The organism is Ruegeria sp. O11, from assembly GCF_056535285.1.
The window spans coordinates 1-57671 of sequence record NZ_JBQERS010000017.1 but is presented as its reverse complement, the minus strand read 5'-3'; the positions used below and the strand labels follow the sequence as shown (position 1 = coordinate 57671).

49 protein-coding genes, 1 tRNA gene and 1 pseudogene are annotated in these 57671 nt (G+C 55.2%); 27 read left to right on the top strand and 24 right to left on the bottom strand.

The features are described 5' to 3' along the window. Window positions 1-108 precede the first annotated feature (108 nt). Window positions 109-2151: an amidohydrolase gene (locus ACRZ91_RS20215; RefSeq protein ID WP_480908152.1), complete on the top strand. Its 2043-nt coding sequence runs from the start codon at window positions 109-111 to the stop codon at window positions 2149-2151. A gap of 171 nt (window positions 2152-2322) precedes the next feature. Here ACRZ91_RS20215 and ACRZ91_RS20210 read toward each other — a convergent pair. Next, window positions 2323-2547: pseudogene (locus ACRZ91_RS20210) on the bottom strand (site-specific integrase); the annotation flags it as partial. Continuing rightward, window positions 2465-2659, bottom strand: a complete 195-nt coding sequence (locus ACRZ91_RS20205; RefSeq protein ID WP_480908160.1) for an FGGY family carbohydrate kinase — start codon at window positions 2657-2659, stop codon at window positions 2465-2467. The pseudogene ACRZ91_RS20210 and the gene ACRZ91_RS20205, both read right to left, overlap by 83 nt. 334 nt (window positions 2660-2993) lie before the next feature. Here ACRZ91_RS20205 and ACRZ91_RS20200 point away from each other — a divergent pair, with 334 nt between their 5' ends. From ACRZ91_RS20200 to ACRZ91_RS20170, 7 genes are all read left to right on the top strand, one after another. Further along, entirely contained in the window at window positions 2994-4019 is a 1026-nt protein-coding gene (locus ACRZ91_RS20200; protein WP_170780687.1) for a LacI family DNA-binding transcriptional regulator, read from the top strand. A gap of 94 nt (window positions 4020-4113) precedes the next feature. After that, window positions 4114-5418: an ABC transporter substrate-binding protein gene (locus tag ACRZ91_RS20195; RefSeq protein WP_480908150.1), complete on the top strand. Its 1305-nt coding sequence runs from the start codon at window positions 4114-4116 to the stop codon at window positions 5416-5418. A 107-nt stretch (window positions 5419-5525) separates the two neighbouring features. Further along, window positions 5526-6392, top strand: coding sequence for a carbohydrate ABC transporter permease (locus ACRZ91_RS20190; protein WP_010443327.1), 867 nt, complete (start codon window positions 5526-5528; stop codon window positions 6390-6392). Window positions 6393-6404: 12 nt separating this feature from the next. Further along, window positions 6405-7235, top strand: a complete 831-nt coding sequence (locus ACRZ91_RS20185; protein WP_010443328.1) for a carbohydrate ABC transporter permease — start codon at window positions 6405-6407, stop codon at window positions 7233-7235. Between the two features lie 12 nt (window positions 7236-7247). Then, complete coding sequence (locus ACRZ91_RS20180) at window positions 7248-8252, top strand: ABC transporter ATP-binding protein (protein ID WP_480908148.1); 1005 nt, start codon at window positions 7248-7250, stop codon at window positions 8250-8252. Then, window positions 8249-9022, top strand: coding sequence for an L-iditol 2-dehydrogenase (locus ACRZ91_RS20175; RefSeq protein WP_170543170.1), 774 nt, complete (start codon window positions 8249-8251; stop codon window positions 9020-9022). Before ACRZ91_RS20180 ends, ACRZ91_RS20175 begins: the two co-directional genes overlap by 4 nt. After that, window positions 9022-10533: a mannitol dehydrogenase family protein gene (locus ACRZ91_RS20170; protein ID WP_480908146.1), complete on the top strand. Its 1512-nt coding sequence runs from the start codon at window positions 9022-9024 to the stop codon at window positions 10531-10533. The genes ACRZ91_RS20175 and ACRZ91_RS20170 overlap by 1 nt, the downstream gene beginning before the upstream one ends. 666 nt (window positions 10534-11199) lie before the next feature. Here the strand turns inward: ACRZ91_RS20170 and ACRZ91_RS20165 are convergent. The 5 genes from ACRZ91_RS20165 to ACRZ91_RS20145 all read right to left on the bottom strand — a co-directional run bounded on the left by ACRZ91_RS20165 (window position 11200) and on the right by ACRZ91_RS20145 (window position 17540). Next, on the bottom strand, window positions 11200-12282 hold the full coding sequence (locus tag ACRZ91_RS20165) for an ABC transporter ATP-binding protein (protein WP_480908144.1): 1083 nt from the start codon (window positions 12280-12282) through the stop codon (window positions 11200-11202). Window positions 12283-12285: 3 nt separating this feature from the next. After that, the gene (locus ACRZ91_RS20160) at window positions 12286-13941 is read right to left on the bottom strand and encodes an alpha-glucosidase (protein WP_480908143.1); all 1656 of its coding nucleotides are present in this window, start codon (window positions 13939-13941) and stop codon (window positions 12286-12288) included. Window positions 13942-13950: 9 nt separating this feature from the next. Then, a complete protein-coding gene (locus ACRZ91_RS20155; protein WP_480908141.1) occupies window positions 13951-15099 on the bottom strand; it encodes a carbohydrate ABC transporter permease in 1149 nt (382 codons plus the stop codon). A 12-nt stretch (window positions 15100-15111) separates the two neighbouring features. Then, complete coding sequence (locus ACRZ91_RS20150; RefSeq protein ID WP_170476810.1) at window positions 15112-16119, bottom strand: carbohydrate ABC transporter permease; 1008 nt, start codon at window positions 16117-16119, stop codon at window positions 15112-15114. Between the two features lie 65 nt (window positions 16120-16184). After that, complete coding sequence (locus ACRZ91_RS20145; RefSeq protein WP_480716487.1) at window positions 16185-17540, bottom strand: ABC transporter substrate-binding protein; 1356 nt, start codon at window positions 17538-17540, stop codon at window positions 16185-16187. A gap of 213 nt (window positions 17541-17753) precedes the next feature. Here ACRZ91_RS20145 and ACRZ91_RS20140 point away from each other — a divergent pair, with 213 nt between their 5' ends. Both ACRZ91_RS20140 and ACRZ91_RS20135 read left to right on the top strand, forming a co-directional pair. Then, complete coding sequence (locus ACRZ91_RS20140; RefSeq protein WP_170476815.1) at window positions 17754-18785, top strand: substrate-binding domain-containing protein; 1032 nt, start codon at window positions 17754-17756, stop codon at window positions 18783-18785. Between the two features lies 1 nt (window position 18786). Continuing rightward, window positions 18787-20097 (top strand): GH1 family beta-glucosidase, encoded by a 1311-nt coding sequence (locus tag ACRZ91_RS20135; protein WP_480908138.1) that lies wholly within the window; start codon window positions 18787-18789, stop codon window positions 20095-20097. Between the two features lie 6 nt (window positions 20098-20103). Here ACRZ91_RS20135 and ACRZ91_RS20130 read toward each other — a convergent pair whose 3' ends face one another. Beyond that, window positions 20104-20598: a ZrgA family zinc uptake protein gene (locus ACRZ91_RS20130; RefSeq protein ID WP_170476820.1), complete on the bottom strand. Its 495-nt coding sequence runs from the start codon at window positions 20596-20598 to the stop codon at window positions 20104-20106. Window positions 20599-20870: 272 nt separating this feature from the next. Here ACRZ91_RS20130 and ACRZ91_RS20125 point away from each other — a divergent pair, with 272 nt between their 5' ends. From ACRZ91_RS20125 to speB, 10 genes are all read left to right on the top strand, one after another. Continuing rightward, a complete protein-coding gene (locus tag ACRZ91_RS20125; RefSeq protein WP_480908136.1) occupies window positions 20871-22139 on the top strand; it encodes an imelysin family protein in 1269 nt (422 codons plus the stop codon). Window positions 22140-22267: 128 nt separating this feature from the next. Next, window positions 22268-22561 (top strand): (2Fe-2S)-binding protein, encoded by a 294-nt coding sequence (locus tag ACRZ91_RS20120; protein WP_170476823.1) that lies wholly within the window; start codon window positions 22268-22270, stop codon window positions 22559-22561. After that, a complete protein-coding gene (gene bfr / locus ACRZ91_RS20115) occupies window positions 22509-22994 on the top strand; it encodes a bacterioferritin (RefSeq protein WP_480908134.1) in 486 nt (161 codons plus the stop codon). The genes ACRZ91_RS20120 and bfr overlap by 53 nt, the downstream gene beginning before the upstream one ends. Then, entirely contained in the window at window positions 22954-24501 is a 1548-nt protein-coding gene (locus ACRZ91_RS20110) for a di-heme oxidoreductase family protein (protein ID WP_480908132.1), read from the top strand. Before bfr ends, ACRZ91_RS20110 begins: the two co-directional genes overlap by 41 nt. A gap of 3 nt (window positions 24502-24504) precedes the next feature. Then, window positions 24505-25515 carry an imelysin family protein gene (locus ACRZ91_RS20105; RefSeq protein ID WP_480908130.1) on the top strand — a complete coding sequence of 337 codons (1011 nt, stop codon included), beginning with the start codon at window positions 24505-24507 and terminating at the stop codon, window positions 25513-25515. A gap of 3 nt (window positions 25516-25518) precedes the next feature. Further along, on the top strand, window positions 25519-26604 hold the full coding sequence (locus tag ACRZ91_RS20100; protein ID WP_480908128.1) for a DUF1513 domain-containing protein: 1086 nt from the start codon (window positions 25519-25521) through the stop codon (window positions 26602-26604). Window positions 26605-26706: 102 nt separating this feature from the next. Beyond that, window positions 26707-28596: a biosynthetic arginine decarboxylase gene (gene speA / locus ACRZ91_RS20095; RefSeq protein WP_480908126.1), complete on the top strand. Its 1890-nt coding sequence runs from the start codon at window positions 26707-26709 to the stop codon at window positions 28594-28596. Between the two features lie 14 nt (window positions 28597-28610). After that, the gene (locus ACRZ91_RS20090) at window positions 28611-29822 is read left to right on the top strand and encodes a saccharopine dehydrogenase family protein (protein WP_480908124.1); all 1212 of its coding nucleotides are present in this window, start codon (window positions 28611-28613) and stop codon (window positions 29820-29822) included. A 111-nt stretch (window positions 29823-29933) separates the two neighbouring features. Continuing rightward, entirely contained in the window at window positions 29934-31103 is a 1170-nt protein-coding gene (gene nspC / locus ACRZ91_RS20085; RefSeq protein WP_480908122.1) for a carboxynorspermidine decarboxylase, read from the top strand. Beyond that, complete coding sequence (gene speB, locus ACRZ91_RS20080; RefSeq protein WP_480908120.1) at window positions 31100-31942, top strand: agmatinase; 843 nt, start codon at window positions 31100-31102, stop codon at window positions 31940-31942. Before nspC ends, speB begins: the two co-directional genes overlap by 4 nt. On the opposite strand, the gene ACRZ91_RS20075 is transcribed toward speB, so the two are convergent. The 8 genes from ACRZ91_RS20075 to ACRZ91_RS20040 form a co-directional block, all read right to left on the bottom strand. After that, window positions 31939-32529, bottom strand: coding sequence for an HD domain-containing protein (locus ACRZ91_RS20075; protein ID WP_480457739.1), 591 nt, complete (start codon window positions 32527-32529; stop codon window positions 31939-31941). The genes speB and ACRZ91_RS20075 overlap by 4 nt on opposite strands. Before the next feature lie 85 nt (window positions 32530-32614). Further along, entirely contained in the window at window positions 32615-33748 is a 1134-nt protein-coding gene (gene lptF, locus ACRZ91_RS20070; protein ID WP_480908118.1) for an LPS export ABC transporter permease LptF, read from the bottom strand. 72 nt (window positions 33749-33820) lie between these two features. Next, window positions 33821-35236: a flavin-dependent monooxygenase QhpG gene (gene qhpG / locus ACRZ91_RS20065; RefSeq protein ID WP_480908116.1), complete on the bottom strand. Its 1416-nt coding sequence runs from the start codon at window positions 35234-35236 to the stop codon at window positions 33821-33823. 4 nt (window positions 35237-35240) lie between these two features. Then, window positions 35241-36551 (bottom strand): radical SAM protein, encoded by a 1311-nt coding sequence (locus tag ACRZ91_RS20060; protein ID WP_480908114.1) that lies wholly within the window; start codon window positions 36549-36551, stop codon window positions 35241-35243. After that, entirely contained in the window at window positions 36548-38308 is a 1761-nt protein-coding gene (locus tag ACRZ91_RS20055) for a ferritin-like domain-containing protein (RefSeq protein ID WP_480908112.1), read from the bottom strand. Before ACRZ91_RS20055 ends, ACRZ91_RS20060 begins: the two co-directional genes overlap by 4 nt. Further along, a complete protein-coding gene (locus ACRZ91_RS20050; RefSeq protein WP_480908110.1) occupies window positions 38301-39974 on the bottom strand; it encodes a hypothetical protein in 1674 nt (557 codons plus the stop codon). The genes ACRZ91_RS20055 and ACRZ91_RS20050 overlap by 8 nt, the downstream gene beginning before the upstream one ends. Before the next feature lie 39 nt (window positions 39975-40013). Further along, window positions 40014-41579: an FAD-binding oxidoreductase gene (locus ACRZ91_RS20045; RefSeq protein ID WP_480908109.1), complete on the bottom strand. Its 1566-nt coding sequence runs from the start codon at window positions 41577-41579 to the stop codon at window positions 40014-40016. Window positions 41580-41702: 123 nt separating this feature from the next. After that, a complete protein-coding gene (locus tag ACRZ91_RS20040) occupies window positions 41703-45008 on the bottom strand; it encodes an adenylate/guanylate cyclase domain-containing protein (protein WP_480908107.1) in 3306 nt (1101 codons plus the stop codon). 400 nt (window positions 45009-45408) lie between these two features. Between ACRZ91_RS20040 and ACRZ91_RS20035 the strand changes: the two genes are divergently transcribed. Continuing rightward, entirely contained in the window at window positions 45409-45762 is a 354-nt protein-coding gene (locus ACRZ91_RS20035; RefSeq protein ID WP_480908158.1) for an Arm DNA-binding domain-containing protein, read from the top strand. Here ACRZ91_RS20035 and ACRZ91_RS20030 read toward each other — a convergent pair. From ACRZ91_RS20030 to gntH, 4 genes are all read right to left on the bottom strand, one after another. Further along, window positions 45680-46939 (bottom strand): HupE/UreJ family protein, encoded by a 1260-nt coding sequence (locus ACRZ91_RS20030; RefSeq protein WP_480908105.1) that lies wholly within the window; start codon window positions 46937-46939, stop codon window positions 45680-45682. The genes ACRZ91_RS20035 and ACRZ91_RS20030 overlap by 83 nt on opposite strands. A 4-nt stretch (window positions 46940-46943) precedes the next feature. Continuing rightward, window positions 46944-48713: a hypothetical protein gene (locus tag ACRZ91_RS20025; protein WP_480908103.1), complete on the bottom strand. Its 1770-nt coding sequence runs from the start codon at window positions 48711-48713 to the stop codon at window positions 46944-46946. Beyond that, complete coding sequence (locus tag ACRZ91_RS20020; protein WP_260024736.1) at window positions 48664-49473, bottom strand: OprO/OprP family phosphate-selective porin; 810 nt, start codon at window positions 49471-49473, stop codon at window positions 48664-48666. The genes ACRZ91_RS20025 and ACRZ91_RS20020 overlap by 50 nt, the downstream gene beginning before the upstream one ends. Window positions 49474-49537: 64 nt before the next feature. Continuing rightward, window positions 49538-50872: a guanitoxin biosynthesis MBL fold metallo-hydrolase GntH gene (gene gntH / locus ACRZ91_RS20015; RefSeq protein ID WP_480908101.1), complete on the bottom strand. Its 1335-nt coding sequence runs from the start codon at window positions 50870-50872 to the stop codon at window positions 49538-49540. Window positions 50873-51036: 164 nt separating this feature from the next. Between gntH and ACRZ91_RS20010 the strand changes: the two genes are divergently transcribed. From ACRZ91_RS20010 to ACRZ91_RS19995, 4 genes are all read left to right on the top strand, one after another. Next, window positions 51037-52371 (top strand): tetratricopeptide repeat protein, encoded by a 1335-nt coding sequence (locus tag ACRZ91_RS20010; protein ID WP_480908099.1) that lies wholly within the window; start codon window positions 51037-51039, stop codon window positions 52369-52371. Between the two features lie 278 nt (window positions 52372-52649). Continuing rightward, complete coding sequence (locus ACRZ91_RS20005) at window positions 52650-52862, top strand: hypothetical protein (protein WP_480908097.1); 213 nt, start codon at window positions 52650-52652, stop codon at window positions 52860-52862. Window positions 52863-53550: 688 nt separating this feature from the next. After that, window positions 53551-54183, top strand: coding sequence for a hypothetical protein (locus tag ACRZ91_RS20000; RefSeq protein WP_480908096.1), 633 nt, complete (start codon window positions 53551-53553; stop codon window positions 54181-54183). Window positions 54184-54222: 39 nt separating this feature from the next. Continuing rightward, a complete protein-coding gene (locus tag ACRZ91_RS19995; RefSeq protein ID WP_480908095.1) occupies window positions 54223-54366 on the top strand; it encodes a hypothetical protein in 144 nt (47 codons plus the stop codon). Between the two features lie 221 nt (window positions 54367-54587). Here ACRZ91_RS19995 and ACRZ91_RS19990 read toward each other — a convergent pair. Continuing rightward, window positions 54588-54663: transfer RNA gene (locus tag ACRZ91_RS19990), tRNA-Trp, on the bottom strand. A 132-nt stretch (window positions 54664-54795) separates the two neighbouring features. On the opposite strand from ACRZ91_RS19990, the gene ACRZ91_RS19985 reads away from it, so the two are divergent. Continuing rightward, window positions 54796-55500 carry a lysophospholipid acyltransferase family protein gene (locus ACRZ91_RS19985; RefSeq protein WP_480908093.1) on the top strand — a complete coding sequence of 235 codons (705 nt, stop codon included), beginning with the start codon at window positions 54796-54798 and terminating at the stop codon, window positions 55498-55500. A 66-nt stretch (window positions 55501-55566) separates the two neighbouring features. Here the strand turns inward: ACRZ91_RS19985 and ACRZ91_RS19980 are convergent, their stop codons facing one another. After that, window positions 55567-55773, bottom strand: coding sequence for a hypothetical protein (locus tag ACRZ91_RS19980; protein WP_010443359.1), 207 nt, complete (start codon window positions 55771-55773; stop codon window positions 55567-55569). Window positions 55774-56143: 370 nt separating this feature from the next. Between ACRZ91_RS19980 and ACRZ91_RS19975 the strand changes: the two genes are divergently transcribed. Further along, window positions 56144-56485 carry a RidA family protein gene (locus ACRZ91_RS19975; protein WP_480908091.1) on the top strand — a complete coding sequence of 114 codons (342 nt, stop codon included), beginning with the start codon at window positions 56144-56146 and terminating at the stop codon, window positions 56483-56485. Window positions 56486-56631: 146 nt separating this feature from the next. Here the strand turns inward: ACRZ91_RS19975 and ACRZ91_RS19970 are convergent, their stop codons facing one another. Together ACRZ91_RS19970 and ACRZ91_RS19965 are read right to left on the bottom strand one after the other, a co-directional pair. Next, entirely contained in the window at window positions 56632-57552 is a 921-nt protein-coding gene (locus tag ACRZ91_RS19970; protein ID WP_480908089.1) for a hypothetical protein, read from the bottom strand. 8 nt (window positions 57553-57560) lie between these two features. Next, window positions 57561-57671 (bottom strand): EF-Tu C-terminal domain-related protein (locus ACRZ91_RS19965; RefSeq protein ID WP_480904111.1); only part of this gene is annotated, 111 nt, incomplete at its 5' end.

Here is a 57671-nt window from a genome sequence, read left to right as displayed (position 1 = left end):
TTAGAAACTTGGCGCTCAATTCAAAACCGGCACCAATTTTCCTTTCCACCTAAGATCATCTCGATGCTAGGCTCAAGTAAATTTCGTCTAAATGAGCATTGAAAAATTATGACCAAACTGAATGTTACCCGCCGCACTGCATTGACCATCCTTGGAAGCGCGTCAATGATCGCTATTTCTCATGCCACGTCTGCTCAAGCGGCTTCGTCATTGCAGGATTTTGGAAGCCAGCTTCAAACACTGCCCGAAATCACTGTTTACACAGCGCAGCGCGTCATCACCATGGAGGACAACGACCCTGCTATCAACGCGGTTGCCGTGGTCGGAGACCGTATTCTGGCCGCCGGTCCGCGCGACACACTTGTTGACCGGATTGGTTCGCAGCCGTTTCGACTGGACGATCAATTCTCCGAGAAAGTCATTATCGCCGGTTTGATAGACCAGCACGTGCATCCTTTCCTCGCCGGATTGACCCTGACCTCCGAGATCATATCCATCGAGGATTGGAACATTCCGACTGGCTTTTCGAAGGCCGCCGAGGATGAGGCGGATTATAAGTCTCGTTTGCAAGCCGCCGAAGCGGTAATGGATGATCCCGACGCTTTGTTGCTGACATGGGGGTATCACCACTTCTTTCATGGCGAGATCAGGCGCGCGCAACTCGACGAGATCAGCAGCACGCGCCCAATCATTATAGTCCACCGATCTGCGCACGAGTTGATCCTTAACACTCCCGCATTGGAGTTGCTGGGCATCACCGAAGACTTTGTTAATGGCTTTGCGGGGCTCGCGCTTGAGCAATCGAGCTTTGAAGACGGGTATTTCTTTGAGGCAGGAATGTTCGCCGTTCTTCCGGCGGTCGCACCCGTATTGGCAACTCCTGAACGCTTGGGCGCGGGCCTTAGACTGGCCCGAGAGTACATGCACCGTTCTGGCGTCACTGTTGCCGCAGAACCGGGAGGTGTGCTGTCTCGACCTCTGCAGGATGCAACCAACGCGGTTTTTTCAGGACCCGATACCCAACTCAGGACCTATTTCATACCTGACGGGAAATCCCTGGCTGCCTTGCACTTTCAAAATGGTTCGATGATTGAAGAGACCGAAAAACTGCTGGACTGGGGTGTAGGTAAGACGGCGTTCATGCCGAAGCAGGTGAAACTCTTCGCGGATGGCGCGGTCTACAGTTTGGCCATGCAGGTCTCGGAGCCTTATGTGGGTGGCGATTTCCACGGCGAGTGGATCATGCAACCCGACGAGTTCAATCCCGTATTCGATGCATATTGGGACGCGGGTTACCAAATACATGTTCATCAGACCGGCGACCTTGCTGTCGATTTGATTTTGGACGCCGTCGAGCGAAACATGCGCCGGATGCCGCGAGCTGATCACCGCACGACATTGGTTCACTTTGGTTATGCGAGAGAAGATCAAACAAAACGGATCGCTGAGTTGGGCTGCATCGTCAGCGGCAATCCATACTACGTAACCGCGCTGTCAGATCGATATAGCGAGCTTGGACTTGGTCCAGAACGTGCAGATGACATCGTGCCCCTTGGGCCAATTAAGGCCAACGGCATTCCCATCTCATTCCATTCTGATGTACCAATGGCTCCTGGTGAACCGCTATTCCTTGTTTGGGCTGGCGTAAACCGAACGACCTTCTCCGGCCGTGTCGCAGGCCCAGAACACCGCCTGTCGGTCGAAGGCGCTTTGCGGGCTGTGACTATTGATGCGGCCCAGTCCTTGCGATTGGAGGATGAGGTTGGCTCTATCGCTCCCGGCAAGTTGGCAAACTTCACCATCCTTGAAGAAGACCCATTCGAGGTGGAAGCCTACAAGATTAAGGACATCGGTATCTGGGGCACCGTACTCGAGGGTGACATTTTTCCAGTGTCAGACGACTTCGATCTCGACCGCGCGTCATTGTCGCCAACCCGGGATACAATAAATCCGCCAACAAAGCCGCTGTATGCGCTTGCTGATGTATCGGGCATCGCCCAGAAAGGCATGCTTGCCGGATGCTCGTGTTGCGCTTCACCCGTATCTCAGTCGTGCACGACATCTGCGGCGGGGCAAATCTCTGCAGTTAGCTGTTGCGGGACCAATGCGTTGGGGTGGGCCGTCGTGTCTGAATGGGCCTCCAAAGTTTAGATTGGAGCCAAGTTGAGATCGCATAATCAAGTGTCCGGAATGTCCGCAAGTAGGTCATCGAACGCAAAAGGAACAAGGTCTGCTATCCAGAGGAGCGGCCGTTCGCGTCTAGACGTTTGAACACTCGGTATAAGTTGAGATGACGGACGGCTGCTGCCGTCCGCCAAATCCTCAAAGATCGATCTTCTCTGCAATGCTCAATTCATCGTCGAGTTCGATTCCAAGATACCTAACCCTGCTATCTACTTTTGTATGTCCGAGCAGAAGCTGGATGGCCCGAAGGTTGCCGATCTTTTGATATATCAGAGCCGCCTTAGTGCGACGCAGGGAATGCGTCCCGTACCCACAAGGCTCTAGTCCGATGATAGACACCCATTTGCGGACGAGACACGCGTACACGCAGTTCATCGCATTTGATAGCGGCCCTGCTGTCATTCCAGAGGATTGCCGGGCGGATTGGGCACAGCTTACCATCCAGCAAAACGGCCCCGTGCATCTGTCCGGACAAACCGATGGCCTTCGTCTCTGACAGTGGGATTTGCGCTGCAAGCTGCTTCAACGCGTCACGCGTCTCCTGCTACCAAAGGTCTGGGTGCTGCTCTGACCAACCGGGTTGTGGCGAGGACGTCTCGATCCCTGCAGAAGATATCGCAAGAATACGATCAGTATCCGCGCAGACAATCTTGACCGCCGACGTTCCGATATCAATCCCGAGATGCATTTTCAAACCTCGACCTGCACAAACGTCCGGAACTTGTCTGACTCTTGATTTTTTGTCGCGCGTAAAGAATATGTAAAAATAGGATAAGATCAAGACGGCTATGATCCGCAGGCAGACTTGCATGACCAAAATTAAGAATATGGAAGAGTTCGCGGCGCTCAGCGGCATCTCGCGGCCCACGGTATCCAAATACTTCCACGATCCCGACAGCGTTCGCCCAACGACAAGGGCGCGTATCGAAGAGGCGCTCGAACGGTTTGACTATCGCCCGAATATCTATGCTGTGAACCAGAACCGGAAGCTGACCAAGAATATCGGCATCGTCGTGCCCTATCTGGCCGATCCGTTCTTTGCCGAAATCGCGCGCTATCTGGAGCAAAGCTGTATTGCGGCAGGCTATCGCCCTTCCCTCTTTAGCGCCCACGGAGAACAAAAGCTGGAAAACGAAATTCTGGATGGGCTGCAATCCATGAAGCCCGCCGGGGTTTTGTTGGCACCCCTGGGCCGGATTTCAGACCGATCGGCGATTGAGAAGTTCTGCGCCAACGTACCGACTGTTCTGTTTGACAGTAACCTTGATGGGCTGGGTGCTGCGTTTATCGGATCGGACAATTTCAGCTTTGTGTCTCAGACCGTTGAATACATGACCCGGACGGGCGAGCCTCCATCATTCTTTGAAATGCGCACACCTGCGAACCCAAACGCCAACAAACGAAGGAAGGCTTATGTCGCCATGATGGAGCGCCTCGGGTTCGAGCCGCATATCATCAAAGTCGACGGGAAAGGATGGGCTTTCGAAGAGATTGGGCACAGAGGCGCGCTGAAAGTTCTTGAAGAGCGTGAATTGAGAACGAACTCCGTTCTGTGCAGCAATGACCGGCTGGCTATTGGCTTTCTTGCGGCCTGCTATGAACAGGGGATTCGGGTCGGTCGGAAGGAGGGCTGCACGCTGCGCGTGGCCTCAAATGACGATCATCCGTTCGCAAAGTTTACCTGCCCTTCTCTCACAACAGCCGCGCACGACTATGACAACGTGGCCAGCCGAAGCGTCGAGACTTTGTTCGAACTTATTGAAAACGGTGGGAAATTTGAAACACGAACTGAGACACTTTTCCCCGCTCGACTTGTTTTAAGGGACTCTGCGTAGGTTATAATCTTAACGCGCGTAAAGTTTTTATTGACTGCGCGACAACTTTCACTCTACGCTCCCTGCACGACATCCAAGCTCAGGGAGGACAGGGATGTATCTGAAGCACGCACTTCGCGCGGCGACTGCATTGACATTCGTCGCCACGGCAGCAGCCCACGCGCAATCCATCACGATCGCCACAGTGAATAATGGTGACATGATCCGGATGCAGGGCTACACCGACAAATTTACTGAAGCGACCGGCATTGATGTTGAGTGGGTGACACTGGAGGAAAACGTGCTGCGTCAGCGCGTCACCACCGACATCACCACCAAAGGCGGTCAGTTCGATATCATGACCATTGGTATGTACGAGACACCGATCTGGGGGGCGAATGGTTGGTTGGTGCCGCTGGATGGTATGTCTGCTGAATATGATGTGGACGACATCTTGCCTGCCATGCGCAACGGGCTCAGCAATGACGGCACGCTCTATGCCGCCCCGTTCTATGGCGAAAGCTCGATGGTAATGTATCGTACCGACCTGATGGAAAATGCCGGGCTTGAGATGCCCGACGCGCCTACATGGCAGTTCATCCGCGAAGCCGCTGCGGCGATGACTGACCGGGACAACGACATCAACGGTATCTGCCTGCGCGGTAAAGCTGGTTGGGGCGAAGGTGGTGCCTTCATCACGGTGACCGGGAATTCCTTTGGCGCCCGTTGGTTCGACGAAGATTGGAAGCCGCAGTTCGATCAGCCTCAGTGGAAAGAGGCTCTGACCTTCTTTGTCGATATGATGAACGAGTCAGGCCCTGCTGGGTATGCAACCAACGGCTTCAACGAAAACCTGTCGCTGTTCCAGCAGGGCAAGTGCGGCATGTGGATTGACGCCACCGTTGCGGCGTCCTTCGTGACGAACCCGGACGACTCGACCGTGGCCGATCAGGTTGGCTTTGCGCTGGCACCGAACTCTGAAGGTGTCGACAAACGCGCCAATTGGCTCTGGGCTTGGGCTCTAGCCATCCCTGCGGGCACGCAGCAAGAAGATGCAGCCAAGCAGTTCATCGAATGGGCCACATCCAAGGATTACATCGAACTGGTAGCCGAGAACGAAGGCTGGGCCAATGTGCCTCCGGGCGCGCGAACTTCGCTGTATGAGAACCCCGAATACCAGAAGGTTCCGTTCGCCCAGAAAACGCTGGATTCGATCCTTGCAGCCGACCCGGATAACTGCTGCGCGCAACCGACACCCTATGTTGGCATCCAGTTCGTCGCGATCCCGGAATTTGCAGGTATCGCCACGCAGGTAAGCCAGGAGTTCTCGGCAGTCTATGCCGGACAGCAATCCGTGGATGAAGCGCTGGCCAAAGCGCAGGCCTTCACCGCAGAAGAAATGGAAGCCGCAGGTTACTGAGGCATCCCTCCCCGCGGGCGGGCAGAGTTCTGCCCCCCGCTCCGCCCTTCCACAACTCGCGTTTTTCTCGCAGGCTGGGTTACGCCTGAACAGAGAGGGTTTGCGTTATGGCTACTCAACATTCCCGATCCGTTGCTCGCCTGATGATGGCACCTGCAGTGGTCCTGCTACTTGGCTGGATGCTCGTGCCGCTGACGATGACGCTGTATTTTTCCTTCAAGAAATACCTACCGCTGCGCGGTGGGGATCTGGGCTGGGTCGGGTTCGACAACTATGTCCGGTTCGTCTCGTCCAGCTCCTTCTGGCCCGCTGTGCAGGCGACGCTGGTGATCGTAGGCGGTGTGCTGGTGATCACGGTGGTGCTGGGCATCCTTCTGGCGATGCTGCTGGACCAGCCCATGTGGGGTCAGGGTGTTGTCCGCATCCTCGTGATCGCACCCTTCTTCGTCATGCCGACGGTTTCTGCGCTGGTCTGGAAGAATATGTTCATGGATCCAGTCAATGGCTTGCTGGCCCATCTGTGGCGCTTTTTCGGGGCCGAGCCAATCTCATGGCTCTCCGAGGCGTCGATGACGTCGATCATCATGATCGTCTCATGGCAGTGGCTGCCCTTCGCGACGCTGATCCTGCTGACCGCAATTCAGTCGCTGGACAGTGAGCAGCTGGAAGCAGCCGAAATGGATGGTGCCCCGGTGCTGAAGCGGTTCTATCACATAGTCCTGCCGCACCTCAGCCGCGCGATAACCATCGTGATCCTGATCCAGACGATCTTTCTTCTGTCGATCTTCGCCGAGATCTTCGTGACCACTGGCGGTGCATTCGGCACACGCACCCTCACCTACCTGATCTTCCAGCGTGTGTTGGAAAGCCAAAATGTAGGTCTTGGATCAGCCGGAGGTGTCTACGCCATCATCCTTGCCAATATCGTTGCCATCTTCCTGATGCGCATCGTCGGCAAAAATCTGGACGCGTGAGGAGGAACGACCATGGCCCGCGCCGTCACATCCCGTCGTAAATCGCTGAACACCGCCCTTGCCTGGGCCGTTGGTCTGCTGATCTTTTTCCCGATCCTCTGGACGATCCTGACCAGCTTCAAGACCGAAGCGCAGGCCATCGCAAGCCCGCCGCTGTTTCTGAACTTCGATTGGACGCTAGAGAACTATGCCATCGTACAGGAACGTTCCGACTACATGCGGTTCCTGTGGAATTCGGTGATCATCGCAGGTGGATCAACCATTCTTGGCGTGATCATCGCAGTCCCCGCAGCCTGGGCGATGGCTTTCGTCCCGTCCAAGCGGACCAAAGATATCCTGCTGTGGATGCTGTCCACCAAAATGCTACCTGCAGTGGGTGTTCTCTACCCGATCTATCTGCTGTTCATCCGGTTGGGTCTACTGGACACGCGCGGGGGGCTGGTCGTGGTGCTTATGCTGATCAACCTGCCGATCATCGTCTGGATGCTTTACACCTATTTCCGCGAAATTCCCGGTGAGATTCTGGAAGCCGCCCGGATGGATGGCGCCACGCTGAAAGAGGAAATCCTCTATGTGCTGACGCCCATGGCCGTGCCCGGCATTGCCTCGACGGTTTTGCTGAACTTTATCCTTGCATGGAATGAGGCGTTTTGGACGCTCAACCTGACGGCCGTTGACGCGGCCCCGCTGACCGCCTTCATCGCCAGCTATTCCAGCCCCGAAGGCCTGTTCTTCGCCAAGCTCAGCGCGGCATCGACCATGGCGATTGCACCAATCCTCATCCTTGGCTGGTTCAGCCAGAAACAACTTGTCCGCGGCCTGACTTTCGGCGCTGTGAAATAAGGAAGACGACTTATGGGACGTATTCAACTCAAGTCAGTGACCAAAAGCTTCGGCGATGTAGAGGTCATTCCACCGCTGGACTTGACCATTGGAGACGGAGAATTCACCGTCTTCGTCGGCCCCTCGGGTTGCGGCAAGTCCACTCTGCTGCGGCTCATTGCAGGGCTGGAGGATATCACGTCGGGCTCCATCGACATTGATGGTGCGGATGCAACCGACGTGCCGCCTGCCAAACGCGGTTTGGCGATGGTCTTCCAGTCCTACGCTCTGTATCCGCACATGACCGTACGCAAGAACATCGCGTTTCCTCTGCGCATGGCCAAACTGGATCAAGCCGAGATCGACAAACGTGTTGAAGGTGCCGCGAGCGTTCTAAACCTGACCGATTATCTGGACCGGCGCCCGGGGCAATTGTCGGGTGGGCAGCGTCAGCGCGTTGCAATAGGCCGGGCTATCGTACGCGAACCCGCCGCGTTCCTGTTCGACGAGCCTCTTTCGAATCTCGACGCAGCCTTGCGCGTCGGCATGCGGTTGGAGATCAGCGAACTTCACGAACGCTTGGCGACCACGATGATCTACGTGACCCACGATCAGGTTGAGGCGATGACAATGGCCGACAAGATCGTCGTTCTTCAGGCCGGTGTGATCGAACAGGTCGGCAGCCCGCTTGAGCTATACCGGACGCCGCGAAACCTGTTTGTTGCAGGGTTCATCGGCTCGCCTAAAATGAACTTCATTGAAGGTGAAGAGGCCGCGAAACACGATGCCCAGACCATTGGCATCCGTCCTGAACACATCACCGTTTCCGAAACCGGAGGTGAATGGTCCGGAGTAGTTAGCGTCTCTGAGCACCTTGGCTCGGACACCTTCTTTCACGTCCACGAGACCGGCCTGGCTGAAACAATCACAGTCCGTGCAGATGGCGAAGTGGGCTTCCGCCACGGGGATCGCATTCATATGACACCGCGGGCTGACGTAATCCACCGGTTCGACGCGAAAGGCTTGCGGATCGAATGACACGCTTGGCTGGCAAAACCGCCCTGATCACCGGGGCTGCGCGAGGCATCGGATTGGCCTTTGCCAAAGCTTACGTCACCGAGGGCGCACGTGTTGCCATCGCAGACATCGACATCCAGCGCGCGAGAGACGCAGCTTCTGAAATCGGTGAGGCTGCTTTGGCTATCGAGATGGATGTGACCAACCAGCAGAGCATAGATGAGGCGGTGGCAAAAACAGCTGCCCATTTCGGTCTCATTGATATCTTGATAAACAACGCAGCCATTTTCACCGCCGCACCAATCGTTGAGATCGAGCGCATGGATTATGACCGCGTTTTTGACATCAACGTTGCTGGCACCTTGTTCACCATGCAAGCCGTCGCGCGCCACATGATTGAAAAAGGGACCAGAGGCCGGATCATCAATATGGCGTCACAGGCCGGGCGAAGGGGTGAACCTTTGGTCGCTATCTACTGCGCCAGCAAGGCGGCAATCATTTCTCTGACTCAATCGGCGGGGCTGAACCTGATATCTCACGGTATCAACGTGAACGCGATTGCCCCCGGTGTCGTCGATGGCGAACACTGGGACGGCGTAGATGCGTTCTTCGCAAAACACGAAGGCAAACCCCCCGGCCAAAAGAAACGCGAAGTCGCCGCAACCGTCCCTTATGGTCGCATGGGCCGGGCAGATGACCTGACCGGGATGGCTGTATTTCTGGCTTCTGACGATGCCAATTACATCGTCGCACAAACCTACAATGTAGACGGCGGAAACTGGATGAGCTGATGGATCCTGCAGCGAATGCAAAAACTCCGGTGCGACTGCGACTTGACAGCCTTGCAGACCTGCCCGCTACCGTCAGGCACCCTGCCTATCGGCGGTCGGATCTGACGCCGGGCATCGTCCATATCGGGCTTGGCAATTTTCACCGTGCGCATCAAGCGTGGTACATTCACCAGTTAATGCAGCAAGGCCAAGCCCATGATTGGGCGATCATCGGGGCCGGCATGCGAAACTACGACGCGGAGATGAGAGAGCGTCTGCTGGCACAGGACTGTCTGACCACGTTGATTGAACTAGATCCCACAAGGACAACCGCCGAGGTCATTGGTCCGATGGTTGACTATTTACCGATTGAGGCAGGTAATGTTGCCTTAGTCCAGAAGATGGCCGACCCTGCCGTTCGTATTGTTTCTCTCACAGTTACCGAAGGCGGGTACTATCTAATCTCCAACACCGGTGCGCTTAACACCGATCACGAAGATATTCGCTACGATGCGGCAAACCCCAACCTGCCCCGAACGGCCTTTGGCTCCATAGTCGCGGCACTCAAACAGCGCCGTGCAAATGGCTTCAAACCCTTCACCGCGCTAAGCTGCGACAACCTTCAGGGCAACGGCACAATCCTGCGGAACTGCGTAGTCGGCTTGGCGCGCATGTCTGATCCTGATCTGGCCAACTGGATTGACCAAAACGGCGCATTCCCCAACTCGATGGTAGATTGCATCGTGCCAGCAACGACTGACGAGTTGGTATCGCAATGCCACATCCTTGGTGTGGATGACCGCGCTCCTGTCTCGCACGAGAACTTTCGTCAATGGGTGATCGAGGATGAATTCTGCGCCGGGCGACCACCCCTCGAGCAGGTCGGGGTAACGCTGACCCAGAATGTTCACAGCTATGAGTCAATGAAACTCCGCATTTTGAACGGAGGTCACCAGCTTCTCGCAAACGTTGGGGAAATTTTGAATGTCCCGACGATTTCATCCTGCATGCAGGATCCGGACATCCTGGCATTCTTCAGAACGGTTCAGATCGAAGAGATTCTGCCTCATGTCGAAGCTGTCCCCGAAACGACAGCGAAAGAGTACCTTGAGTTGGTTGAGAGGCGATTTGCAAACACAGCGATTCATGACACAACTCGCAGGGTCGCGTTCGACGGATCAGCGCGGCATCCGGGATTTCTACTGCCATCGCTACGCGATGCACTTGCATCGGGCTCTTCAGTAATCGGGCTTGCGCTGGCCGAAGCATTCTGGTGCCGGATGTGTGCGGGGGTTCGTGAAGACGGTTCCGAAATCGCCCCGAATGATCCCCTTTGGGAAAATCTATGTGAAACCGCGTTGGCTGCCAGAACCGATCCAGGACTGTGGCTGGAACAAAGTCTGTACAGCGGTGACTTTGACCGCGGCACACAATTTTCCAACGCCTTTGCCTCGTGGCTAACCAAGATCTGGCAGCGTGGTAGCCGAGCAGTATTAGCTGAGTATGTCGCGACCAATTCATTGTCGCACTAACTTCGCGTTACTTCGATCAATGGGTCGCGGACACACATTGTTGTTTTAGGATGGAACGGCAATGTCCGCCTCAGACACTCGGCCTTCGAAAAATACTGTTACAGCCACAGCCTGCTTCCCTCCGATCCCGCAAAACATCGAATGACCGACAAGGCACCAAATACCAAAGTGATCAAAAGCAGAAATGTGCGACACAAAACTCGACTCAAACCGACTTACGAGCACTGCCAATTGAGCAAAATTCCTTTATATTTTTAAATTTCAATATGTTGACAATAGACCCTGCCACTCCAGCCACGAATTCACGAAAACCAATGAAACCTAGGGGCAAAATCTGTGCCTGACACGCAGTGTGTACCAGTCCTCAGTCACTGTAGATTAGAGTGCAACGCACCCCAATGCGCGAAAGCGCGCTGACACGTCCGGTCAATATCTAATCACAGCTCTGATCTTTGGATCCGTCGAGCGGCCGGTCGAAATGGCACCGGAGAGAGAAATCGTGCTCGTTCGGTCCAGCATGTGAGGACGCGGAGTTGAATTGGCAACTTGATGCGCCGCTGAGAACCGAGATTTCAAGCACCAGACAAACTCAAATCTTAAGTCGCGATCACGCCAGGCGAATTGAATCTTACCTGACTGGGCCAAGCCCCATCCGACCGCGTGCAGTTAGCGACGCATCGATTGTCCGTTGTGGAACAAGTGCACCTTTTCCGGAGGGGCAGTGACGGATACGCTTTGCCCTCGCAGATTGCGCTGAACTCCCGGCAGTTTAGCGATCACTGCCTCTCGTCCCTCGGGCGCTGCAAAGTAAAGCAATGTAACCTCACCCAGAGCTTCGGTGAAATCCACAACACCTGAGTAGATCGCGCCGGCCTCAGTCATCTCCAGATCTTCGGGCCGAACGCCGATATTGACCTGTTTGCCTTCATCCGCTGCCTCTGTTTGGATGGATGAGACCGCAACACCGCCGTCGTCCAGTGTTACGGTCGTCGTCTCTCCGGTCGAGGTGATAGTACCCGGCAACAGGTTCATTGCAGGCGAGCCAATGAACTGCGCGACGAATTCATTGTCAGGCGTCTCATACAATTCCAGCGGAGTACCAACCTGCGCAATTCCTTTGTTGGCCAGAACGACGATGCGGCTGGCGAGCGTCATCGCCTCAACCTGATCGTGGGTGACGTAGATCATCGTGCTGTCAGGCATCGCTTCTTTCAGACGAGCGATCTCGATCCGCGTCGCTACGCGCAGGGCGGCATCCAAGTTCGAAAGCGGCTCGTCGAACAGATAGACCTTCGGATCGCGAACAATGGCACGACCGATGGCTACGCGTTGGCGCTGACCGCCGGACAACGCCTTGGGCAGGCGATCTAGCAATGGCTCAAGCTGCAAGATCTGCGCCGCACGTTCTACTGCGGCATCAACCTCGGCACTGGGCAACTTGGCGATCTTGAGCGCGAAGGCCATGTTCTCGCGCACCGTCATATGCGGATAAAGCGCATAGGACTGGAACACCATCGCGATGCCTCGCTGTGCGGGTGGTACGTCATTGACCACCTGCCCTTCGATCTCAAGCGTTCCGCCCGTGATCTTTTCAAGGCCCGCGATCATCCGCAGCAGAGTAGACTTGCCGCAACCTGATGGGCCGACGAAGACAATCAATTCGCCTTGCTCGATCTCGAGATCGATATGCTTCAGAACATCGACCGGGCCATAGGATTTGGCCACATCTGTAAGCTTGAGTTCCGACATGGTTTACCTCTTTTCCCGAGCCAATAGACAGAATTGAGCGGCGTTCAGCATCAACGTGCCTTCCCCGCGAACGCCGCCCAACATCTCCCCGATTACTTTCCAGTCGCCTTCTGGCAGTGTCACGTCCACCGGATCGTCACCCAGATTGAAGGCGCAGAAAACCTGCTCTGCTTCATCCTCGCGGGTGAAGGTCAAGACCGAACCGATTTGTGACATCCCTGTCTGCTTGCCGGACATCAGTGCCGAGTGCGCATGGCGCAAAGCAATCGCATGGCGGTAGTGGTGTAGCATCGACGCCGGGTCTTGTTCCAACCGGTCCACCGCCCGCTCAGCTTGAGTGGCACTGACCGGCAACCAGGGGCGACCCGCGCTGAACCCGGATTGTTCGTCCTGCGCGGCCCAGACCATTGGTGTGCGACATCCGTCACGGCCTTTGAATTCAGGCCAGAATTCGATGCCATAGGGGTCTTGCAAATCCTCGAACGCAACATCCGCCTCGGGAAGACCCAGTTCCTCTCCCTGATACAGGCAGGCCGAGCCACGCAGGCACATCATGAGAACGGCGTGCTGCCGGACAGCTGCATCGTCCAAACCCCAACGCGAAGCATGGCGTTGCACGTCGTGGTTCGAGAAGGCCCAACAGGGCCATGCATCACCCGCCTTGTCCTCAAGCTGGTCAAAAACCTGCTTTGCGTAAGCTGCAGTCAAAGCCCGCTTTTCAAGGAATTCGAAGGCATAGCACATGTGCATCCGCTTATCACCACTGGTGTATTCCCCCATGATCTCCAACCCGCGCTGTGCGTCACCGACCTCACCCAGACAGGCGCGGCCTTCATATTCGTCAGTCAGGGCGCGCAGCCGTTCTAGGAAGGCGATATTCTCGGGCTGGCTTTTGGAATAGAGGTGGTCCTGATGGTTATACGGGTTCACCATCGGGGCAATTGACGCGTTGCGTTGATCCATCGGCAGGCCGGGATTGTCGCGCAACTGAGCGTCGTGGAAATAGAAGTTGATCGTGTCCAGACGAAACCCATCGACTCCCAAATCCAACCAAAACCGAGCGACATCCAGCAGGGCATCCTGAACATCTTTGCAATGGAAATTCAGATCGGGCTGTGACGTGAGGAAGTTGTGCAGATAATACTGCAGACGCCGCGCATCCCACTGCCAGGCCGAGCCGCCAAAGATCGAAAGCCAGTTGTTCGGAGGTGTCCCGTCCGGTTTGGGATCAGCCCAGACATACCAATCGGATTTCGGGTTCTCGCGGCTGGCGCGGCTTTCACTGAACCATGGATGCTGATCCGACGTATGCGAAAGCACGAGGTCGATCATCACCTTCAGCCCATGCGCATGAGCCTGATCCAAAAGTTCTTTGAAATCCGCCATGGTGCCGAACATCGGATCGACATCGCGGTAATCGCTGACGTCATAACCGAAATCCTTCATCGGAGATTTGAAGAACGGCGATATCCAGATCGCATCAACCCCCAGCGAGGCGATATAGCCAAGCCGCTGTGTGATGCCCTTTAGGTCTCCGATCCCGTCGCCATTGCTGTCCTGAAAGCTGCGCGGATAGATCTGATAGATCACCCCGCCTCGCCACCAGTCAAACGACGTCTTGGTTGTTTCGAATGCTGTCGCGTTGGTCTGCACGTTCATCACACGCCCTTATTTTACGGAACCGGCCAGCAAGCCGCGAACCAGATATTTCTGCATTGCAAAGAAGACGGCCAACGGCACCGCGATTGAGACAAACGCCGCCGTGGCCAGGATTTCCCAGTTACCACCCCGCGTGCCCAACAGCTCGACAATACGGTTGGTCATTACCGTGGTCTGGCCACTGGCATCGATCAGGAACACTTTGGCAACCAGCAGATCGTTCCATGTCCACAGGAACTGGAAGATCGCAAAGGATGCCAGTGCCGGGAAGCTGAGCGGCAGGATAAGCTTGGTGAATATCTGAAACTCAGTCGCACCATCGACCCGCGCGTTCTCGATCAGATCACGCGGCAGCCCGGCCATGTAGTTCCGCAACAGATAGATCGCCAGCGGCATCCCGAACCCGGTATGGGCCATCCAGACACCCAGATATCCTTTGCCTATGCCGATATTGAGATGCAGCTTCAGCAACGGGATCAACGCCAGTTGCAATGGCACCACCAACAGCCCAACCACTGCAGCGATCAGCAGGGCTCGCCCCGGAAAGTCCATCCAAGCCAGCGCGTAAGCCGCAAAGGCTGCGACAAGAATTGGGATTATCGTTGCCGGGATCGTCACCGTCAGGGTATTGAAGAACGCCTTGCCCATACTGTCTGAACTATTTGCGTTGAACAGAACATGGGCATAGTTCTCGAAGGTGAATTCAGGTGGCAGAGTTGTGGTCACAAAGACCCGGGGGCCGCGCTTACCCGAAAACTCTTCGGTGTTCTCCATGCGATAGTCGCCATTGGCCTGAACCGTGATCGTCCCGCCGCGACGCAGCTCGGCTGTTTCCCCCGGAGCAAAGGCATCAATCGCGCGCGAATTCACACCCCATCGCGAAATGTCCGAGGCCCGCTCACCTTCGAAGATATTGCCTTCGATTACATAGAGACCATCCTGCAAGACTTGCGTTTCAGGTGCAGCCGCGCGCAGAGTCAGGTTCTGCTCAGACGGGAAGAGGGCCCGCCACCAACCACTACTGGCAATTTGATCCCCTGTTCTGAAGGACGAAATCAACAAACCCAGTGTAGGGAATACCCACAGTACGACCAGCAATACGACCGAGGCGTGTACAACCCATCTAAGGGCTGGGCGGGTTCCTGCAATATCACTCATATCCCCAACCTCCTACTGCATTTCTTTGCGCGCATTGCGCACGTTCCAGATCAGGATCGGTGTCACCAGCAACATGATCACCATGGCGGATGCCGACCCCACGCCCCAGTCATTGGCGCGGAACATCTTGTCGTACATGTAATTGGCCAGAACCTGCGTCTCCCACTGGCCATTGGTCATGGCAAAGACGATGTCAAAGACCTTGAGCACAACGATTGTAATGGTGGTCCAAACCACCATGATCGTGGTCTTGATCTGTGGCACTTTGATCTTAAAGAAAATCTGAAACGGGTTGGCCCCGTCCAAAATGGCGGCCTCAATGGTCTCTTCCGGGATACCGCGCAAGGCAGCAGACAAGATGACCATGGCAAAGCCGGTTTGAATCCAGACCAGCACAATCATCAGGAAAAAATTATTCCAGAATGGAAGCGTCAGCCAAGTATGCGTCTCGGTTCCACCAAAGAAGATATAGATCGCGTTCAGGACGCCGATCTGATCCTGATCGGGTGGGCGCGCATCATAGACCAATTTCCAGATCACCGAGGCACCCACGAAGGAAATCGCCATCGGCATAAAGATCAGCGACTTAGCGACATTGCCCCAACGAATGCGATCCGTGAGCTGCGCGACTAACAGGCCAAAGGCAGTGGACATCGCAGGCACAACAATCAGCCAAAGCATGTTGTTGCGCATTGCCTCCCAGAATTTGGGCTCGGCGAGCATTTGGGAGTAGTTATCGAAACCCGCCCATTCGTATCCGCCACCGGCTACGCGATCGGTCAGCGAAAGGCGCAGTGTTTCGAATACCGGATAGGCAAGATAGACCCCAAGCGCGAGGATCGCGGGAAGCAGGAACAACCAGGGCCGGATCATGTTCGCGCGGTTGATATTACGCCCCGCATTAGGACCACGCGCAGGAAACAGGACCTTATCCAAGAACTGGTTGGACAGATAGAAATAGCCCACGCATCCCGACACACCGATTACGATTGTTAGCAGGCCCTGAATTGCCGGATTCATGGCGTCCTCTCCCTTGCTAGGGTTCCGGGCAACCTGAATGATAGGTTGCCCAAAGGTTCAGTGGTTTACTTGAGTGCGTCCCAGGACGACTGGATTTCGCTGGTGACATCTTCGGCGGATTTACCTCCGGTGTAGTCGACCATCCCGGTCCAGAATGTACCCGCGCCCACGGCGCCCGGCATCAGGTCAGATCCATCAAAGCGGAAGGTCGTCGCACCCAACAGAATGTCACCCAGACCACGCAGAGTATCGTCCTTGTAGGCTTCGGTGTTAACGCCTTTATGCGGGGTCAGGAAACCTGTTTGCGCCATCATCACCTCATGCGCGATTGGCTCTTTCAGGAACTCCATGAACGCGCTAGTCGCATCCGAGGGATTACTGACGGCCATCAGCGTACCACCGCCTAGAACCGGGTTACCCAAGTCTTTGTCGGCGAAAGACGGCATATAGAAGAAGTCTGCATCGAGACCGAACTCAACATCTTCGGGGAAAAAGGCCGGAACGAACGAGGCCTGACGGTGCATGTAGCATTGCGGCGGCGATGAGAACATGCCTTTGGGACTGTCGCGGAAGTCAGTCGAGGCCACGGCCCCTGCCCCACCAGAAACCTTCGCGTCATCGCGTGCAAACCAGCCGAATTCTTCGATTGCGGCGATCACGCGTGGATCATCAAACGGTATCTCATTTGTCACCCACTGGTCATAAACTTCAGGCGGCTGCGTCCGCAGCATCATGTCTTCCACCCAGTCAGTCGCTGGCCAGCCCGTGGCGGCACCCGATCCTAGACCAATGCACCAAGGTGTCTCACCGTCAGCGACGATCTGTTCAGTCAGTGCTTTCAGTTCCTCCATGGTCGCTGGCACTTCGTACCCGGCATCCTCGAAGTTCTCCGGGTTGTACCAAACCAGAGACTTGACGTTCACGTTGTAGAAGAAGCCGTACATCTGGTCATTTCCATCGGCATCTTTATAGGTGCCTAGGTCAACCCATGAATTTCCGGCCGCATAGTTGTCGCCAACCCAACTGGCCATGTCTTCACCCAAAGGCGTTAGTTGCCCTTTGGAGGCCATGATCGCCGCCAGTCCGGGCTGAGGGAATACGGCGATGTTCGGGGCGGAACCCGCTTCGGCATCGATAACGATCTGCTGCTCGAAACTGTCAGAGCCAGTGTAGATCACATCCGCGCCGGTCGCCGCCTCGAAATAGGCGGTCATATTGTTGAAATAACCATCTTCCGGCGTCAACCAAGGACCAGCGATAGTGACGGTCTGACCGCTCAGATCAGGCGCACTTTCAGCCCAGGCATTATAGCTATCCCAGTTGAACGGCCCCTCACCAGGTGTGAAGGCCAAGTCTTCGGCATACGCGGTCCCTGCCAGCAGAGCGGTCACTGCCGCACCTGCATAAAGCGAGCGTTTCATGAATTTTCCTCCCAGACTTTACGGCGCAAACGAGATTCGTTTTCAAAGCGCTTTGGATAGGTCACTTTATCCGCTAACATTCCGAGTCTGTCAACATCTCGCAAATAGTTGCTGTAATATTGAGTTATTAGATTCAAATATCAAAACGGGTTGACGGAACCTGAAATTCCAAACAAAACAATAGAACCGCAACTTGAAAGCGCTTTGAATACTATGAACCTAAAGAAACTCTCAGAGATTCTTGGTCTTTCACAGACAACCGTCAGCCGAGCGCTGAACGGTTATCCCGAAGTGAATGAGGAAACGCGTATCCGGGTTCAGGCTGCCGCTACAAAACACGGATACCGCCCAAATAGCCGCGCCAAAGGACTGGCGACAGGGCGATCCATGGTAATTGGGCACGTGATCCCGTTCTCTTCTCAGCACGAGATGGTCAACCCGATATTTGGTGATTTTGTTGCAGGTGCTGCGCGCACTTACGCACAGAATAACTATGATATGATGTTCACTCACGCGCCTGACACCTCAGTCGAAGACTCCTATCGAAGCCTGTTCAACAGAGGGGTTGTGGACGGCGTCGTGCTTCAAGGCCCCAAAGTCAACGAGCCGCGGATATCCGTCCTGTCGCAAATGGGGGTGCCGTTCATTGTACATGGTCGTTCTACGGGTGCCGACGTTCCTTACGACTGGATCGACGTGAACAATCAGCGCTCATTCGAGAGGGCGACACAATTTTTAATTGATCTCGGCCACCGGCGCATTGCACTGATCAACGGGCTGGAAGAGATGGACTTTGCTCAGCGCCGTCGGAATGGATACGTCTCAGCGTTAAAACACTCAGGAATTGAGATTGCGCCGGAGCTGTTGCGCAGCGCCGAGATGACAGAAATTTACGGGCATCAAACCGCCTGCGACATGCTGGATTTGGACGATCCGCCGACGGCCATTCTTGCCTCGTCCATCATCTCAGCCGTTGGTGTCCGGAGGGCCCTGGAAAATCGCGGCCTGAAGATGGGGCGGGATATTTCAGTCATCGCGCACGATGACGAACTGTCCTACATGCGCAACGGCATAGATGTACCGATATTCACCGCCACACGGTCCTCGGTCAGACATGCCGGAGAGTTGGCTGCTGAAATGCTGATTGGACGGATCAACGCCCCCAACGACCCACCCAAAACGCGCCTGTTAGAGGCCGAGCTTGTTGTTGGCAGCTCAACCGGTCCAGCACCACAAAGGATGTGAAATGAAACACAAACGCTCGGATTTTCCGGTCGATTTTCAGTTTGGCGTCGCAACGTCGGCCTACCAGATTGAGGGTCATGCTCAGGGTGGCGCAGGAAAGACCCATTGGGACAGTTTCGCGGCCACTCCGGGAAACGTCGTAAACGCTGAAAACGGCGATTTGGCCTGCGACCACTACAATCGATATGAACAGGATTTGGATCTGATCCAGGACGCTGGGTTCGACTGCTATCGTTTCTCGACCAGCTGGGCTCGAATCTTGCCCGAGGGACGCGGGCCAGTCAATCAACAAGGCCTTGATTTCTATGATCGTTTAGTTGACGCCCTACTTGAACGCGGAATCAAACCCTGCGCAACGCTGTATCACTGGGAACTCCCCTCGCCGCTTGCTGACTTAGGCGGCTGGCGAAACCGAGATATCGCAAATTGGTTCGCTGATTTTACAGAAATCATCATGGGCCGTATCGGCGATCGCATGTTCAGCGTGGCATCGATCAACGAGCCGTGGTGCGTAAGCTGGCTCAGTCATTTCGAGGGCCAACATGCCCCTGGCTTGCGTGATATCCGCGCCACCGCCCGTGCCATGCATCATGTCTTGCTTGCCCATGGTCGCGCAATCGAGGTTATGCGTGGATTGGGCATGTCCAATCTGGGCGCGGTGTTCAATCTGGAATGGTCGGAACCTGCCGATGATTGCACCGAAGCACATTCTGCGGCGGCCCTATATGACGGGATCTACAACCGGTTCTTTTTGAGCGGGGTCTTTAACAAATCCTACCCCGAGAATGTTCTGGAGGGTTTAGCACCGCACCTACCCAAAGGTTGGCAGGGCGATTTTGAGACCATCGGCAGTCCGGTCGATTGGTGTGGGCTGAATTTCTATACGCGCAAGCTAATTACACACTCCGACTCGGCCTGGCCCGCTTTAAAAGAGGTTCCAGGCCCGCTGCCCAAAACGCAGATGGGGTGGGAAATTGATCCTGCGGCGCTTTCGCGATTTCTGATCCGAACTGCACGCGATTACACGGGCGATCTATCGATATATGTCACTGAAAACGGTATGGCGAGCGCTGAGCGCCAACAGGATGAAGACCGAATTGATTATCTGGATCAACATCTGGCTGAAGTACGCCGGGCTTTGGATCACGGTGTGCCGATCAAAGGATATTTTGTCTGGTCGTTGCTGGACAATTACGAATGGGCGCTGGGGTATGAAAAACGCTTCGGACTGGTCGATGTAGATTTCAAAACGTTGGAGAGAACACCCAAAGCATCATATTTTGCCTTGAAAAACGCGTTGACGCAAAGCTAACGCACTCTAGTCCTGCAGGGTCAGCACCGGCTGATCGCGATACACCGTATAGCTGAAGGCACCTTCGACCGAAATCAAACTGACGTCCAGTTTCTGAGCGTCGGGAAATAATTCAAAATAGGTGAACCGGATCGACGTCACCAAATCTATTTCCTCGCATTCCAACACATAGTCCGCTTGAAATTCGGCGTGTTCCCTGGTGTGATTTTCGGTTTTGTCATCCACTTGCCCAAAACCAACCCCAACAAGGGCCACATTCGCAGACGCGGTTTCGCATCCAGCTTCTGATGGCAAATTGAACAACCTCAACGGTTCTGAGAGATCCGAGATCGCGGCCGCAACTTCTGCCCGTTCTTCGTCGTTTTCTGCTGAGTGCTCAAAGCCCACAACATCCATGCCCGGGGCCGCAAGAATCACGGTGAACTGATTACTATCCATTGATATTGCCACTCGTCCAACACCGTGGGTATGCGCTTCGACCGCAGCCAACTTTTGAGCCATTGGTATGGTTGGCAAGAGCATTAACAGTACTGCCGCGCATTTCATCTCAAACACCATTAAACAAACAAATCTCATGATATTTTAGTCTAATTACCCTCCTGCGCAATTGGCTTACATGCATTTCAACCCCACCAGATATGGGGAGGCAAATTCAGACTTTATATCTGATAATAAAAGTCAGGTTGACTTTGTTGACTAATTAACTCAGATATTTTCGCGTCCACCCCGCAACTGTGCGGGAGCCGAACCCGTTGAGAAGGAATGAATTCCAAATGACCAAATTATTCACTGCGACCAGCGCCCTTACGTTGTGCATCGCAGGTGCAGCTGTCGCCGACGCCCCGTCTAAAGCAGATATTCTGAGCACCTATGGCAACATCGCGGAAGCCAAGTTTGACGACAGCCTGATTGCCGCGAAAAACCTGCGAGCTGCCGTCAACGCTCTGATCGCTGACCCGTCTGATGCCACGCTGAACGCCGCCCGCGCTGCATGGGTCGCCGCGCGTGTGCCTTATCAGCAGACCGAGGTTTATCGCTTTGGCAACGCAATCGTCGACGACTGGGAAGGCAAAGTGAATGCTTGGCCATTGGACGAAGGCCTGATCGACTATGTGGACGCGTCGTACGGAGGCCCGAGCGATGAGAACGAGTTCGCCGTGCTGAACGTCATCGCCAACCCCAGCTTTGAACTGTCTGGCGAAATCATCGACGCCAGCGAAATCACCCCTGCTCTTTTGTCGGATACGCTGCACGAGGCTGACGGGATCGAGGCCAACGTCGCCACCGGCTATCACGCCATCGAATTCCTGCTGTGGGGTCAGGACCTGAATGGCCATGGTGCTGGCGCAGGAAATCGTCCTTATACCGACTATGTACACGGTGACGGCTGCACTGGCGATAATTGCGATCGTCGGGCCCAGTATCTGAGCGCCGCAACCGATCTGCTGATCAGCGATCTGGAATGGATGACGGCCCAGTGGGCTGAAGGCGGTGATGCGCGTGCCGCACTTGCAGCAGACGAGACTGCCGGTGTAAGTGCAATCCTGACCGGCATGGGCTCACTATCCTATGGTGAACAGGCGGGTGAACGCATGCGCTTGGGCCTCATGCTGAACGATCCCGAAGAAGAGCATGATTGCTTTGCGGACAACACCCATAACAGCCACTATTACGATGGTCTGGGCATCCAGAACGTATATCTGGGAAGCTACACCCGTATCGATGGCACTCCGGTATCTGGTGCATCGTTGTCCGATCTGGTTGTCGCAACCGATCCGTCTTTGGATGCAGAGATGAAAGCCAAGCTCGCGAGCACCATGAAAGCTTTGGGCAACATCAAGTCGACTGCCGAGGCTGGTTTTGCTTATGATCAGATGCTGGAGCGCGGCAACGAAGGCGGTGAAGCTCTAATCATGGGTGGCGTGAATGGACTGATCGACCAAACCAAAACCATTGAACGTATCGTAACCTTGCTGGAACTTGACCAGATCGAGTTCGAAGGTTCGGACAGCCTGGATAATCCTGACGCGGTTTTCCACTAAACGCTACGGCCGGGCGCGATTGAATTGCGCTCGGCCAATTCTACGAAAGGAGTGTGGCGTCTTGACACTGGACGCAAAACAAAAAACCAACTATTTCACTAAGAAAAACGAATTCAGGCTGAGTCGCCATGATTGTATGCCACTGTACTAATATCTCAGACCACGACATCCGCGCCGCGATCAGCTGGATGCGCACCGCAGATCCGCAGACCATAATCACCCCTGGCAAGATCTATCATGCCCTTGGTAAATCAGCGGATTGCGGCGGATGCATGCCTCTTTTCCTAGACACAATGCGTTCTGACGATAATCTGGAAGTCCCCATGCAGCTTCGAACATTGCGGTCCGGAGCATCACAGGAGAAATCACATGAAAGGCGATCCCAAGGTTATCGAATATCTCAACAAATCACTGCGGCATGAACTAACGGCTGTTAGCCAATACTGGTTGCACTATAGGCTTCAGGAAGATTGGGGCCTTGGCCATATGGCCAAGAAAAGCCGCGAAGAATCCATCGAAGAGATGGAGCACGCGGATAAACTGATCGAACGCATTATTTTTCTCGAAGGTCACCCCAACCTGCAAAAACTTGATCCCTTGCGGATCGGCCAGACACCCAAGGAAACTCTTGAATGCGATCTGGCAGCCGAAATTGATGCAAGAGCTCTTTATAAGGAAGCGCGCGAATACTGCCGGGATGCCGGCGACTACGTGTCGATGTCTCTGTTTGAGAAATTGATGTCCGATGAAGAGGACCATATCGACTTTCTCGAAACGCAGCTCGACCTCTATGGAAGGATTGGCGAAGCCAACTATGCGCAACTCAACGCATCAACCATGGACGAGGGCGAGTAGACTCGCCCTGGCATCGGTGGCCGCACTGTCGGCCACCCCCTCCCTCGCGACCGAGCTACGGGACCCACATCTAAACTTCATTCCCAGAACAGACGAAGAGCGTGCGCGGATTGCTGCGGTGACAGCCTCACCCGAAAAGTTCAGTGCACTCCAGCGGTTCGAAGAATTATCCGCTGGCGCGGCGACTGTACGCGTTCGTACCGATGCCGATGCGTTTTCTCAGCCCTCCGCCAACATCAGTTTCGAACAGGAATTGGATTTCAAAGTAGGCAATGGATTGTTCAAGAAAATCTGGGTCTCATCGCCCTCCTCAACACTGGCTTCAGATGGGTTAGGCCCGCTTTATAACGCCCGCTCGTGCCAGCGGTGCCACATCAAGGATGGGCGCGGCCATACACCTAATGGACCGGATGACAACGCCGTCTCGATGTTTCTACGGGTCTCGATTCCCGGCAACCCAGAGGATGCTCCTGCCGAGATTGAGGACTATATCGCCACCTTGCCCGACCCGAATTATGGCGGGCAGATGCAGGATTTCGCACTGGCCGGCCATCCGGCAGAATATCGGTTGAGCATCACATTCGAAGAAGTCCCAATCGAGCTGTCCGAAGGTGAAATTGCTTCGCTTCGCCACCCGACCTACCATGCGGCCGACTTGGGGTATGGCCCATTGCATCCCGATGCCATGCTCAGCCCCCGAGTCGCGCCACAGATGATCGGCTTGGGATTGCTCGAATCCATCCCGGTTGAGGACCTGTTGGCACGGGCCGATCCTGATGATGAAGATGGCGATGGGATATCGGGACGACCGAACATCGTGTGGTCGTTAGAATTTGGCGAACCGATGATGGGCCGCTTTGGCCACAAAGCCGGAATGCCTACGGTGATGGAGCAATCATCGGCGGCCTTTGCGGGTGATATCGGCATTTCTAGCCCGCTTTACCCTGCCCCCTTCGGCGATTGCACCGAGCTGCAGACCAACTGCATAGATGCCCCGCACGGTGACACTGATGTGCGCGGGTTTGAGATTGACCAAATCGGCATGGATCTCGTCGCTTTTTACAGCCGCAATTTGGGTGTCCCCGCCCGGCGTGAGACTGATGATCCACAGGTATTGCGCGGCAAAGAAGTGTTTCACACATCTGGCTGTGCCTCCTGTCACACACCTGCTTATGTCACCCATCGAATGCCCGATCGACCCGAACACAGTTTTCAATTGATCTGGCCCTACACTGACCTGCTGCTGCACGACATGGGCGAAGGACTGGCCGATAACCGCCCCGAGGCCCGCGCCACGGGCCGTGAATGGCGTACTCCGCCGCTGTGGGGGATTGGATTGACAGAACGTGTATCGGGCCACACCCAATTCCTGCACGACGGTCGGGCACGCTCTCTGCTCGAGGCTGTCTTATGGCATGGCGGAGAGGCCCAAACCGCCCGCGACACGGTTGTATCAATGCCCAAGTCTGACCGTGATGCGCTGATCCAATTTCTAGAGAGGCTATAGTTGATGCGGAGCCTTACCCTATTCACCGCTTTATTGATCCCATTCGGCGCTTATGCGCAGGATCGCGCGCCGATTTTGATGGATGTGACTGAAACACATATCCTGCCGCGCTTTGCGCAATTGGCGGATGCGACTGACACCTTGGCCACCACCGTGCAGGCCGATTGTGAGCCACAATCGGATACCCTGCGCGCAGCCTACTCTGCAGCATTCGATAGTTGGATCTCAGCCAGTCATTTGCGGTTCGGTCCAACCGAGACGGATGACCGGGCCTTTGCCATGGCCTTCTGGCCCGACACAAAAGGGTTCACACCAAAAACCCTTTCCCGGCACATCAAAGACGAAGACACAGCTGTCGAGTCGCCCGCCGCATATGCCGAAACGTCGATTGCCGGCCGCGGTTTTCTGGCGCTTGAACGAATGCTGTACGATCCAGCCATGGCCGAACAAGGCAACGTCGCCTATCGCTGCGCGCTGATCCGCGCTATCGCTACCGACATTGATCGGAATGCAGATGAAATGAACGCCGATTGGCAGAGTTTCGCACCAAATCTAACCCAGCCGGGTGACGACAGCCCCTATCGCACGGGCGATGAGGCGATGCAGGAACTGTACCGAGCGCTGACAACAGGCCTCGAATTCACCGCTGATACACGGGTCGGTCGCCCCTTGGGCACATTCGAACGTCCTCGTCCAAACCGCGCCGAAGCGCGTCGGTCAAAGCGATCATTGCGCCATGTGGAGCTATCATTGATCGCGCTACGCGATATGGCCGCCCGCCTGTCCTTCGACCACCCCGAAATCGCAGCTGATCTTGATACAGCCTTTGCACAGGCAATAGATCGGGCTCAATCGCTGGATGACCCCGACTTTGCCAAGGTCGACACACCGCAGGGCCGCATCCGGGTCGAAGCGTTGCAACAATCGATCCACAAGATTAGCGAGATCGCCTCAACCGAGCTTGGTCCAACGCTCGGCATCAGTGCTGGGTTCAACTCACTGGACGGAGACTGAGCTTTGACCAACCGGCGCAATTTCCTTGCAGGTCTCGCCGCTGCCAGCCTGACGCCCGCATCCGGCTGGTCATCGGTGGGCGCGCCTGTTTATCTTGCCGCCGGGCTATTCCCCGATGGCAGCTATCGGCTTTCCGGGCTGGATAACGCGGGCGCCATACTCTTCTCGATCCCTTTGCCTGCGAGGGGCCATGCTGCGGCTGCCCATCCGTCCAAGGCGCAAGCCGTCGCCTTCGCACGCCGTCCGGGCACATTCGCCATTGTGGTAGATTGCAATAGTGGTGATGTCATCAAACGACTGACAGCCCCTAAGGGCCGCCACTTCTACGGGCACGGCACATTCTCGGCCGATGGCACACGGTTCTTCACGACCGAGAACAAATATGAAGCCGCAGAAGGCGTCATAGGCGTTTGGGACGCCAACAACTTTACTCGGCTTGGAGAGTTCGCCTCGGGCGGCGTTGGTCCCCACGACATAAGGCTGATGCCCGGCAGTGACATGCTAGTTATCGCCAATGGCGGTATCGAAACCCACCCCGATACCGGCCGAACGAAGCTTAACTTGCCTACAATGTTGCCCAATCTCGCCTATGTCGACCTATCGGGTTCGGTATTGGCAAAAGTGGAGCTAACCGGCGCGCAGCACAAAAACTCAATCCGTCATCTTGCTGTGCGTGGCGATGGTCTCGTGGGTTTCGCGATGCAATGGCAGGGCAATCAGACCAAGCACCCACCCTTGTTGGGCTTGCACAAACTTGGCGAAAACCCTCGCCTGCTTTCCGCCCCTGAAAGACAGCAAAGCGAGTTGCACGGGTATGCTGGCAGCATCGCGTTCTCCAGCGATGGACATTCAGTTGCAATTACCTGCCCCAGAGGCAACGCGCTACATCGCTTCGATGTGACGAGTGGTACTTTTATGAATGCCTACACGCTTGAGGACGTCTGCGGATTAGGCGCTGGCGCAGAAGATTTGGTATTCACCACCGGTACCGGTGCCTTTGGGTCTCTGAATGCCGCGCACGCCAAAATCTCGTCTCGGCAGGATTGCCAATGGGACAACCATTTGATCCCAATCCAAACAACCGATTAATACGCAGCGAGAATCCGATTCGCAGTTTATGCTTGGACGAATCGAACCGCTACCGTATTGGCAGGCGCGAAACCTGCACCCTGATTCCAAGGATAAACCTGATTGAAACAACCGCCCATCGCACCGCATTCCATCTACGGGGTTGAGAAATGGGGCAAAAGCCTCATTGAGGTGACAGATCAGGGCGAGATCGGTCTACGTAATCCGATGGCTCCCGATGCCACTGCGATTAGCCTGCCGGGTATCCTAAGTGACTTGGATGATCGGGGCATCAAGGCGCCGATGGTGCTACGTGTGGCGTCTTATCTGGAACATGAGATCGCGCATTTGAATGAAAGTTTCCGCGACGCAATCAAGCGCGTTGACTACAAAGGCCAATATCGCGGCGTTTTCCCGATCAAGGTGAACCAGCAGGCTCAGGTCGTCGATCGTATCGTCGAGTTCGGCAAGAAATACAACTATGGGCTTGAGGCCGGTTCCAAACCCGAACTGGTCGTCGCGCTGGCCCACCGCTTGGCCTCTGAAGCGTTAATTGTCTGCAATGGCGTCAAGGACGCCGAGTTCATCCAGCTTGCGATCCTCAGCCGCAAGATCGGTTTCAATACGGTCATAGTTCTGGAAAGCCCAAAAGAGGCTGACACGGTTATCCAGGTCTATAACGAGCTTGGCATCGAGCCCTTGATCGGCGTACGGGTCAAGCTGACCAATCAGATCAGCGGTAAATGGGAAGAAAGTTCGGGCGACCGATCCGCCTTTGGGATGAACACCGACCAATTGGTTGCCACAGTGGATAAACTGCGCGACGCCGGCCTGCTGCATTGCCTGAAGCTGCAGCACTCACATCTGGGCTCACAGGTACAGGACGTCAACGACGTGCGCCGCGCTGTAGGCGAGGCGTGCCGCTACTATACCGAACTCACGCGCGAAGGCGTACCGCTCACTCATTTGGACCTGGGCGGCGGTATGGGTGTGGACTATACCGGCGAAAAGAAAGCCGCAGAAAATTCAATCAATTATACGGTTGAAGAATACTGCGCAAACGTGGTCGAAACTGTGGCCTATGCCATGGACGAAGCTGAAATCGATCATCCCACACTTATCACTGAAAGCGGACGGGCAGTCGTGGCCACATCTTCGATGCTGGTCTTTAATGTTCTGGAGAGCACGCTTTACGACGCCCCGACCGGTCCCGAAGTCGAAGCTGATGATCATCATATGGTCTCGGACCTCGCTGCAGTTCATGGCTATCTAAGCAGCGATCGGCTGCAGGAATGCTGGAACGACGCCACCTTCTACCGCAACGAGCTGCGCGCGCTCTTCCGGCGGGGCTATGTCGACCTGCGCCAGATGGCCCGTGCTGAACGGATCTACCTGTCGCTTATGGCACGCCTCAAGTCTCTGGCTGCAAGCGATGATCTGGAGTCGGATGTGGACGACCAATTGGAGAAAGTGGCCGATATCTACCACTGCAACTTCTCACTGTTCCAATCCCTTCCTGACGTTTGGGCCATTGATCAACTTCACCCCATCGTCCCACTACAAGGCCTGAACCAAACGCCTGACCGCCGCGCCGTTCTGTCAGACATCACCTGCGACAGCGACGGCAAGATCGACCGGTTCATTCTGGCCGACGGTGTCTCACCCAGCCTGCCAGTACATTCCCTGCCCGAAGATGATGAGTACTTCATGGGTGTCTTCTTCGTTGGCGCTTATCAGGAAACCTTGGGCGATCTGCACAACTTATTCGGCGATACCAACGTCGTCACCATCGACCTGCGTGCTGACGGAGGCTTTGATCTGCTGCACGAACAAGAGGGCGACACGATCAGCCAAGTCCTGTCTTACGTGGAATTCGACCCACAGGATTGCGTCGCCGCCTTCCGCAAAATGGTGGACGAGGCGATCTCGACCGGTACTCTGATGGCCAAGGACCGCAAAACCCTGATGAGCGCCTATCGCGACTCGATCAATGGCTACACCTATTACGAATAAAAAGGAGACAGACCATGGGCAAAACACTGGTTGTCGGCGCAGGCGGCGTATCTCACGCTGCAGTGCACAAGATGGCGATGAATTCGGACATTTTTACCGAAATCACCTTGGCCAGCCGCACAAAATCGAAATGCGACGCCATCGCCAAGGCGGTGAAAGAGCGTGTAGGCGTCGATATCAAGACCGCCGAACTGGACGCTTACAAGGTCGAAGACACGGTCAAGCTGATCAAGGAAACCGGCGCAGAAATCCTTGTGAACCTCGCCCTGCCCTATCAGGATCTGGTGCTGATGGACGCGTGCCTTGAGGCGGGCATCCATTATCTCGACACCGCAAATTATGAGCCTGAGGATGAGGCCAAGTTCGAATACCATTGGCAGTGGGCCTATCAGGACAAGTTCAAAGAGGCCGGTCTGACAGCGATCCTCGGCTCTGGCTTCGATCCGGGCGTGACCAGCGTATTCGCCACTTGGCTGAAGAACCATAAGCTGGACACCATTCGTCAGATCGATGTGCTGGACGCTAATGGTGGCTCAAACGATCAAGAATTTGCCACTAACTTCAACCCCGAGATCAACCTGCGCGAAGTGTTGGCCGAAGTACGTCACTGGGAGAACGGCGAATGGAAACATTCCCCCGCCATGACCCATAAGGTCGAGTTCGACTTCCCTGCCATCGGTCAGAAAAACATGTACCTGATGTATCACGAGGAACTGGAATCACTCTCGACCCACTTCCCCGAAATCGAACGCGCCCGCTTCTGGATGACCTTCGGCGATGCCTACATTACCCACGCCAAAGTGCTGGAGAATGTCGGCATGACCCGCATTGATCCGGTGATGCATGACGGCAAGGAAATCATCCCGATCCAATTCCTGAAAACTCTGCTGCCTGATCCCGGTGACCTGGGTGCAGAAACCAAAGGCAAAGCCTGCATCGGCGACATCGCCACGGGCCAGGCCAAAGACGGCTCGGGTGAGAAAACCTATTACATCTACAACATCTGCGACCACGAGGAATGCTATGCCGAGGTCGGCAGCCAAGCCGTCAGCTACACCACTGGCGTACCCGCGATGATCGGTGCCGCACAGGTGCTGAAAGGCAACTGGGTGCAGCCCGGCGTGTGGAACATGGAACAGCTCGACCCGGACAACTTCATGGACATGCTGAACGAACACGGCCTGCCGTGGCAGGTCCACGAGCTCGACGGCCCGGTCGAGTTCTGATCCATCGGGGTCGGTCTGAGCGACCGCCCCGCTTCATCTGGCCCAAAATATCTCGGGGGGGCCCGGGGGGCTGGTCCCCCGGGGCCTCTCCACCCAACGGAGACGCCTGTTATGTCCGACATGATGACCACGCAGGCCGGCGACGCCGGAGCCTTTCGCAACTTCGATCTAAGCCGGGTTCCCACGCCGTGCTTCGTGATCGACGAAATAGCCGTCGAGCGGAATCTGAGCGTGCTCGCCGAGATCGGCAACCGCTCAGGTGCGCATGTCCTGAGCGCGCTCAAAGCCTTCTCAATGTTCTCGCTCGCCCCATTGGTTCGCCAATACCTCGGCGGCACCTGCGCGAGCGGTATCTATGAGGCACGTTTGGGTCGTGAAGAATATGGCGGCGAGGTCGCGACCTTCTGCGCCGGGTACAAAGACGCAGACACAGATGAAATTCTCACTCTGTCCGACCATATCATCTTTAACTCTCCGGCTCAGAAGGATCGCTTCCTCTTCAAAGCCCAGGCAGCAGGCGTACAGGTTGGCCTGCGTATCAACCCCGAGCACTCCGAGGGTGAGATCCCCAAATACGACCCCTGTGCGCCTTGCTCACGTCTCGGCACGCCTGTCAGCCAACTGACCGCAGACGCCCTGACCGGCGTCGATGGGTTGCACATGCACACACTCTGCGAACAGGGGTTCGAGCCGCTGCAACGAACTTGGGACTCTGTGGACCCCAAACTCGCCCCCTTCATGGACCAGCTCAAGTGGCTGAACTTCGGCGGCGGCCATCATATCACGCGCGATGACTATGACCGCGACGGGCTGGTGGCCTTCATCAAAGCCATCCGCGCAAAACACAACGTCGACGTCTATCTCGAACCCGGGGAGGCGGTGGCGTTGGACGCGGGCATTCTGATCGGAGAAATCCTAGACCTACCAACAAATGGCATGAACCTCGCAATCACCGATATTTCGGCCACCTGCCACATGCCCGACGTGATCGAAGCCCCGTATCGCCCAGCCCTGATGGACGAAGCCGCGTCAGGCCATACCTACCGTCTGGGCGGTCCGTCCTGTCTGGCCGGCGATGTGATTGGCGATTACACATGGGACAAGCCTCTGGAGATCGGCCAGCGCTTTGCTTTCCTCGATCAGGCGCATTACTCGATGGTCAAGACCAACACCTTCAACGGTGTTCCCTTGCCCACCATCGCCTTATGGAACAGCGAAACAGACGAACTGAAAATCATCAAAAAGTTCAGCTATGACGACTTTAAGGACCGCCTTTCATGAGCATTTTTCTTGATAGTGAACTGACCACATCCGAGCGCACCGAGGACGCCCGCTTTCGCGTGATCCCGGTGCCTCTGGAGCGCACGGTCTCTTACGGATCTGGCACCGCAAAAGGGCCTGAGGCGATCATTGAGGCCAGCAACGAGTTGGAGCGCATCACGGGCCACGCAGAACCTTGCGTAGACGGCATTTTCACCGAAGAACCCATCGATTGCGACGCCGCCCTGCCTGAAATCATGGAACGCCTCGCCCAACGCACCGAAGCTGCCATCCGTGCGGGCAAAGTGCCCGTGACCTTGGGCGGAGAACATTCGCTCAGTTTTGGTGCAGTGATGGGTATCACCCGTGCGCTCAACAAACCCATCGGCATCGTCCAGGTCGACGCCCATGCCGATCTGCGCAACGCCTATCAGGGGGAAAAGCACTCCCACGCCTCGGTCATGCACCTTTTGGCCGAAGAAGGCATCCGGCTGGCGCAATTCGGCGTTCGTGCCTTCTCGACCGAAGAAGCGCAGAGCCGTCTGAAGAACCGCATTTTCCATGTGGACGCCGAAGAATTGGTGACTGGTAATATCCATTCGGTCGACCTGCCCGAGGATTTTCCCGAACTGATTTATGTCAGCTTCGACGTTGACGGGCTGGATCCATCACAAATGCCTGCGACCGGCACGCCCGTACCCGGAGGGCTGGGATACTATCAGGCGCTGCACCTGGTCGAGCACGCCCTGAAGGGCCGGAAATGTGTGGGCTTCGATGTGGTCGAGTTGGCCCCAGACGGCAATGCCGCCTGGGACTTTACCGCCGCTCAGATCGTCTATCGACTGATGGCCGCCTGTTAACCTTCAGACGTCTCGTTCAACTCCATATGCCCCTCGCCCTTGTTTAAGACGCGGCGTAGCATGGGTTCAAAGAACTCCAGCGGCTTTGTTGGATAATCAGGGTCAAATGCTTTCTGATCGTATTCGTGGCAGAAATATCGGCAGTCCTCCCAATACGGGCTGTCGCGATACTTGTCGCGCGCATTCCGGTCACCACCGAGATGGTGATTATAATAGTATCCCTGGAACACACAGTGGTGCTTGAGGATCCAATAGGTTCTCTCGCTTACATATGGCTTCATCATCGCAGCTGATAACTCACCGTGATTATAAGGCGACAGGATATCACCCGTGTCATGGATCAAAGCTGCTACAACCAACTCTTCATCGGCACCATCCTCATAAGCGCGTGTCGCGGCTTGCAGGCTGTGTTGGTAACGATTCACCGGATAAGGCGTCCAGTCTTCATCTAGCGATCGGATGGCATCGAGAATACGATCTGGCAGAGCCGCGTTATAGGCCTCTTCATACTCCATGACCGCATCCCAATCGGCCTTCGTTGCCTCTTCAAAACTGGTCCAGGTGGGTTTGTGGGTTTTGTCCAGCATTGCGCGCTCCTGTGGCTGCTTTCGCGCCTAGATTATACAGACCGATCAACAACGCAAAAGAATTCGACGCGACAAACGCCAAGTATCATACAGAGGAAATGGCGCCGTTGCCGGATGACTTACGGAGCAAGGGGCGTCCGGCAATAGTCAGGAACAAGCCTGACAATGCGACGCCTAGTATCGCCGGAAGGTAAAGCAAAATCCACAAACGTGGATCTCCGATCACTATAGGTGAAACAAACCCCCTTACGCCTTCCAACAATACGAGAATCGTGAAGGCTCCGAGTATCTGAGGCAACAAGCCAAAACGCGAAAAACTGCCGAGCATGAGCGCCGAATAGCCGACCAAGGCAATCGCAATACAAATGGCGATCCATGAGAATCGCTGATGCAGTTCATCAACCAGATGACCGACGCTGTGGTAATCTTTCACGGCAACAGCTTCCCGATCCCAGATCAGCTCGATCGTAGGTATCGCCTCAAGGCTCCGGTGGCCCATTTCCGAGTTCAGTGTCAGCTCTGAAATGTCGTAGGATGCATCTTCGAAAAACGTTGATGACAACGTGTTGCCAGCCTCATCAAATCGCAGCGCAATCCCATCTAGCATAACCAGATGAATGCCTGAGGTCTGGTTGACCAGATAAGCTGTGGTGCTGGAATAGCTGACGGGATTTATCGCTTCTCGCCGGTCCGAAACAAAGACCTCGCGCAGCGTACCGTCCAGATCGATACTGCCAATATAGACGGTTACACCGTCTGCCGGGTGCAGGAATTCGCCTTCATTCAGCAGCTGAGCAGTCACATCACCAGCGACCTCATCCTGTCTTTTTTCCAGCTGATCAACCGATGCAGGTCGAAGAAACACACTGATGACCGCCATTATCAACCCAGCGCTCAGCCCGAACATCAAAACCGCGCGCGCCAGACGCCAAGGGCTCGATCCAGTCGCCAGCATAACCGTCATCTCACTTTCCCGGCTCAAGCGGTTGGTCGCGTAAACAGCGGCAGCAAACACCGCCATCGGCATAACCGTCCGGATCAGTGTCGGTAGGGTTAGCGCGGTGAATTCCAGAAACACCATTGCAGACTGGCCACCGCTAATCACGCGGTCAAACAGGCTGACCGAACGTGTGATCCAGAAGACACCGACAAGGACCAGTGTGAAAAAGCCAAACAGCACCAGCAATTGCCGCAGGAAATACCCATCAAAACGCGACATGCGACCTCTTGTTACTTGGCGGTTGGCGTTGCGGAGAAGCTTATGCCATTCGGATGGCAGAGGGAACCGTGATTAAGCCCGATCAGTTGCCGGGATCAGTATGCGATGGTGCCAAAGCCAGTCCAGAATGCGAGCCGCTCGTTCGGCATCGAGTGTATAAGACCAACATGCAACGATCTTACTCGCGTTTTGTGGCCAATGTAAGCGCTGCAACAGGAGGCCAAGCGAAGCGCCCTCGAGATTTGCGACAGGCCGCTGCAGATTTGGGTGCTTCAAAACAAGTCCCGGCTCAATATGCGCGGCGACCTGAACCCCAGACGTAATCAGCCGTGTTTTCGACGACAGGGTCAGGGGCATATCATTGCGCAACCTCTCTGGGTTAGGGTCGGTTCGAGGCGATTTGAGCCAGTCCAACGGATGTGCCCGCTCGGCCCAGAACAGCGAAGGACTGACCGCATGCTGCCTCGCATAGAAATCCGCCGACAGCGCGGCGTGGGTCTGTACACGCTCAAACTGGCGGTCTGCGTAGAAGGTCAAAGCCAGTTCGCTGTGTTCGGGCGTATCCAGCAGCGTGTTTATCACTGCTGCGGCCTGCACTGCCTGCCCCATGGCCAATTGCACCCCTTGCGATGACAAAGCGTCGACCGATAAACTGGCTTCCCCGACCCGCAGAAGATCTCGCGCCGGAGGTGTGACCTCGGTTCGGCTGGTTGCGTCCACCCTCCGGACTGGCCCGATCCGGCGCTGTTCCAGACATGGGGATAACAAGGTCGATTGCGCCAGCAGGTTCAGGTAAAGATCGCGCCGGTCCGCAGGTGAAAGCCCTGTGCAGCTCTCGGGTTCAACAAAAACCATTGCATTGACCACCCCACCCGGCAACAGTGCACCCCAGTACCAGTGCGACTTGCCTGCTTCGACCCGCGCTTGTGGGCCGAAGCCTGGGGGAACCTGCCAATAAGCATAGAGCGCCAATAAAGGCTGAGAGGCTGATCGAAACCTGCGGCCCAGCCCGGCTTGCCGGCCTGCGGCATCCAGAAGGATCCGAGCCTGAACCTGGAATGCTTCCGTATCGGTGCGGACCGGTATTGCCCAGCCTGATCTATCGCGCATCGGGCGGTATGCCCGTGCGGGCTGGATGATCTGAACTCCCGCCGCCCGCGCGGCCCGCAGCAGTTCCGCATCAAACTGGCCTCGATCCACTAATAGACCGGGGTAATCGCCGTCTGCACCGCGACGCTCGAACGTTCCGGCCCAATGCAGGATCGATCCGCTTGCGCGCAGAAACCCGGCTTGCGCCACGGTTTCTTCGACGCCCAGAAGGTTCAGGATCGGCCAGATTGATGGTGGCAGAGATTCTCCGACATGCTGGCGCGGAAAAGTTTGTCTTTCGATCAGGCAGACGCGGCGACCCAGTTGAGCTAACCTCAGCGCCGCCGCGCTGCCTGCTGGGCCGCCACCGATTACGCAGATTTCAGTCTCGATGGCCATCCTATCAGGCAGAGGCCGCCTGCGTAGGCACGCCAAAATAATCGGGCCTCGCTTCGGACAAGCGGACATAGGCCTGAAGGCAATAGTGCAGCCAGCCGCGAATGTAGTCGCAGGCTGGGCGTCCGCGGTGGATGACCTCGTGATGACACCCACCGCCACATAGATACCGCGCCCAGCACGTATTGCAGGGTGACTGGGTGTGCACGTGACGGTCCGCCAACCAGTTTTCGCGTCGCAAGTCGGGGCCATCATAGACATCGCCCATGGCTCCGGCTTCGTCCTCGACAAAGCGATGGCAGGCAAACAGGCCACCATCGGCGGACACGCCGAAATATCCGCCCCCTGCCCCGCAGGCATAGGGCCGATGGGTGCCGCGATGGATTTCCTGCATCGCCGCCGCCATGTTTGAAAACGGATACCGCCGTCCTTTGATCACCGCCGCCTCGAACACTTCACCACAGTGGATCATCTGGGTCAGCATCTCGTCCAGATCGTTGCGTTCCAGCTCATGTTGACCATTGGGCGACGCGAGCATTGGCGAGAAGCCGATCGAGTGGAAACCCATCCCCACGAACTGCTCCAGCGTCTCTGGCAGGTTCATATTCTGCGGCGTGACCGTCACCCGGGCACCGACCTGCATCCGGTGCTGTGCAGCCAGAAGCGGCTCGACCCGTTTCAGGATCATGTCGAAACTGCCCCGCCCTCCTCGATTTGGGCGCAGTTTGTCGTGAATCTTGCCCACGCCATCCAGACTAATGGTGACCGCAAATCCATGTGCCTCAAAAAACGCGGCATCCTCGGGTCGCAGTAAGGTTCCATTGGTGGTGATCGAAAAGCCAACGCTCAATCCGTTTGCCTGCGCCTGTTTTACAGCATAGTCCGTGGTTCGATGCACAAGATCACGGTTGATTAGAGGTTCTCCACCCAGATAGGCGAGGTTGATCCGCACACCGGGTTCGGCTTCGGCCACCAACCGATCAACCGAGGCCTTGGCGACCTCCCACTCCATATTCCGCGCGGGGCCGCCAAATTCGCCACCCGCCGCATAACAATAGGTGCAGGCCAGGTTGCATTTCTGCGCCACGGCCAGTGACAGCGAGCGCACGGGCAGGTCCTGTGGCAGTGTATCGTCGATGAATGGAGTACCATCCAACCCCATGGACCTGAGGAAAGCACTTTGGCCCGCGGTGTTCATCGCCGCAAACCGGCTCGCCGTGCCCTCGGGGACGTCGAAGACGCGCGAGCCATCGATGGCGAGCATGTGATCTCCATTCCCTGTTTCGAAGAAATGCACCTGTGCGGCGGGTGCGATCACGCCTTGCCCTCCGTCCAGAAGGGAATGCCGATCCCTTGGGCCGCCAGCGCTTCGCCCTCGACCCGGAACAGCTTCATGTCATCGCGCACCTGCTGGATAAAGGTCTGAGACTCTTCGAATTTGCCATCCGCTTCAAGCGTATAGGCATTGGCCAACCCATCCTTGACCTTAGCGTAGAGTTCCAACGCTGTTTTGGCCTGCTCTTCGGTCCCGACCTTAATCGGGCGCAAGTAAGCAGGAGTACCTTCGCCGGCATCGTACTTGGCCAGAACATCCTTCATCTGGCTAAAGCGCAGGAAATGCTCGTCCCCGTCGGTGTCGATCCGCACCGCCAGCGCATAGAGACGGCGTTCGGGGAATAAGTCCTCCTGCTCCAGCGTTGCAACACATTGCGCATAGGCGCGGTCGATAAAGCCACCGGGACGCTCGATCTCGATGAAATCCGCAAGCGCCTCAGCCGTCAGTGGCCTCAGCGCGCGGGGCTGCGTCTTACCCTTGCCTGCTGGCAAGGTTTCAGACGGGGTCAGGATCGGTTCATACCCTTCTGGCTCAAGCTCCCACAGCAGTTGGTTCGCCCAGCGCATATGGGTCATCTCGCCAATCGCAACCTCCAGAACCGAGCGGCGGGCGAAGATCAGGTCGTCCTTCAACGTCGGCCATTTCCTGGTATCCGCGGTCTCGGGGTCTGCCAGCGAGAAATAAGCATAGAGATATTGCAGGCTCAGCGTCATCTCCATCGCCGCCAGACGGGTCTTGAGATCCTCGATCATCTCCTCGGGCGTGTCATAGGGGTCCACGCCCTGCATTTCAGGATCGACCTTATAAACCTCGCCGGTTTCGCGGCCTTCGACCACGATGGGCAGCTCGCTCCACATCTGGTTCACCTGATAATGGTCGATCTGATAAGGGCGGTTTTGTTCCACCGTGTTCAGCGCCGCCACGTTGCCCGATGGCGACTTGTCCGAACGCAACCAGTCCAGATAGGTTTCGGCCTCGATCGGGTTTTTCGACTGGCCCGATGGCAGCTGGTCGTCATGTGCTACCTCGGCCATCACCACATCGGGGTGGTTTGAGGGCCAGTAGTGGCAGCCGCAATCGCGGAAGTCATGGGACCACGGGTTGCACAGACTCTGCGTCAATTCTCCGGGATCATAGGCTTCGTTGAAGACACCCGCCTCGGTCCGGTACTGGCGCCGAAATCCGTGCAGGACCACCTGCTCAGTATCCACGATGCCTTCGTGATTGCGCCGCTCCAGAGCAATACTGACCGGTTTGTCATCGCCATGTTCCAGACTGCGGATAAACCGCCAGATCATCAGCCCGTCATAGGGCGTGCCGTCTTCCTCCTTGAAAGTGATGCGCTTGCCGCTTTGTTCGACCCATGACAGGAACCAGCGCCCTTGGCTGAGCTTTGCGCCCACGTCGCCGCTGTAGGCCTCCAGCAAGGTCTGCACCCATTCTTCGGGGCTGTTGTCAGGCAGCATCGGGTCGTAGAAATAATCGACAAAGACCAGATGGAAGCCTTGTGAATTCTTCGGCGCCTCGGGCACGGGGTTCAGCGGCACGCGCGCGGCGTTGAAAACCAGACCGGGGAAAAAGCGCCGATCAAGGTTGCGTACATCCATTTCCAGACCGGGAAAGCAATTGCCCACCGATCCATCCAGTCGCGTGTTGTCAGGGTTGCCCGGTACCTTATAGGCCGCGCGGGCGGTCAGGTTGCGGGGTTTGACGCGGATTTGGCCGGGTTGATCAGACATTCTGAGCCTCCGATTCCTGTGCAACCAGATAGTCGATGAACGAGATCACCAGATGATATTGCCTGCGTGACAGAGACAGCGGGTAATAATTGGAATCGCGCATATAGGGCGGCATCCGCGCGTCATGCATCGAGTCGCGGATGATCCGGGGATCGCGGAACTCCGGGTTCGGGGCCTGATCGGGGTTCGGGTCTGCCTCAAGCTCGGTCAGGATGCCATAGGGCGGGCGCAGCAGCGTTTTAACGAAATCCGGGCGACGGCGCAGGAAATCCAGCAGATTCGCCTCGTCGATCAGTTGCTCATGCACAAACTTCGTCGCCACCGTATAGGGCAGCCGGTCATTGGGCACGGAGTTCGAGAAAACTGAGATCGGCTGCGGCCGGATCAGTTCGTCGATCTTGTCCGGCGGCCTTGCATCCTCCTCCGTCATGGATTTCGCATCAGTTGACGGCAGGCCGGGCGTCGCCAGCATCCCGGTTTTCGCCTGCAGTTTGGCATTATCCTTCAGACCTTGCGCCCGGATATCGTCGAGGTTGATCAGGCTGTTAGTCTCGAAGGCACGGCGGAAGATATCAACCACCTCGCCCTTGGCCTGTGTGTAGTTGTCTTCTGTGACCGAAATCAGCGACAGATCGCGATCGGCCAGATCGTCCTCAAGACTGTAGAAGGGCCGCGCATCAGGCGCAAAATCAGGCGGGCCGGTCATGATCGTCGCGCGCGCGGTCAGACGCTCGCCGCGTACGGCCAGCGTCGCCTCAATTACACCATCGCTGGTGTCATCAGCCACACCCCACGACCGATCATTGCCGACGCGCGCACCATCGTAACTGTCATGCGGCTCTGGGTCATCCGAGGTGCCGGACATCATGATCCATTTCGACCAAGGAGTGTCGGGGTTCAGGATGCGGTTCTGTTCGGGCACGATTTCATGGATGCGGCCATATTCCGATTTCAGCGGGTCGTTCTGATATCCCGGCACTGCCAAGGTTGCCGGGCCGTAGGCGGCATCGGGCGGGCCATAGACTTCGCCTTTCGGAGGCATAAAGCGCAGGCGCAGGATACTGCGGTCTACGAACTCCCCTTCGACCGGTTCGTCATGACCCTGCACCGGATGCATCACGCGGATCGAGCCCAACGGGATCGGGTTGTGCTCGTAGACCATCGGCTGCTGTTCCGAGGTGTAGGGGCTAAAAGCCAGCAGGGGTTTCGGGGCGAAATCCTGCCCCGCAATCTCGACCCGCGCGCGAAATCCGCAGGCCGCATCCCCGGTCCGACGCTCGGCCTTAGTATTTCCGACGGTGACCGAATAACGCACATTCTGCAGCGACAGCCCCTGATCGTCGAGCAGATCCAGCGTCAACGGCGTCTCATATTCCTCGCCCGTCTCGGCGTCATGCATCCGCGCCCACAATTCAAAGAACGGAGCAACCGGGCGCAGCGCGCCGCCTTCGTCGCGAAAGCGGATCATATCGGGGTCGGGAAGATAGGCCGATACGCTGCCATCTTCGACTTCGTGCAGGGTTATGTTCGAGCGGATGACCGTCTTGTTGTTGCCATGGGCGTCTATGTCCTGCTGCCACTCATAGCTTTCCAGCGGTGTTTCACCCGGTCCCAGGCGAGCAACCGCCATGGGTGGCAGAAAGAAAATCTCTCGGATCGTGTCCATGCTGGGCCCTCCCCCGTTTGGCCTTGGCTGCCCCCGCTTTCAGGGGTTCGAATAGTCTTGGTATGTGATCTTCGGATCATCAAAGATAGGTTTCGATGTGTCGCGGACGATGTCGGACGGCGCATCGTCGGGCACCGGTGAAATGCTCTGCTGATAGTGGAAGAAATTGTCCGGATCGAATTTCCGCTTCACGAACAGCAACGAGCTGAAATATTCGCCCCAATATTGCCAGCGATAGTTCTTTTGCGTCCGACGGGGGTAGTTCTGATAGACCCGGTCGATGAAATAACTTTCCTCGGTCATCAGCTTCATGAAGCCGTCGAGCCAGGGTACCACCACCTCTTTTTCCTCTTCCGACAGCCAGAACACATCAACATAAAAGTTCAGCGACACATCACGGTGAATAAAGGCATTACCCTCTTTGCCCAGCGGCATTCGGTTGATCGCACCGCCATAAGGTTCGATAGCGACCGCGCCATAGTCATTGGGCGTGCTGTCGAGATAGTCCACGACGCGCTGCCACTCAGCCGCACTGAGCTGGCGCTTGATATATCCGGCCTGTTTGTCCTCGCGCGCCTGATCAGGCACAACGGGGATGTCGTACTTGTCGTCATAAAGCCACGAATTGATGTCCTGATAGGTGCCGTAGTTCTGATCATCAGAGCCCATCTGCCCGCCGATTTCTTCGCTGAGCAACGGTTGGATAAATGCGTTGCCCTCTTCGGCCGTCCCATCATAAAGCGCCGACACCAGCAGCACTTTCTCATCGCCCTGAAAAGCAAGGAAAATATAAGCTCCGAACCGATCATCATCGCAGGTACTCATATAATTGGCCTGAAGGAACTCCAACGCCTTTGCGGCTTTGTCCAGCGGCCATGTGATATGGCAGCCCCAGACCATATACAGCGGGTGTAGCTGGTAACGGATCTCCAATAACACACCAAAGTTGTTACCTGTTCCGCCCCGGATGGCCCAGAACAGGTCGGGGTTCGTGTTTTTGTCCGCGATCACTATGCTGCCATCCCACAACATCACGGTTACGCCCAAGACATTGTCGCAGGCCATCCCGTAGCGGCGAGAGGTAAAGCCATAGCCGCCGCCCATCATGAAGCCGGCGACACAGACATCCTGACAGGCCCCGCCCGGCACATGCAGGTGATAGGAATTCAACTCAGAGTTCAGCATCTTGAACGGCGTACCCGGACCGACATAAGCCATCGGCACCTCAGGATCGACGGTGACATACCGCATTTTGCTGGTGTCCAACACCATCTGGTTGTTGACCGAATACCCCGCCGTGCTGTGGCGACCAGACCGTGCCACAACCCACAGGCCGTGCTCACGCGCGAAAGCAAGGCTGGCGCGCACATCCTGAATGGTCTCGCAATAGACGATGATCTCGGGGTAGTCCTGAAAGGCCGGATTCCAAACCTGCCGGTCATTGTTGTAGTCGGGGTCTGTGGGCAGAGTGACCGTTCCGATCAGTTTCTTTTCAAACGCGCGGATCTGCTCGGGCGTGATCGAGTGATATTGCTGCAGCGCCAGATCGGTGCGGCTTTGCGCTACAATATCCTTGGCCAGAAGCGTTTTGCTGATCTTCTTCATCGGGTCTCCTCACACCAAATCAATTGGTAGCGTGGAAACGCATATCCCCACGCCACAACTATGAATTTTCGGTATCATCCCATATCTGCCGCTGACCAAGCTGGCAGCAATGGGCCCTGTCGGTCAAGTGGTCGTTTCCAATAACGCTCGCGCCTCTTCCAGATCCGCCAGATAAGCGTTCGATTCGAAATGAGACAAAGCGGTGTTAAGTGCATCGCCCGCAGGCTTTCCATGGTCGAGCCGCCAACGTGTCAGCGCAACCGCTGCACGCAGTTCGTACAAGTGTGCCCCTTGCCGTCGCGCCGTTTCGATCGACCGTAACAGCAAAGGCTCTGGGTCGCCCCCGGTGCCGGCAACAAAACTGGCTTCGATTCGCAGCTGTTCAGCTTCGGCCCATTTCTCTTCGGTTTCAGCCAGCATTTGCGCCGCGTGCGACAATGTCTGCTTAGCCGCTTTATGGTCACCCGCGTTTATAAGAAGCTCGGCAATCAGAGAGGGGAAGAAACATTTGTAGTTCCCGGCCCCGACTGCCCACCAGTCCTCTGATGCTTGGCGCAGATCATCGATATGCGCAATATCCGAGGATTCGGTCGCGTTGGCCCAGCTTTCCCACAATCGCGCGATGGTGGCCATGAATGGCAGCGAATGCTCTTCAGCGACTTTGGACAACGCTTCGACATCCTGCTGCAACGCGGGTATGTCGCGTGCCAGCAGATGAACCTTACACATATAGACCAATATCTGCGCTACACTGTGGGCGTGCTTTAATTCCTTCGCCCAGCCCAAAGCCGTGCGTTGAATCTGCAAGGCTTCTTGGTGCCGCCCCATGAGGCAATAACACGTACCTAGGAACGCCGAAGTAATGGCGGCATGATCAGTCCCATAGACATAGGCCAACTGACTGTGTTTATCAAAATCATATAGCGACCAGGCCTGTTCGAGATGGGTTTTTGCCTTAGGCAGATTACCCAAATGCAACTGCACAGCACCCATCGCGCGATGGCCAACCATTCGGTGTTCAGTCCTGCCGCTTTCCGCTGCCAGATCAAGAATTTGCGCCGATACATCTTGCGCCAACCGATATTCGGCCCGCACCAGATGGAAGGCATACAGCCCGTTAAGAACCGGAAACAGCCTGTTGGTCTCATCCGCTCGATGGCAGAGGTCTCGCAACCGCCCATACGCTTCGCCTGTGGCATCCCCTGAGATACCGCTGGTTGACCGCAGCACTCCGGCGCGCAGGATTTGAATATCAATCTCTTGCAGATCTCGATCTTTGCTTTTGGGAAGATCTGCCAGTTGATCCAGAGCTTTTGACAGATGCGTCAATGCCTCGGTTTGGGCCGAACGTTCAATCGCCCGCCGCCCGGCGTTTTGCCAATGCATCACCGCCTCATCCGCACGGTGCGCTAACGTGTAGTGCTGCGCCAGTAGCTCGGGTTGAGTTTGGGCAAGCTGCGGCTGGTTTTCAAGCAGCGCACCTGCCGCCCGGTCGTGCAGCACCCGCCGTTCCGTGCGCAGCAAGCTGTCATAAGCCATGTCGCGTATTAACGCGTGGCGGAAGATGAACTCATCTTCTGCCTCATCCGGGGCCTGCAAAATGATACCGGCAGAGGAAAGCTGTTCCAGCCCAGCCTCCAAGACCGTTGGTGACAAAATTGAGACCGAGGCCAGCAACGCGATTGAAAACTGTCGACCAAAGACAGCACCAGTTTGTGCAACCTCTTTGGCGGTTCCCAGCCGGTCCAAACGCTCCATCAGAGAATCCTTGAGCGTATTCGGCACAGAAAGCGCTGGCAGTGGACCGCGCAAGGCATAACCCTGGTCGGTCAGTCTTAGTTGTCCGGATTCCAGCAGGCCACGCGTTACTTCCTGAACGAAAAGCGGAATGCCATCGGTTTTGGCCGCGATCAGATCGCAGACTTCGGCTGGAATAGAATTCCCTCCTGCCACTTCCGCCACGATCTCGGCAATGTCCCGGTTTTCCAGACGCTTCAGCGGCAAGTGCAACGTATTGTTATGGTGCCCCCAGCCTGGATCAAATCCGGGGCGAGCGGTAATAACAATCAAAACCGGCAAATCCCGAATGCGCTCGATCACTCGGTCGGTCAGCGACAATGTGGTCGGATCGACCCAATGGGCATCCTCAAACAACAGTAAGACAGGTTTCTCACGAGCCAACGCTGCTAGTTGCTCGGTCACTGCATCGAGTGTCTGTTCAAGTTTCGCCTGTGGCGGCAGATCAAGCGGACCTAGTGAAGCGTCCGCTTCGACACTCAACAAATCGGCGATCAGGCGCATATGCTCGCGCGGATGATGTCGCAGGAGGTACGAGAGTTTCCCGAGCTTATCGTCGTCGCTGTCGGTTGGCGTGAACCCCGCCGCGCGCTCCAAATGCTGAATGATCGGATAAAGCGCCGAGTTGGCGTGAAATGGTGAGCACTGAAAGTTGAGCCGAAGTGCGCCCTGATCCTCCAGCTCTTGGCTTAACCCCTCGATCAAACGTGATTTGCCAATTCCGGCCTCACCAGAAACCAACACAGACTGACCGGCACCCTGACAGGCCTCTCGCCACTTTTCGATCAGTTTGCGAAACTCGACCTGTCGCCCGACAAGCCTCCCAGCCCCGGCATCCGGCATAATGTCAAATCTACGCTCGATCCGAGCCTGTCCTGTAACTGTCCAGGCCTGGACCTGCTCCGAAAATCCTTTCAGTGCGAATGAGCCCCGATCCTCCAACTCAAATGCATTGCCAATCAATCGCCGGGTCGAAGGGCTGATGATCAGGGTATTTGGCTCGGCCAACGCCTGCAATCGAGCGGCCAGATTGGGCGTGCGCCCCATGACCACGTCATGTTCTTTCAGCCCTTCGCCGTGTATCTCGCCCACAACGACAAGGCCCGTCGACACCCCGATCCGCGCGCTCAGTTTTTCCTGACCTTCGATGCGGGCCAGCCCGCCCAGAATATCCAGTCCGGCATGAACTGCCCGTGACGCTGCATCTTCAAGCGCGTGAGGGTAGCCGAAATAGATCATCGCCCCATCGCCCATGAAGCTTGCAACATGGCCACCAAACCGAGCTACTGAGGTTGAGCAGATTTCTTTGAACCGTCGCAGCAGCTCACCCAGATCTTCCGGGTCCAGACGTTCTGACAGGGCAGTCGATCCAACGAGGTCAACAAACATGACAGTCAGTTGCCGTCGCTCAGCCACAATTTTCCCGTGGCCATGAATAGGTGCCGGATTCGCCTCGCGCGCCTGACCCAAAGCTACCGTCAATCGGCGCCTCGGACCCAACGGTAGCCCCATATCTATCAGGTCGTGTTCAGAGAGATGTACAAGATCAGCCAGAGAGACCTCGTTGGCAGCAAACACAGGGGCGTATTTGGTCAGCCCGAGCCCTTCAAGAAATACGTCGATCTCTGCCATTATCCCCATTTGCCCCAGATTGGCTCCGGGCTCCCCTACCCGGTCAGGCTTACTGCCATCGGCACAAAAGTCGAGCGACCTTAGCACGTTAGGCGGACAACCCTGATGGCCTCTCCGCAAGCCTAGTTCAAGCTTTTTCTTTCTTGCCCTAAACGTCAAGAGAATTGAGTCTGACGTGCGCGCTAAATGCACGCGTCTGTCGCAGCAACATCATTGATTTGAGAGAGTGGCAGGGGCAGCAGGTTTCGAACCCGCGACCTACGGTTTTGGAGACCGTCGACACAACCTATCCCCAAGTACTTACCCATATTTAAGCATCTGTTTTTCATTGACTTTACGTACTTTTGAATATCCCGTAATCGGCGCACATACACAATTTTCCGCACAAGAAACGCACGAAATGATGACACGATTTAATGAGAAGAAAGCTAGTGAACTTAAGCCCGCCAAAACCGTATATGAAGTTCGCGACGAAATCGTTCGAGGCCTGGTATTGAGCGTCGGGAAAAAGGGGCAGAAAGTCTGGGAGGTTGTCTTACATGTTGGAAAGCGGCGGCGGCGACAACGTTTGGGGACTTACCCGGCAATCTCCGTAAAGGATGCCCGAAAACGAGCGGAAGCCGCGTGTCAGATTGCCAACGGCTGCGTGCTTTATGTCAACAACGCAAGTGTCAAAGAAAAAACTCTGCCCGTTCAACTACCCAAAACATTGCGACCAGACTTGCGCACGCGGCAACGGCAGCGCGAGAGCTGACCCAGATACGGCCTGGTTGTTTACGCAGCAACAACACCAGGGGCCAGACCAATAGAACGATTATGACTTGTCCAGCCTCTACTCCAACATTGAAGGCCAGCAAGCTGTGCCAAACGTTTGGTGCATCAACTCGTAGAATTTGATGCAACATGAAGGAAAAACCAAACCCGTGCAGCAACCCAATCCCGGACGTGATGGAAAAAGCCTTCAGGTCGCCGTGTCCTTTCTCTGGTGGCCAAACCGCCATCGCAGCAGCGTAGATAATTGAAAGTGCTATTGCCAGTTCGACAGTTGGGATGAACCACGCTCCGCTCGGCGCGAAGCCAAAAAAACCTAAAATCAGTGTTACCGTGTGGCCCAATGTAAACCCTGTGACGCGGGCTAATAGGCTGTGTAAGTTCAATGCACCGATGATCATGCAAAGCACAAACAGAACGTGATCGGGACCTTCCAAAATATGCCGAATGCCTTCGACAAAGAAGGTCGAAGCGGCTGCGGTTGCAGATCCGGAAACTTCGACCGGGGTATGCATCAGGCCCCGCGCACGAAATGTCCGAACATCCTGCCCGTTATAGTCGAGGATCAGGTTCGCCGTTTCTTCTTGTTCAGGAAGTCCCGGATCAGAAGTGTAGGATAAACTGTATGCTCCAACCTCTCCCGTAAGAAAGCGCAGATGTACGTCAACCATCACCTCGCCAACATAAATCTCCTCGGTTGTTGGAAAAACATCTCTTGGCGCAAGTGCCGAGCGTGCCTCATTGAGCGTAGCAAACCCTGGCTCTTGCCCCAACGGATGTAGTCTTATCGAGACGATTTCTGATGTTTGTCGGTCACCGTCGATAGATAGCTCAAAGCTGTTTTCAGCAATACGAGCCAAGCCGGTTGGGTCTTTGTGAAATGCGGTCTGATCCAAGTAGTGCATAAGCACGCCATCTTCGGTCAGATTGTAAGTGTACGGAGCCGGTGCGGGCAAACCGTCCGTACCTTCGGGACCGACGAGTTCTGCAACCAAATAAGGCATCGGAAGGCGCAAATAGACATCTAGGCCATCTTCCGAATGGGCAACATGATGGATGCGGACATTCTGGTTTAGATTGAAATGCGCCTCTGCTCTGCCTGAACACAAAAAGATCATGGCAAACAGGAACGTTGTATAAAACAACCTCACGATAGCCACTGAATTACCCTCCTGTTTTGGCGCTAATAATCGTCAGGTCATCAAGCATCCAATGGTCGCCATGCCGCGAAACATCTAGCAAGCCACGATAAGAAACCGCTTGCCTATGTAGATGCCCCCAATGACCTCCGCTTACACGGGCAGTCCAATTGGCGAGGGCCTGATGCTGATTTCTGTCTTCGCCAGGCGTGAAGCTCTCGACATTCAGGTCTGAAATCGCTTCGACGCGAGCCATAGCACCAGAGGGCAAGGTAACTGACAAGCCACGACGCATTTCTGCTTGAACCTTGTCGCGATTAATTGCTTCGACATATGGCTCCATCGCACCTAAGGTATTATCATCTCGCGTCTCAAGCATCGTAGTTCCGATGTTGGTCACTAGCCCTTCTATGATTTGACGCGTCGCGATGTCATCCGGCTCGGGCGCTGTCGACGGGTTGTTCAGCCAATACGTGACAATCGCAGCGGCACCGAATGCCCCGGTCAGGCCAAGCAAGATCAGACGCTGACTATTTGCACGCTGCAACGAGTAATAGGCGCATATCAAACACAGGAAACCTAAGCCGAACGCAAACGAGGGCACCTGTGTTACACCCGCGACTTTGACGACAACCGGGCTCGTCTTTGGGTTTGTCCAAGTTTTCAAGTGATTGTTCCAACTTACAACTGGATCGGATTCATAAATCTGCGAGGGGACTGCCCCTGCCGGATCGGAGATGGTGATCGGAATAATATCCAGACCATCTGGAAAAAGTTCCCATGCCAGATCAACTCGGTTCGGCAAGGTCTCAACCGGATAGGAAAGGACAACGCCCAGTAACAGCGTCTTTCGGTTTGCCTCCGCCTCATCCGGAAGAACACGCAAGCCTTCGGCCCCAACTTCGATACGTGAGACCTGTACCGTTTCCGGTTTCATCGGCTTGCCGTCTACGGCGAGCGGGTTTCTATTCGCAAGAAAGTCCGATACGCCAGACTTGATCCTGGCGACATCATCTGGAGTTAATCTCTCTGCGCCTCCCAAGCCCAGATCGGCCCAAGTTTCGAAATCTTTCAAACGCAATATGATCTCGTGCCGGACGACACGCGGCTCCATGGCCAGGAACGACATCATAGGGGACTTGTGGTGGCGGGTGAGATTTGGGTTTTCAAATTTTGTAAACCACGGATCGTTCCAATCTGGACGCATGGTCTCAGCCTGAGAAAGGTAACGATAGTCTGTCACCGGAACACCCATATGCTCGGCCACAACGCCAAGTGAAGCCAAGGGAATCCCGTCTGAATTTAGCGGGGGAATGAACGTGATCCGTTCAGGCTTGCCATTGAACGGAAACTCCATATCCACGTAAACGACATTTTCGCTGCGCGGTCGCGGTCGATATTGAGCACTCGCTGCTGTTTGCCGGGTAATTCTAGGGCGCACATCAATCGTATTCGTTGTGCTGGTCAGTTCCTCTTCATCTGCCCAGACTTGAAGGTTTTGACCCGTACGCTCAGCCAGCGACGCACCTGAACCATCATCTGGAATGACGAAAATGGGATAGTCGCCCAAATCGACCTCAAGGATAACGCGAACATGATCAGGCTGTACCGAAAGCTCAACAAAGTTTGGGGCGGTTTCTCCGCCGTAGGGGGACACGAGGTCAGCAATCGATTGGTTAGCGCCAATCGCCCAACTTGCGAGCGCCGCGCCCACCCAAACCCATGTCTTGCTGCAATCGCCGACCTTAGAAATGAAACGCGACGGCAGCATAGATACCATTCTGGTCAACATCATAGGCAAACTCCCCGCCCGAGCGGTCAGTGGAGTAATCAATTCCATAGAACTGATAGCCAAACCGCAGGGACGTGTTCTCCCAGCCTTTCCAGTCAAAGCCAGCCAGAAGCAGGTATTGCAGGTCATCGCCATTCACGCCGAACCCACTCAGTTCGGCACGGCTGGCGAAGCTCCATTTGTCGTTGATTTCCATCGCATAGCGGAGCGCGATCATCGGCTCGAACCAATCCTCTGTTCCGCCCAGCGTCATACCTGGGCCGGGGCCCGAAAGGTCGATCTCTTGTTTAAGGCGGTTCCACTGAACGCCAATTGCAGCGTCAGCTGCATAGCGTCGACCCGAAGCATTGACCCCGTTCGCAAATCGGTAGGCTCCCTGAACATTTACAAAGGTCTGCCGGACATCAACATCGACGTCTACTCGTCCGCCTGGCAGGGTTCCGTCTTCGCCAAGCCTTACATAGTACACTTCCGAGATGATCCCGAAGTCGCCGTTCCAGCCTTCGTAACGTACCGAAGCTGCGCCCTGTAGCACGTCCAGTACTTCGCTCAGACTCAGGTCCAGATCGACGCTTGTTCCATCTATAGTTGATGTGCCCGTAGTGCTGAGCGGAAGGAACAGATAAGGGGTGATCGAGTGCCGCCAACCACCTTCATCATCTTCAGAACGTGCAAGAGACTGGGCGTTGGCGGCATGAGATATCGCGACAAGCAACCAACCAACACAGACCAAATAGCGAGAAATCAATGAGGTATATCGCATAGAGAGTTCCGATCAGAATTGAAAGAACCGGCGCATGTTAAAGTCGCGCCGGTCAAATTTGATATTAGTTGTCAGCCGGATAGGTAAATTCTTTACCCAGTACTTCTGAAGCTTCCTCATAGATTGGGCGCAGTACATCGTCCACGTCCCAAGTCCCTTCCGCAATAAACTCAGAGTAGTTCATTGCTTCTATGGGAACGCCACTAACTTCAGAAAAGGCTGCGCGATCTTCTTCTAGCTTCGGGGCAATTGCGGGCGATGCCAAGGGCGGTGACCAAGTATGGTGATCTACTATGGCGAGCCGCTCTTTGATGTCGTCTTTCGTGACGTTCCAAACCATGTAGTCTTCGGCGAGGCTCAGCGGTCCATCGTAGGTGGATCGAATACGATCATAGACCTCAGCGGTTGTGTCGTGATCCTTGAAGAAATGATAGGCGACCGCATGGCGGGGTTGGATCGAGCTCATGATCTTGCCGAAAGCCTCTGGCGCCGTGTGGATTTGCGTACCTACTTGCAACGCGGCCTCGGGGGTGAAGCCCATTTTTTCAACTAGGCTAGGCACTGCAATAAAGCACTCATGGATCACGAAGTCAGCGTCCCTAGCGTACTCGTCAAACCACTTGTTGGGATAGGTGTCCGAACTGAAGACGAACTTCAGGTCGTTCCATTCAAGAGCATAGCTTACTGGGCCGTCTATCGAGTGAATTGCAGGGAAAGAGCGAATTACGACCCCGTTCTCCTCGTACACAACTTGGTTTTCAGCCATGTAGTCGAACTCATTGACCTCAATCACAATACCTCTGGTGTCGGTCTGGCCAACGCGACCAGTAATATCCCACAACAGCATTTTTTGCATCGCGTCCATCGCCGCCGCAGTTCCAAGTTCTGGGGTAGGCCCGCTGGGCCCCCAAATACGCAGCGGAACATTTCGTCCCATAATCATCCCGCCAACATACAAGTCGATCAAGTCGCCGAAATGGTCGGTATGCAGATGCCCAATGAACACCTTGTCGAGGTAGTTGTATGGGATCTGCATTGATGAAATCCGCTCTGCCGAGCCGGAGCCAATGTCGAACAAGAACTTGTCTCCGTTGCCCAGTTCCACAAGGAAACACGCAGCAGCCTGAGCAGCTCGCGTTGTAGGCATTCCAGTTCCACACGCGATGACCCGCATCTCGTCTTCGGCGAGATCTTCAGTATTGGGGTAGTACACATCGCGTGGACGATCACGCACCATTGTCGGAGAAACTTCCTCCGTTTCCTGCGCGTATGCTGCCGAAGGAGCGACTACATCTATTAACGCATCATTAATCGCTTGAGGAGAAACAGCCCAAGCGCCAAATATCGCACCAATTACGAAGTGCTTGCTAAGTCTTCTGTAGTTCATAGGTTGGGCCATGTGTAATCCTCCAGTCGCTCAACAGATTGGCAAGCTGGCACTGCGGAGTTTCGCGCTCCGGCTCGCTGTTTTGGTCACAAGGTTATGGTTTAAGAGACATTCACGTAAGTGACTCACGGTGAATACAGGGTGACTCACGGGCCATTAAATGCAAAAATACGAATGTGGTACGACAATTTGAAAACATCTCGGGCGGTCAGAAGCGCGCTGCCCTCGGCAGGTTGCTTGCCGACGCTCATCTGGATGGATCCGATAGGCTTCAGGCGTTCCTGACGTACATCGTCGAGGAAGAGCTCGCTGGTCGGGGAGATCAAATTCGAAGCAAGACTATCGCTCAAGATGTATATGACCGCGATACTTCAGAGGGGACCGATCCGGAAAACATCGTTCGCGTCGATGCACGGCGGCTTCGTCAGTTCTTGGAACTGCATTACGAGGGTATCGGAAAAGATGATCCGGTACGACTGTGTATCGATAGCGGTGGATATAGGCCGCGGTTCGAAACTGTCTCAGAAACCAGTGCGGTATCAATCTCAACAAAAGCCAAACGCTTTGGGCTGCCCATAGGGGCGTTTACCATTGGGGCCATCGTTGGTGCGTTGGTCGCAGTTGGCCTTGCCCAAGATGGACAGGAAACTGCTTCTGCCGAAGTGGGTGGCATAGCTGTAAATGACTCGAACGCGTACATGCAGCGCGTGGCAATTTACGAAAAATCCCCAGCTGCATTACAAGCATTCAATTTGGCGGAACAAGCGCGGACAATGATATTTCCGATCTTCGACCGACAACGCCAGCTACTGGTTCTGTCCGTATTCGAAGGCGTGATTGAGATCGATCCAGAATATTTCGGTGGTTATGCTGGTGCTGCGCAGGCACTCGCGTCCCTTGCGGTGATAACTCCGCCGTCTGACGCCAAGACCGAATATGCTGATGCCGCCATGAAGCTGGCGAACCAAGCGGTTAGCCTAGCCCCAGACCAAGCCTGGAGCCAGTCTGCTAAAAGCTGGGCCTTTTTCGCCAATCGCGACTATGACGCCGCGCTACAACTCAGTAGACGCGCATCAAAACTTGACCCGAATGATGGTGCTGTACTCGACTTTCTTGGTGCTGTGGCGATGTTCTCGGGCGAATTAGAGGAAGCAATTGCAACGGTTGACAGACTTTCTCTGCTAGGTTCCAGTAACCAACGATTTGCTAACAGAAATATCTCGGGCGCGACTTACTTTCATCTTGGCGAATATGAAAAGACCGTAGAGCGCTTTGAGGAGGCTAAGCAACTTGGCGATCCACTCAGCGCTCCTTCGCTTGCCTACGTTACGGCAGCGCTATCAGCCATGGGGCAAGATTATGCGGCTAAAGCCAAACTGGCTGAACTTGAGCGTGCGTGGCCGGATGCGCCAATAGCTGCAATGCTCAAAAGCATCCACAAAGATGTCGAGAACGCAGAAGCCGTGCTACGCGAGTTACGAAAACAAGGCTGGGTAAGCCCAGTACGATAGGGTGATGCATAACAGCGGGTAGCAGTGCCAAGGTCAAAATAATCGCTACTGGCACGGGCAATCAGGTCGAAACGCACATGACTAGCGCGGAACCGAGATCGATAATGGAAGCCCAGATAAGGTACGTTCTGCGCGACTTTGCAAAGTCTGCTTTCTGCGCATTTCTGACGTCTACAGCCGGGAGGCACGACAGGGCCAAGGGCAGTCAGCTTCTTTTTTACGGTTCCTTGTATCTACCCGCCCATTTACTTGGCGATTAAAACAAGGAGACCTGCAAAATGACTTATCTGAAACTATCGAAAATCGAAGATTCCATTGCGCATTTGGACCAACGCTCTAGCCGATGGTGGAAAGCAGCTCAGGCCCTCACAGGGCGTCGAATGGTCGAACTCTTGGAGGAAATGGGAGACCGTTGGAATCCCAACGACTCAGGACTGGGCAGTGATGGTATCGACATTGAGCAAATTACTGCTGATTCCATGAAGCCGTGAAATTACATCCCCAAACGGCTATAATATGAAACGTCTTTCTTTGTTTGGGCGAACGCTGCCCACGCTTTCATCATCCCAAGCGCAGCCGTACGATTCACCTGATTGCTAACTGGAACCTTGTGGCCCATTGAGGCCCGCAGAGCTTCCCCCAGATGCCTGTTAATGAGGTTTGTTAACACAAACCCAATCCCGAACAGCCCCATGAATAATCGGCTCATCTCTTGCCCCGCAAAAGCTCAACAGAGTGGGCAAAAATAGCAAGCAAAGCTCCCTGATGGCGCACCACTTTTGCCAATTCCGTAGCGATCAATTCTTGCTGCGCGTGTTACTCACGAAAGTACGTCTCAAAAGCTCTCTTAATTTCAAAGTATTCTTCGGTCTCAATCGTAGAATTTTTTTCATATTGGGCCTCCTGGCCTGCTTTTGAGGTGTGCAGAAGGAGACGCAGCGCAACCCATCGTTAATATTTCCGAAACCCTGCATGATACTCAGGATCAGACCTCGGCAGATTAGTAACCTCACCGTACTTCTTCAGAGCACGGGCAAGCACAGCACCTTGAGCCTTCACGACAATCTCTGCTGCGCCCTTTTGATCTTCCGGCTCCTTGATAGCCAGACTGGGAAGACCTACAAGCTATTCAGGTCCAAATGCAAAGTCGAGGCCGTCAGCCGACGCATGGAGCTTGAGATGGGCCATAAGATCACGTCTGGCGCTCACATCCAGTTTTCAGAAATGCGCCTACGCGAGCAAGGTCTCGACGAGCTGGCAGACAGGCTGGCCGCAGCTTTGGGGGAAGACAAACCCCGCACCGCTTACTGCCATGACGAATTCCAGCAAGCGAAGCGAAACGACTTTAACCTGCCTGCCCTTCGCCAAAGCCTGAAGCACCTGGCTGAGCTGGGCCGTTCAGATCAGCCGAAAGCACTAGCCGAACTGATCGACCGTCTGGGCTTGAAGCGGGTCGACACTGTTCAGGATCACCGAGGCCGTAGCCGGATCAACATCGAGCTCGGCGGCGATCTGAAGCCCCACAACGCAAACCGCACTTTGCGAGTCAAAGCCGCAGACGTGGCCAAATTCATTGAGAATACAAGGGAGATACGGCATGATCTCAGATCCGACAAAGAACCATATCTCGCAATCGAGCGAGGCCCCGCTACTGGATCTACTCTTGGTGATCATCTCGGGACAGGAACAGATTCACCAGAGCAACCAAAAAATGATCCGTCGCCAAAACGCACTGTTGAAGGTGCTGGTGGCGATAGCCAAGAGTTAACAAGTGAAGCGTTCGAGCTCGCGATTGCCGCTAAATACCTCTAATCAGAAACCCGACAGTTCGCAGCCAACAGGAGTAGCGATTTGACTGCTGCCGATCTGGATGCACCGCCCGATATCAATGATCCCTACATATTGAAGAAGCTGGCGGCAATTCTGAAGCGACAGGTGTCCAAGGCCAACGCTTTTATGTCGCTCGCGTTTCGTTTTGCTGCCACTGATAGGTGAGAGATCTTGGATGTATGCCAAGATACCAGTGCTCACGCACTAGGTGATTCTATATGCGTTCATATTCAACTATCACCTAAGAAAATCGAACCCAAGCTGCAAACCGTTTCATGCGGCTAGACGCAATGGAATCAGGTTCTGTTTTTTTGAATAACGCACAAAAAACTGTACAAAAAATTTTGGGTAGGCAAATACAAATACGCCTAAGTGTTTGATTTTTATGGCAGGGGCAGCAGGGTTCGAACCCGCGACCTACGGTTTTGGAGACCGTCGCTCTACCAACTGAGCTATACCCCTAGGCTGGGCCATCAGATATGCCAGAGGCGCAGCGGACTCAAGAGGCTTTTTTAGTTTTTACCTCCGACAAAAAAGTTGCACCCCAGGCGCAGTTGTTTAAGACAAGGTTCGGCCAGTAAAAGGAGCGCAGACTTGAGCATCCGCAAGAAAATTGCCGACAGCGAAGCCGTTCTGAACTGGGTCGCGCGGCGAATTGCCAGCTATATCAGGATGGTCAATCGCAACACAAACTGGCGGCGCATAGGATACGAAGAACTAGATCAACTGGCCGAACAGGGCGAACCCGTCATCGTGGTTCTCTGGCACCAGCGTCTGGCTCAGTCACCTTACTTCTTTCCCTTGGACAAGGGCCGCATCTGCTCGATCACCTCTGCTGCCCGCGCAGGCAGTATGGTGGGCCGTGTGCAGAAGTTGTTTGGTATGGACACGATCGCGATGTCCAGCCGCAAACGCCACGTCGCCTTGTCCCGCGAGGTGCTCGGAAAAATGAAACAGGGCATCTCAATCGGAATCGCCGCCGATGGCCCCCGAGGTCCTGAACGGGTGTCTTCAACCGTACCGCTGGTGTGGGCGCGCACGTCGGGCAAACGTGTCTTTGGGATCACCTATTCCGCCAGGCACGGGCGCGAAGCAGGAACCTGGGATCGTCTGCTGATGCCCCGCCCCTGGCGCAACGAAGGCGTGTTCCTGTGCCGCGAGTGGACCGCCCCAGTTCCGCGAAAGGCAACCGAAGAACAAATAGAAACACTGCGGTTAAGTCTCGAGCAGCATATGAACGACATCACTGCCGAGGCCGACCGCATGATGGGGCGGAAGCCTTGGACTAAAGGTGCTTGATAGCTCTCCAACGCAAAAATGCCCGACCGGATCCGCCCGCACCCGACTATTCCTAGTACATGCGAATCATGATTTGTATCTGGCACTGACCCGTTGTGCGCTTTCTGATACGTCAGCAAGCTTGATGTCGAACCGTTTTCGCTCACGACAAAAATCGCTGACATTGCAATCAACTTCGTGGTCATTTCCGCCTAGAACCGCGTCTCGCATATCCTCCAGATCCTTGCTGTGAAGGATTTGAGTTCCATAGTTGATGAATTCAAAACTAAACATGATTTCCCCCTGATCTCAGCGGTTCGCCGCTTCTGCGTTCCACGTCACTCGCTGCATTTCACAGGTGGGCTTTTAGTCTTTGATTGGGGTGAACGTCTGATTAAGAAAAGCCCCATTCGTGTTTCATTTAACCTCGGCATTGTGGGCCTAAGATTACTCGATGAAGAATCTTCTCATCATCCCCGATGTATTCGAGGAGTTTGGTGTCTCTTCAATGATCCAGAGTCCTTCTTCAGAACATATGTTCACGCCAAACTCGATCACCTCTAATTCAATTTCGCTGAAGCCCACTCAATAGAATTCTGTTTGCCAAGCAAGGCATCTTGTGACCAAGAACAACCATACCAATTCTAAGACAACGAGAATGCCCATGATTAAACGCATTGATACCGGCGAACGGTCCTCGAAAATCGTGAAGCACAACGGCGTAGCCTATCTGACTGGACAAGTTGCCGAGGGTGAGACGATTCGGGAGCAGGTTCAGATTTGCCTCAACAAAATAGATGCCCTGCTCGTACAGGCGGGATCGTCACGAGAAAAAATGCTGCGCGTCACGATATGGCTGGCTGATATGAAGGATTTCGCTGGTTTGAACGAGGTTTGGAACGCTTGGGTTCCAACAGGCCACGCCCCTGCACGCGCTTGTGGTGAAGCCAAACTGGCACGCCCAGAACTGAAAGTAGAATTCATCGTGGACGCTGCCTGCGACTAAGTTCGCTGCAATCAAAAGGGGCCGCCCTTGTTCTTGGGTGGCCTTCTAAGTTTCGACGATGTGCCGGGCTCGAGCCCGACCTACCCATGACCCGATGATTTCCGAAACAGCGTCGGTGCCGAGAATGCGGTTACCTTTTTCTTTAGTCAGGAATTTGGTCGCGGCCTTGGAATTGGTGTGGTGAGATTTACATGCGAGAGCGCTTTCGCATCAGAGACAACGCCTTTGGCCGAATAATACCGAATGACATCGCCGTAGCTTTCGAATTCTGAACCGCTGGATTGAAAGACGTGATCCGCCAGATGCATCCTCCCCCGCACACGCAAGCGTCTGGGGCGATGGTAGTGCAGCAGCCGAGTTCCCTCATCAGGTAGATCCGGGGTGTCGTTCCAGATACGACTAACAGAATTCAACGCGTCCTGACCATAACGGGCAATTGCTACCGGCAATGAAACCTGATCCAGCCAGGGTCTGCGTCCTCTCAATCCTGTCATCTTATCAATCTGTTGTGCAGTATCCAACCACAAGTCACCGAATGAACCAGTTGGAAACAGTACCATCCCGGCGTTGAAGAATGGATGTGAAACTTGTCCTAGTAGCAACTGAACCTTTGCTTCAGGTTTGGGCAGTCCAAATAACGCATAGACCTGACGCCAAACACGCGGGCGGTTTGTCCAGGCATTTCGCGTTTCCGGGCAGACCGATACTTTCTGCGGGTAGGCTATCTCGGCAAAAGATGTATTTTGCGTCAGAAACGTGTCGGTATCGAGAAACAGAGAGAAGTCAGCGTCTCTTTCCAGAGCAGCCCCTGCTATCTTGTTTCCCGCAGGATATCCATCGCTAAACGGATTTTCAAGCACTCTGAGTTTAACATCCCTTGACGCCAACATTGTTCTCGTTTCCGGCTGCAACTCATCAATTCGATCAGACCGGCAATGTGCGTGCAGCGAATGATAGTCTTCGCAAAAAAGCTTGAGGGAATTGACTAACAAATGAGCCTGGACCTCAAGAGGTCCAGGCTCGACATTAAAGAAAACCGCAATTTTTTTTGTGGTTTTCTCAGGCATGAACAGCCTTACTCGATGATTTTCGACACGACGCCGGCGCCGACGGTGCGGCCGCCTTCGCGGATGGCGAAGCGCAGGCCGTCTTCCATCGCGATCGGCGCGATCAGCTCGACGGTGAA

Bases quoted from the DNA above. Each gene is read 5' to 3' on its own strand.
- ACRZ91_RS20215 (WP_480908152.1), top strand. From the start codon at position 109: ATGACCAAACTGAATGTTACCCGCCGCACTGCATTGACCATCCTTGGA.
- ACRZ91_RS20200 (WP_170780687.1), top strand. From the start codon at position 2,994: ATGACCAAAATTAAGAATATGGAAGAGTTCGCGGCGCTCAGCGGCATC.
- ACRZ91_RS20195 (WP_480908150.1), top strand. From the start codon at position 4,114: ATGTATCTGAAGCACGCACTTCGCGCGGCGACTGCATTGACATTCGTC.
- ACRZ91_RS20190 (WP_010443327.1), top strand. From the start codon at position 5,526: ATGGCTACTCAACATTCCCGATCCGTTGCTCGCCTGATGATGGCACCT.
- ACRZ91_RS20185 (WP_010443328.1), top strand. From the start codon at position 6,405: ATGGCCCGCGCCGTCACATCCCGTCGTAAATCGCTGAACACCGCCCTT.
- ACRZ91_RS20180 (WP_480908148.1), top strand. From the start codon at position 7,248: ATGGGACGTATTCAACTCAAGTCAGTGACCAAAAGCTTCGGCGATGTA.
- ACRZ91_RS20175 (WP_170543170.1), top strand. From the start codon at position 8,249: ATGACACGCTTGGCTGGCAAAACCGCCCTGATCACCGGGGCTGCGCGA.
- ACRZ91_RS20170 (WP_480908146.1), top strand. From the start codon at position 9,022: ATGGATCCTGCAGCGAATGCAAAAACTCCGGTGCGACTGCGACTTGAC.
- ACRZ91_RS20165 (WP_480908144.1), bottom strand. From the start codon at position 12,282: ATGTCGGAACTCAAGCTTACAGATGTGGCCAAATCCTATGGCCCGGTC.
- ACRZ91_RS20160 (WP_480908143.1), bottom strand. From the start codon at position 13,941: ATGAACGTGCAGACCAACGCGACAGCATTCGAAACAACCAAGACGTCG.
- ACRZ91_RS20155 (WP_480908141.1), bottom strand. From the start codon at position 15,099: ATGAGTGATATTGCAGGAACCCGCCCAGCCCTTAGATGGGTTGTACAC.
- ACRZ91_RS20150 (WP_170476810.1), bottom strand. From the start codon at position 16,119: ATGAATCCGGCAATTCAGGGCCTGCTAACAATCGTAATCGGTGTGTCG.
- ACRZ91_RS20145 (WP_480716487.1), bottom strand. From the start codon at position 17,540: ATGAAACGCTCGCTTTATGCAGGTGCGGCAGTGACCGCTCTGCTGGCA.
- ACRZ91_RS20140 (WP_170476815.1), top strand. From the start codon at position 17,754: ATGAACCTAAAGAAACTCTCAGAGATTCTTGGTCTTTCACAGACAACC.
- ACRZ91_RS20135 (WP_480908138.1), top strand. From the start codon at position 18,787: ATGAAACACAAACGCTCGGATTTTCCGGTCGATTTTCAGTTTGGCGTC.
- ACRZ91_RS20130 (WP_170476820.1), bottom strand. From the start codon at position 20,598: ATGGCTCAAAAGTTGGCTGCGGTCGAAGCGCATACCCACGGTGTTGGA.
- ACRZ91_RS20125 (WP_480908136.1), top strand. From the start codon at position 20,871: ATGACCAAATTATTCACTGCGACCAGCGCCCTTACGTTGTGCATCGCA.
- ACRZ91_RS20120 (WP_170476823.1), top strand. From the start codon at position 22,268: ATGATTGTATGCCACTGTACTAATATCTCAGACCACGACATCCGCGCC.
- bfr (WP_480908134.1), top strand. From the start codon at position 22,509: ATGAAAGGCGATCCCAAGGTTATCGAATATCTCAACAAATCACTGCGG.
- ACRZ91_RS20110 (WP_480908132.1), top strand. From the start codon at position 22,954: ATGCGCAACTCAACGCATCAACCATGGACGAGGGCGAGTAGACTCGCC.
- ACRZ91_RS20105 (WP_480908130.1), top strand. From the start codon at position 24,505: ATGCGGAGCCTTACCCTATTCACCGCTTTATTGATCCCATTCGGCGCT.
- ACRZ91_RS20090 (WP_480908124.1), top strand. From the start codon at position 28,611: ATGGGCAAAACACTGGTTGTCGGCGCAGGCGGCGTATCTCACGCTGCA.
- nspC (WP_480908122.1), top strand. From the start codon at position 29,934: ATGTCCGACATGATGACCACGCAGGCCGGCGACGCCGGAGCCTTTCGC.
- speB (WP_480908120.1), top strand. From the start codon at position 31,100: ATGAGCATTTTTCTTGATAGTGAACTGACCACATCCGAGCGCACCGAG.
- ACRZ91_RS20075 (WP_480457739.1), bottom strand. From the start codon at position 32,529: ATGCTGGACAAAACCCACAAACCCACCTGGACCAGTTTTGAAGAGGCA.
- lptF (WP_480908118.1), bottom strand. From the start codon at position 33,748: ATGTCGCGTTTTGATGGGTATTTCCTGCGGCAATTGCTGGTGCTGTTT.
- qhpG (WP_480908116.1), bottom strand. From the start codon at position 35,236: ATGGCCATCGAGACTGAAATCTGCGTAATCGGTGGCGGCCCAGCAGGC.
- ACRZ91_RS20055 (WP_480908112.1), bottom strand. From the start codon at position 38,308: ATGTCTGATCAACCCGGCCAAATCCGCGTCAAACCCCGCAACCTGACC.
- ACRZ91_RS20050 (WP_480908110.1), bottom strand. From the start codon at position 39,974: ATGGACACGATCCGAGAGATTTTCTTTCTGCCACCCATGGCGGTTGCT.
- ACRZ91_RS20045 (WP_480908109.1), bottom strand. From the start codon at position 41,579: ATGAAGAAGATCAGCAAAACGCTTCTGGCCAAGGATATTGTAGCGCAA.
- ACRZ91_RS20040 (WP_480908107.1), bottom strand. From the start codon at position 45,008: ATGGCAGAGATCGACGTATTTCTTGAAGGGCTCGGGCTGACCAAATAC.
- ACRZ91_RS20035 (WP_480908158.1), top strand. From the start codon at position 45,409: ATGATGACACGATTTAATGAGAAGAAAGCTAGTGAACTTAAGCCCGCC.
- ACRZ91_RS20025 (WP_480908103.1), bottom strand. From the start codon at position 48,713: ATGATGTTGACCAGAATGGTATCTATGCTGCCGTCGCGTTTCATTTCT.
- ACRZ91_RS20020 (WP_260024736.1), bottom strand. From the start codon at position 49,473: ATGCGATATACCTCATTGATTTCTCGCTATTTGGTCTGTGTTGGTTGG.
- gntH (WP_480908101.1), bottom strand. From the start codon at position 50,872: ATGGCCCAACCTATGAACTACAGAAGACTTAGCAAGCACTTCGTAATT.
- ACRZ91_RS20005 (WP_480908097.1), top strand. From the start codon at position 52,650: ATGACTTATCTGAAACTATCGAAAATCGAAGATTCCATTGCGCATTTG.
- ACRZ91_RS20000 (WP_480908096.1), top strand. From the start codon at position 53,551: ATGGGCCATAAGATCACGTCTGGCGCTCACATCCAGTTTTCAGAAATG.
- ACRZ91_RS19980 (WP_010443359.1), bottom strand. From the start codon at position 55,773: ATGTTTAGTTTTGAATTCATCAACTATGGAACTCAAATCCTTCACAGC.
- ACRZ91_RS19975 (WP_480908091.1), top strand. From the start codon at position 56,144: ATGATTAAACGCATTGATACCGGCGAACGGTCCTCGAAAATCGTGAAG.
- ACRZ91_RS19970 (WP_480908089.1), bottom strand. From the start codon at position 57,552: ATGCCTGAGAAAACCACAAAAAAAATTGCGGTTTTCTTTAATGTCGAG.